At 73.7% G+C, this 56060-nt stretch carries 49 protein-coding genes (1 of these 49 only partly in view); 20 read left to right on the top strand and 29 right to left on the bottom strand.

The genetic code is table 11. From position 1 onward, the window contains the following. The 3 genes in view from kdpA to ACIP93_RS28765 are tightly spaced (at most 23 nt apart) and all read left to right on the top strand, a layout consistent with a single transcriptional unit that may run on beyond the window. Window positions 1-552, top strand: the 3' portion of a protein-coding gene (gene kdpA, locus ACIP93_RS28775; protein WP_345225577.1) for a potassium-transporting ATPase subunit KdpA. 1113 nt of this gene lie to the left of the window's left edge; only the last 552 of its 1665 coding nucleotides appear in the window; the start codon falls outside the window, past its left edge; the stop codon is at window positions 550-552. Next, a complete protein-coding gene (gene kdpB, locus ACIP93_RS28770; protein WP_401763194.1) occupies window positions 549-2648 on the top strand; it encodes a potassium-transporting ATPase subunit KdpB in 2100 nt (699 codons plus the stop codon). Before kdpA ends, kdpB begins: the two co-directional genes overlap by 4 nt. Before the next feature lie 23 nt (window positions 2649-2671). Beyond that, on the top strand, window positions 2672-3406 hold the full coding sequence (locus ACIP93_RS28765) for a potassium-transporting ATPase subunit C (RefSeq protein ID WP_401763191.1): 735 nt from the start codon (window positions 2672-2674) through the stop codon (window positions 3404-3406). 56 nt (window positions 3407-3462) lie between these two features. On the opposite strand, the gene ACIP93_RS28760 is transcribed toward ACIP93_RS28765, so the two are convergent. From ACIP93_RS28760 to ACIP93_RS28740, 5 genes are all read right to left on the bottom strand, one after another. Then, on the bottom strand, window positions 3463-4653 hold the full coding sequence (locus ACIP93_RS28760) for a cytochrome P450 (protein WP_401763188.1): 1191 nt from the start codon (window positions 4651-4653) through the stop codon (window positions 3463-3465). A gap of 318 nt (window positions 4654-4971) precedes the next feature. Next, the gene (locus tag ACIP93_RS28755) at window positions 4972-5763 is read right to left on the bottom strand and encodes an ABC transporter permease (RefSeq protein ID WP_401763185.1); all 792 of its coding nucleotides are present in this window, start codon (window positions 5761-5763) and stop codon (window positions 4972-4974) included. Next, the gene (locus ACIP93_RS28750) at window positions 5760-6776 is read right to left on the bottom strand and encodes an ATP-binding cassette domain-containing protein (protein WP_401763182.1); all 1017 of its coding nucleotides are present in this window, start codon (window positions 6774-6776) and stop codon (window positions 5760-5762) included. The genes ACIP93_RS28755 and ACIP93_RS28750 overlap by 4 nt, the downstream gene beginning before the upstream one ends. 112 nt (window positions 6777-6888) lie before the next feature. Then, on the bottom strand, window positions 6889-7743 hold the full coding sequence (locus ACIP93_RS28745) for a DUF4097 family beta strand repeat-containing protein (RefSeq protein WP_401763180.1): 855 nt from the start codon (window positions 7741-7743) through the stop codon (window positions 6889-6891). A gap of 68 nt (window positions 7744-7811) precedes the next feature. Beyond that, window positions 7812-8312 (bottom strand): toxin-antitoxin system HicB family antitoxin, encoded by a 501-nt coding sequence (locus ACIP93_RS28740; RefSeq protein ID WP_401763178.1) that lies wholly within the window; start codon window positions 8310-8312, stop codon window positions 7812-7814. Window positions 8313-8653: 341 nt separating this feature from the next. Here ACIP93_RS28740 and ACIP93_RS28735 point away from each other — a divergent pair, with 341 nt between their 5' ends. Genes ACIP93_RS28735 through ACIP93_RS28725 form a run of 3 tightly spaced genes read left to right on the top strand, consistent with a single transcriptional unit; the run spans window position 8654 to window position 11063 of the window. Further along, window positions 8654-9526, top strand: a complete 873-nt coding sequence (locus ACIP93_RS28735) for an MEDS domain-containing protein (RefSeq protein WP_401763175.1) — start codon at window positions 8654-8656, stop codon at window positions 9524-9526. After that, the gene (locus ACIP93_RS28730) at window positions 9523-10476 is read left to right on the top strand and encodes an anti-sigma factor RsbA family regulatory protein (protein WP_401763172.1); all 954 of its coding nucleotides are present in this window, start codon (window positions 9523-9525) and stop codon (window positions 10474-10476) included. The genes ACIP93_RS28735 and ACIP93_RS28730 overlap by 4 nt, the downstream gene beginning before the upstream one ends. Before the next feature lie 38 nt (window positions 10477-10514). Next, complete coding sequence (locus ACIP93_RS28725; protein WP_345225602.1) at window positions 10515-11063, top strand: YciI family protein; 549 nt, start codon at window positions 10515-10517, stop codon at window positions 11061-11063. A gap of 30 nt (window positions 11064-11093) precedes the next feature. On the opposite strand, the gene ACIP93_RS28720 is transcribed toward ACIP93_RS28725, so the two are convergent. The 6 genes from ACIP93_RS28720 to ACIP93_RS28695 all read right to left on the bottom strand — a co-directional run bounded on the left by ACIP93_RS28720 (window position 11094) and on the right by ACIP93_RS28695 (window position 18614). Continuing rightward, on the bottom strand, window positions 11094-11885 hold the full coding sequence (locus ACIP93_RS28720) for an SAM-dependent methyltransferase (protein WP_401763168.1): 792 nt from the start codon (window positions 11883-11885) through the stop codon (window positions 11094-11096). A gap of 59 nt (window positions 11886-11944) precedes the next feature. Beyond that, a complete protein-coding gene (gene meaB, locus ACIP93_RS28715) occupies window positions 11945-12940 on the bottom strand; it encodes a methylmalonyl Co-A mutase-associated GTPase MeaB (protein ID WP_345225606.1) in 996 nt (331 codons plus the stop codon). Window positions 12941-12947: 7 nt separating this feature from the next. Next, entirely contained in the window at window positions 12948-15179 is a 2232-nt protein-coding gene (gene scpA, locus ACIP93_RS28710) for a methylmalonyl-CoA mutase (protein WP_401763164.1), read from the bottom strand. After that, a complete protein-coding gene (gene mutA / locus ACIP93_RS28705) occupies window positions 15179-17065 on the bottom strand; it encodes a methylmalonyl-CoA mutase small subunit (protein WP_401763161.1) in 1887 nt (628 codons plus the stop codon). Before mutA ends, scpA begins: the two co-directional genes overlap by 1 nt. 241 nt (window positions 17066-17306) lie before the next feature. Then, on the bottom strand, window positions 17307-17735 hold the full coding sequence (locus ACIP93_RS28700) for a VOC family protein (RefSeq protein WP_345225613.1): 429 nt from the start codon (window positions 17733-17735) through the stop codon (window positions 17307-17309). A 231-nt stretch (window positions 17736-17966) separates the two neighbouring features. Beyond that, window positions 17967-18614 carry a maleylpyruvate isomerase family mycothiol-dependent enzyme gene (locus tag ACIP93_RS28695; protein ID WP_401763160.1) on the bottom strand — a complete coding sequence of 216 codons (648 nt, stop codon included), beginning with the start codon at window positions 18612-18614 and terminating at the stop codon, window positions 17967-17969. Between the two features lie 85 nt (window positions 18615-18699). Here ACIP93_RS28695 and ACIP93_RS28690 point away from each other — a divergent pair, with 85 nt between their 5' ends. After that, window positions 18700-19641, top strand: a complete 942-nt coding sequence (locus ACIP93_RS28690; RefSeq protein ID WP_401763158.1) for a LysR family transcriptional regulator — start codon at window positions 18700-18702, stop codon at window positions 19639-19641. Between the two features lie 97 nt (window positions 19642-19738). Here ACIP93_RS28690 and ACIP93_RS28685 read toward each other — a convergent pair whose 3' ends face one another. The 3 genes from ACIP93_RS28685 to ACIP93_RS28675 all read right to left on the bottom strand — a co-directional run bounded on the left by ACIP93_RS28685 (window position 19739) and on the right by ACIP93_RS28675 (window position 22699). Beyond that, window positions 19739-20794: an enoyl-CoA hydratase/isomerase family protein gene (locus ACIP93_RS28685; RefSeq protein ID WP_401763156.1), complete on the bottom strand. Its 1056-nt coding sequence runs from the start codon at window positions 20792-20794 to the stop codon at window positions 19739-19741. Beyond that, window positions 20791-21051, bottom strand: a complete 261-nt coding sequence (locus ACIP93_RS28680) for a hypothetical protein (protein WP_401763155.1) — start codon at window positions 21049-21051, stop codon at window positions 20791-20793. The genes ACIP93_RS28685 and ACIP93_RS28680 overlap by 4 nt, the downstream gene beginning before the upstream one ends. A 91-nt stretch (window positions 21052-21142) precedes the next feature. Next, window positions 21143-22699 carry an MFS transporter gene (locus ACIP93_RS28675; RefSeq protein WP_401763152.1) on the bottom strand — a complete coding sequence of 519 codons (1557 nt, stop codon included), beginning with the start codon at window positions 22697-22699 and terminating at the stop codon, window positions 21143-21145. A gap of 181 nt (window positions 22700-22880) precedes the next feature. Here ACIP93_RS28675 and ACIP93_RS28670 point away from each other — a divergent pair, with 181 nt between their 5' ends. Further along, window positions 22881-23369, top strand: coding sequence for a GNAT family N-acetyltransferase (locus ACIP93_RS28670; protein WP_401763149.1), 489 nt, complete (start codon window positions 22881-22883; stop codon window positions 23367-23369). A gap of 149 nt (window positions 23370-23518) precedes the next feature. Here the strand turns inward: ACIP93_RS28670 and ACIP93_RS28665 are convergent, their stop codons facing one another. The 6 genes from ACIP93_RS28665 to ACIP93_RS28640 form a co-directional block, all read right to left on the bottom strand. Then, window positions 23519-23740: a hypothetical protein gene (locus tag ACIP93_RS28665; RefSeq protein ID WP_401763146.1), complete on the bottom strand. Its 222-nt coding sequence runs from the start codon at window positions 23738-23740 to the stop codon at window positions 23519-23521. A 106-nt stretch (window positions 23741-23846) separates the two neighbouring features. After that, window positions 23847-24227 (bottom strand): hypothetical protein, encoded by a 381-nt coding sequence (locus ACIP93_RS28660; RefSeq protein WP_401763144.1) that lies wholly within the window; start codon window positions 24225-24227, stop codon window positions 23847-23849. Window positions 24228-24424: 197 nt separating this feature from the next. After that, complete coding sequence (locus ACIP93_RS28655) at window positions 24425-24817, bottom strand: hypothetical protein (protein WP_401763142.1); 393 nt, start codon at window positions 24815-24817, stop codon at window positions 24425-24427. A gap of 65 nt (window positions 24818-24882) precedes the next feature. Continuing rightward, entirely contained in the window at window positions 24883-25743 is an 861-nt protein-coding gene (locus ACIP93_RS28650; RefSeq protein WP_401763140.1) for a C40 family peptidase, read from the bottom strand. 259 nt (window positions 25744-26002) lie between these two features. Further along, window positions 26003-29740: a helix-turn-helix domain-containing protein gene (locus ACIP93_RS28645; protein WP_401763138.1), complete on the bottom strand. Its 3738-nt coding sequence runs from the start codon at window positions 29738-29740 to the stop codon at window positions 26003-26005. Window positions 29741-29832: 92 nt separating this feature from the next. After that, window positions 29833-30129: a hypothetical protein gene (locus ACIP93_RS28640; protein WP_345225638.1), complete on the bottom strand. Its 297-nt coding sequence runs from the start codon at window positions 30127-30129 to the stop codon at window positions 29833-29835. A 118-nt stretch (window positions 30130-30247) separates the two neighbouring features. On the opposite strand from ACIP93_RS28640, the gene ACIP93_RS28635 reads away from it, so the two are divergent. Further along, entirely contained in the window at window positions 30248-30439 is a 192-nt protein-coding gene (locus tag ACIP93_RS28635; protein ID WP_345225640.1) for a hypothetical protein, read from the top strand. A gap of 204 nt (window positions 30440-30643) precedes the next feature. Here ACIP93_RS28635 and ACIP93_RS28630 read toward each other — a convergent pair whose 3' ends face one another. Further along, entirely contained in the window at window positions 30644-31063 is a 420-nt protein-coding gene (locus ACIP93_RS28630; RefSeq protein WP_345225642.1) for a CBS domain-containing protein, read from the bottom strand. Window positions 31064-31469: 406 nt separating this feature from the next. Between ACIP93_RS28630 and ACIP93_RS28625 the strand changes: the two genes are divergently transcribed. The 3 genes from ACIP93_RS28625 (at window position 31470) to ACIP93_RS28615 (ending at window position 36266) form a co-directional block, all read left to right on the top strand. Next, a complete protein-coding gene (locus ACIP93_RS28625) occupies window positions 31470-32471 on the top strand; it encodes a MerR family transcriptional regulator (RefSeq protein WP_401763133.1) in 1002 nt (333 codons plus the stop codon). A gap of 118 nt (window positions 32472-32589) precedes the next feature. Continuing rightward, window positions 32590-33783 carry an acyl-CoA dehydrogenase family protein gene (locus ACIP93_RS28620; protein WP_401763131.1) on the top strand — a complete coding sequence of 398 codons (1194 nt, stop codon included), beginning with the start codon at window positions 32590-32592 and terminating at the stop codon, window positions 33781-33783. Between the two features lie 215 nt (window positions 33784-33998). Further along, the gene (locus tag ACIP93_RS28615; protein ID WP_401763130.1) at window positions 33999-36266 is read left to right on the top strand and encodes a tetratricopeptide repeat protein; all 2268 of its coding nucleotides are present in this window, start codon (window positions 33999-34001) and stop codon (window positions 36264-36266) included. Window positions 36267-36328: 62 nt separating this feature from the next. Here the strand turns inward: ACIP93_RS28615 and ACIP93_RS28610 are convergent, their stop codons facing one another. Continuing rightward, the gene (locus ACIP93_RS28610) at window positions 36329-37405 is read right to left on the bottom strand and encodes a CopD family protein (RefSeq protein ID WP_345225653.1); all 1077 of its coding nucleotides are present in this window, start codon (window positions 37403-37405) and stop codon (window positions 36329-36331) included. A 144-nt stretch (window positions 37406-37549) separates the two neighbouring features. Here ACIP93_RS28610 and ACIP93_RS28605 point away from each other — a divergent pair, with 144 nt between their 5' ends. Beyond that, window positions 37550-39118, top strand: coding sequence for a phytoene desaturase family protein (locus tag ACIP93_RS28605; RefSeq protein WP_401763127.1), 1569 nt, complete (start codon window positions 37550-37552; stop codon window positions 39116-39118). 99 nt (window positions 39119-39217) lie between these two features. Here the strand turns inward: ACIP93_RS28605 and ACIP93_RS28600 are convergent, their stop codons facing one another. Continuing rightward, complete coding sequence (locus tag ACIP93_RS28600) at window positions 39218-41041, bottom strand: serine hydrolase (RefSeq protein ID WP_401763125.1); 1824 nt, start codon at window positions 41039-41041, stop codon at window positions 39218-39220. A gap of 118 nt (window positions 41042-41159) precedes the next feature. Between ACIP93_RS28600 and ACIP93_RS28595 the strand changes: the two genes are divergently transcribed. Next, complete coding sequence (locus tag ACIP93_RS28595) at window positions 41160-42296, top strand: nitronate monooxygenase family protein (RefSeq protein ID WP_345225659.1); 1137 nt, start codon at window positions 41160-41162, stop codon at window positions 42294-42296. Beyond that, window positions 42293-43858, top strand: coding sequence for an acyl-CoA synthetase (locus ACIP93_RS28590; RefSeq protein ID WP_401763122.1), 1566 nt, complete (start codon window positions 42293-42295; stop codon window positions 43856-43858). The genes ACIP93_RS28595 and ACIP93_RS28590 overlap by 4 nt, the downstream gene beginning before the upstream one ends. Before the next feature lie 155 nt (window positions 43859-44013). Here the strand turns inward: ACIP93_RS28590 and ACIP93_RS28585 are convergent, their stop codons facing one another. From ACIP93_RS28585 to ACIP93_RS28575, 3 genes are all read right to left on the bottom strand, one after another. Beyond that, window positions 44014-44187: a CsbD family protein gene (locus ACIP93_RS28585; protein ID WP_345225664.1), complete on the bottom strand. Its 174-nt coding sequence runs from the start codon at window positions 44185-44187 to the stop codon at window positions 44014-44016. A gap of 79 nt (window positions 44188-44266) precedes the next feature. Further along, window positions 44267-46513 carry a germacradienol/geosmin synthase gene (locus tag ACIP93_RS28580; RefSeq protein ID WP_401763118.1) on the bottom strand — a complete coding sequence of 749 codons (2247 nt, stop codon included), beginning with the start codon at window positions 46511-46513 and terminating at the stop codon, window positions 44267-44269. 175 nt (window positions 46514-46688) lie between these two features. After that, window positions 46689-49061, bottom strand: coding sequence for a penicillin acylase family protein (locus ACIP93_RS28575; RefSeq protein ID WP_401763115.1), 2373 nt, complete (start codon window positions 49059-49061; stop codon window positions 46689-46691). Window positions 49062-49213: 152 nt separating this feature from the next. On the opposite strand from ACIP93_RS28575, the gene ACIP93_RS28570 reads away from it, so the two are divergent. Next, entirely contained in the window at window positions 49214-50722 is a 1509-nt protein-coding gene (locus ACIP93_RS28570; RefSeq protein ID WP_401763112.1) for a fatty acyl-CoA synthetase, read from the top strand. Window positions 50723-50728: 6 nt separating this feature from the next. On the opposite strand, the gene paaK is transcribed toward ACIP93_RS28570, so the two are convergent. Continuing rightward, complete coding sequence (gene paaK / locus ACIP93_RS28565) at window positions 50729-52015, bottom strand: phenylacetate--CoA ligase PaaK (RefSeq protein ID WP_401763109.1); 1287 nt, start codon at window positions 52013-52015, stop codon at window positions 50729-50731. 246 nt (window positions 52016-52261) lie between these two features. Between paaK and ACIP93_RS28560 the strand changes: the two genes are divergently transcribed. After that, the gene (locus ACIP93_RS28560) at window positions 52262-52738 is read left to right on the top strand and encodes a hypothetical protein (protein WP_401763107.1); all 477 of its coding nucleotides are present in this window, start codon (window positions 52262-52264) and stop codon (window positions 52736-52738) included. An 81-nt stretch (window positions 52739-52819) separates the two neighbouring features. Next, window positions 52820-53605: an alpha/beta fold hydrolase gene (locus ACIP93_RS28555; protein WP_401763104.1), complete on the top strand. Its 786-nt coding sequence runs from the start codon at window positions 52820-52822 to the stop codon at window positions 53603-53605. A 51-nt stretch (window positions 53606-53656) separates the two neighbouring features. Here ACIP93_RS28555 and ACIP93_RS28550 read toward each other — a convergent pair whose 3' ends face one another. Beyond that, a complete protein-coding gene (locus tag ACIP93_RS28550) occupies window positions 53657-53860 on the bottom strand; it encodes a DUF4236 domain-containing protein (protein ID WP_345225680.1) in 204 nt (67 codons plus the stop codon). A gap of 130 nt (window positions 53861-53990) precedes the next feature. On the opposite strand from ACIP93_RS28550, the gene ACIP93_RS28545 reads away from it, so the two are divergent. Beyond that, window positions 53991-54935 (top strand): ketopantoate reductase family protein, encoded by a 945-nt coding sequence (locus ACIP93_RS28545; protein ID WP_401763101.1) that lies wholly within the window; start codon window positions 53991-53993, stop codon window positions 54933-54935. A gap of 4 nt (window positions 54936-54939) precedes the next feature. Here ACIP93_RS28545 and ACIP93_RS28540 read toward each other — a convergent pair whose 3' ends face one another. Beyond that, window positions 54940-55443 (bottom strand): DUF4232 domain-containing protein, encoded by a 504-nt coding sequence (locus ACIP93_RS28540; protein WP_401763098.1) that lies wholly within the window; start codon window positions 55441-55443, stop codon window positions 54940-54942. A 113-nt stretch (window positions 55444-55556) separates the two neighbouring features. On the opposite strand from ACIP93_RS28540, the gene ACIP93_RS28535 reads away from it, so the two are divergent. Beyond that, a complete protein-coding gene (locus tag ACIP93_RS28535) occupies window positions 55557-55988 on the top strand; it encodes an SRPBCC family protein (protein ID WP_401763095.1) in 432 nt (143 codons plus the stop codon). Window positions 55989-56060: the final 72 nt, after the last annotated feature.

Raw genomic sequence — 56060 nt, 5'->3', positions numbered from 1 at the left:
GTCGGCTCCGGCCTGTACGGCATGCTCGTCATGGCGGTCATCGCGGTCTTCATCGCGGGGCTGATGGTCGGACGCACGCCCGAGTACCTGGGCAAGAAGATCGGCACCCGCCAGATCAAGTTCGCCGCCTGCTACATCCTGATCACCCCGGCCCTCGTCCTCGGCTTCACCGCCGTCGCGATGGCGCTGGACGGCCCCCGCGACTCGATGCTGAACTCCGGGGCGCACGGCTTCTCCGAGATCCTGTACGCCTACACCTCGGGCGCCAACAACAACGGCTCCGCGTTCGGCGGGCTCGGCGCGGACACCGAGTGGTTCAACTCGACCATCGGCATCGCGATGCTGCTGGGCCGCTTCCTGCCGATGGTCTTCGTCCTCGCCCTGGCCGGCTCGCTCGCCGAGCAGACCCCGGTCCCGGAGACGGCGGGCACGCTCCGTACCCAGAAGCCGCTGTTCACCGGCCTGCTGGCCGGCACCATCATGATCATCACCGGTCTCACCTACTTCCCCGCGCTCGCGCTGGGACCGCTTGCCGAAGGGCTCGCCTCATGAGTACGACCACCGTGGCCCCGCACCAGGAGACCCCCGCGGGACCCGCCCCTGACGGCGGTGGCGGCCGGGTCGGCGGAGGGCTCTTCGACCCGAAGCTGCTGCTGAAGTCGTTCCCGGACGCGCTGCGCAAGCTCGACCCCCGGGTGATGGTCAAGTCACCGGTGATGTTCGTGGTCGAGGTCGGCTCCGTGCTGACGACCGTCTTCGCCCTCCTGAACCCGGGGGACTGGTTCGGCTGGGCGATCACCGCCTGGCTGTGGCTCACCACCCTCTTCGCCAACCTCGCCGAGGCCGTCGCGGAGGGCCGGGGCAAGGCGCAGGCCGACACCCTGCGCAAGGCCAAGTCGGACACCGTGGCCCGCCGGATGACCGGGCCCGACGAGGAGCGGGTGCCGGGCGCGGAGCTGCGCATCGGAGACCTGGTCGTCTGCGAGGCGGGCGACGTCATACCCGGCGACGGCGACGTGGTGGAAGGCGTCGCCTCGGTCGACGAGTCCGCGATCACCGGCGAATCGGCCCCCGTCATCCGGGAGTCGGGCGGTGACCGGTGCGCGGTGACCGGCGGCACCAAGGTCCTCTCCGACCGGATCGTCGTCAGGATCACGACGAAGCCGGGGGAGACCTTCATCGACCGGATGATCAACCTGGTCGAGGGCGCCGCCCGGCAGAAGACGCCCAACGAGGTCGCGCTGAACATCCTCCTCGCGTCGCTCACCGTCGTCTTCCTGCTGGCCGTCGTCACCCTCCAGCCGTTCGCCGCCTACGCGGGCGCCGCCCAGTCGATGATCGTGCTGGTCGCGCTCCTGGTCTGCCTGATCCCGACGACGATCGGCGCACTGCTCTCCGCGATCGGCATCGCGGGCATGGACCGCCTGGTCCAGCGCAACGTCCTGGCCATGTCCGGCCGGGCGGTCGAGGCGGCGGGCGACGTGTCGACGCTGCTGCTCGACAAGACCGGCACCATCACCCTGGGCAACCGGCAGGCGGCCGAGTTCCTTCCGGTGCGCGGGGTGACCGCCGCCGAGCTGGCCGACGCGGCCCAGCTCTCCTCCCTCTCCGACGAGACCCCCGAGGGCCGCTCCGTCGTCGTACTGGCGAAGGAGGAGTACGGCCTGCGGGAGCGCCACCAGGGCGAGCTGGTCGGAGCGCAGTGGGTGGCCTTCACGGCGCAGACCCGCATGTCGGGCGTGGACGTGGACGGACGCAAGGTGCGCAAGGGCGCCACCGGGTCGGTCGTGGCCTGGGTGAAGGAGCGGGGCGGCCGGGTCGCAGACGACGCGCAGGAACTCACCGACCGGATCTCCCAGGCCGGCGGCACGCCGTTGCTGGTGGCCCTGGAGGACGCCGACGGCGCACGCGTCCTCGGCGTCGTCCACCTCAAGGACGTCGTCAAGGACGGCATGCGGGAGCGGTTCGAGGAGCTGCGCCGGATGGGCATCAGGACGGTCATGATCACGGGCGACAACCCGCTGACCGCCAAGGCCATCGCCGAGGAGGCGGGCGTGGACGACTTCCTCGCCGAGGCCACCCCCGAGGACAAGATGGCCCTCATCAAGCGCGAGCAGGCGGGCGGCAAGCTCGTCGCCATGACCGGCGACGGCACCAACGACGCCCCCGCCCTCGCCCAGGCCGACGTCGGCGTGGCGATGAACACCGGAACCTCGGCCGCCAAGGAGGCCGGGAACATGGTGGACCTGGACTCCAACCCCACCAAGCTCATCGAGATCGTCGAGATCGGCAAGCAACTCCTCATCACCCGGGGCGCGTTGACCACCTTCTCGATCGCCAACGACGTGGCGAAGTACTTCGCGATCATCCCGGCGATGTTCGCGGTGGTCTACCCGGGGCTCGACACGCTCAACATCATGGGCCTGTCCTCCCCGCAGTCCGCGATCCTCTCCGCCGTGATCTTCAACGCGCTGATCATCGTCGCGCTGGTCCCGCTCGCCCTCAAGGGCGTCCGCTACCGGCCGATGAGCGCGGACCGGATGCTGCGGCGCAACCTCGGGATCTACGGACTCGGCGGCCTGGTCGCCCCCTTCGTCGGCATCAAGATCATCGACCTGCTCCTCTCCCTCGTCCCCGGGCTGCGTTAACCAGAAAGCGTGCTGATCGCGTCATGAACAACTCCGCAGTGAACACCGGCCGGCTGCTGGGAGCGGGCCTGCGCGCCCTGCTCGTCCTCACCCTCGTGTGCGGGGTCCTCTACCCGCTCGCGGTCACCGGCGTCGCCCAGGCCCTCTTCCCCGCCAAGGCGAACGGCTCCGAGCTCAAGGACCCGGCCACGGGCGAGGTGGTGGGCTCCGAGCTGATCGGGCAGTCGTACAACCTCCCGCTCAAGAACGCGGAGGACACCCCGCGGGCCGACCTGCGCTGGTTCCAGCCGCGCCCGGCCAACGGACTCGGCGCCAACAGCGTCAACACCCAGTACGAGCTGATCCTCTCCGGCGCCACCAACCTCTCCGGCGACAGCGGCGCCGTCGACGGGAAGTGCCCGGCCAGGCTCTCCGCGTACCCGACCGAGGAGGAACGGGCCACCCTCTGCTACAAGGTGCTCAGCGCCCGGCAGGCCGTCATCGAGGACAACTCGGTGAACGGGTACACGGTCGAGCCCTCCGACGTCCCCGCCGAGGCGGTCACCTCCTCCGGCTCCGGACTCGACCCGCACATCTCGCCGGCGTACGCGGAACTCCAGACGCACCGGGTCGCCGCCCGCAACCACCTCGACGTCGCCGCCGTCGACAGGCTCGTCGCCGAGCACACCGACGGCCGCACGCTCGGCTTCCTCGGAGAGCCCCGGGTGAACGTCCTCAAGCTGAACCTCGCGCTCAAGTCCCTGGCCGCCAAGGAGTGACGGGGCAGGGGCACGACAGGTGGCGGGCCCCTCCGGGGCGCCCGCCACCTGTCGTGTCACACGTCCCAGGTCACCGGCAGGCTCTTCACGCCGTACACGTCCGCCGTCTCGGGGCGCAGCGCCACCTCCTCGGCCGGTACGGCCAGGCGCAGCGTCGGGAAGCGCTTGAGCAGTGCCGGGAAGGCGACCCGCATCTCGACGCGGGCGAGCTGCGCCCCCAGGCACAGGTGCACTCCGTGCCCGAAGGCCAGGTGCCGGCCGGCCTCCCGGTGGATGTCCAGCGTGTGGGGGTCGGGGTAACGCTCCGGGTCGCGGTCGGCGGTGTTGTACGACAGCAGGACCGTGGTCCCCCGCTCGATGGTCCGGCCGCCCAGCTCGACGTCCTCCGTGGCCGTGCGCATGGAGGTCTTGACCACGGTCAGGTACCGCAGCAGTTCCTCGACGGCCTTGTCGGTGCGGGAGAAGTCGGCGCGCAGCGCGGCCAGTTGCTCCGGGTGCTGGAGCAGCGCGAAGGTGCCCAGGGCCAGCATGTTCGCGGTGGTGTCGAGTCCGGCCGCCAGCAGGATCAGGGCGACGCCCTGCAACTCCTCGTCGGTCAGGTCGCTGTCCGTGAGCTCGCTGAGCACGTCGTCGGTGGGGCGGGCGCGCTTGGCGGTCACCAGTTCCGCGAGGTACCGCTGGATCGCCGTGTACGCGGCGGTCAGCTCCTCGTCGCTGGGCTCCCCGTTCATGAACAGCGCGATCTGCTCCTCGAAGGACGCCCGCTGCTCGTACGGAACGCCCAGCAGCTCGCAGATCACGATGGTGGGGATGGGCTTGGCGAACGCCGTCACCAGGTCCGCCGACGGGCCCGCCTTCTCCATGGCGTCCAGGCACTCGGTGGTGATCTGCTCGATCCGCTCGGTCAGCAGCCGCATGCGCCGCGCGGTGAACCTGGCCGTCAGCGGCTTGCGGTAGCGCGAGTGCTGCGGGTCGTCCATCAGCAGGAACTCACCGGGCGGCGCCGGCGGCAGCCGGAAGTCGACCACGTTCAACAGGTCCTTGCGCGAGCTGAACCGGGGGTCGGCCAGTACCGACCGCACCAGGTCGTACCCGGTGACCATCCAGCCGGGCACTCCGCCGGGGTGGGTGATGCGGCTCAGCGGGGCCTGCTCCCGGGCGTCGAGCAGCTCCTTCGGCGGGTCGAAGGGGCAGCCGGAGGTGCGCTCGGTGGGGAGCGGGGCGAGGGTGTGCGGGGTCACGCTCATGACGGGTCCTCTTCTCGGACTTCGGGCGGCTGTCTGGGCCGTTGTGTGTTCTGCGGCTTCTGCGGCTTCTGCGGCTTCTGCGGCTTCCGGGTGTCCCGGGCATCCGCGGCTTCGGGCCGGTGCTGCGGGAGCGCGGCACGATGTGTTCAGCGCTTGCTGAAAGCTACGTAGCCTTCGTGATGTGGTCAATTGGCTCTACGGCTCAAGTGCAGGTCAGCGGGCGCAATTTGATGCAATGACGCTGGCGTCGAATGCAATGGATCGTTGCAATGGATGCCCCCGAAGGCAATACTCGGAGGCACCTCACCAGGGCCCGCCCTACGCGGGATCGCGCTGGAACACCGACTTGGACCAGAAGTAGCCGAGGACGGCGAGCCCCAGGCACCATCCCGCGGCCAGCCAGCCGTTGTACCCGATCCCGGTGCCCCGCAGCAGTCCGCGCAGCGTCTCGACGGCCGGGGTGAACGGCTGGTACTGGGCGATCGGCTGGAACCAGCCCGGCATCGCCGCCACGGGGACGAACGTGCTGGAGATCAGCGGCAGGAAGACCAGCGGCAGCGCGTTGTTGCTCGCCGCCTCGGCGTTCGGGCTGATCAGGCCCATGCCGACGGCGATCCAGGTGAGCGCCAGCGAGAACAGCACCAGCAGCGCGAAGGCGAGGAGCCACTCCACGACGGTGGCGTCGTGCGAGCGGAAGCCGATGGCCACGCCGACCGCGCCCACGACGACGACGCTCAGCACGCACTGGAGCACGCTGCCGACGACGTGCCCGACGAGGATCGACCCGCGGTGGATCGCCATCGTCCGGAAGCGGGCGATGATGCCCTCGGACATGTCCGTGGAGACGGACACGGCGCTGCCGATCGTGGTGCCGCCGATGGTCATCAGCAGGATTCCCGGCACGACGTACGCCACGTACTCGGCTCGGCCGGCCCCGGCGCCGCCGATGCCCGTGCTCAGCGCGTCCCCGAAGACGTAGACGAAGAGCAGCAGTAGGACGACCGGCGTGAGCAGCAGGTTCAGGGTGAGGGACGGATAGCGGCGGGCGTGCAGGAGGTTGCGGCGCAGCATCGTGGAGGAGTCGCGCACGGCGAGGGACAGGGAGCTCATCGCAGAGCCTCCTTCGGCTGGTGGGAAGCGGCGGCGGGGCCGGCGCCGGGGGTGGCGGTGCTGCTGGTCAGGGCGAAGAAGACGTCGTCGAGGTCGGGGGTGTGCACGGTCAGCTCGTCCGCCTCGATCCCGGCGGAGTCCAGCCAGTCCAGGACGGAGCGCAGCTCGCGCTGGCTGCCGTCGCTGGGGAGCTGGAGCGCCAGCGCCTCGTCGTCCCGGCCGGCCCCGTGCAGGACGGCGGCGGCCGACCGGTACGCCGCCGGGTCGGTGAAGCGGATCCGCACGTGCCCGCCGGGGACGGTGCGCTTGAGTTCGTCGGCGGTGCCCTCGGCGACGATCCTGCCGCCGTTCAGCACCGCGATCCGGTCGGCCAGTTCGTCGGCCTCTTCCAGGTACTGGGTGGTCAGGAAGACGGTGACGCCGCCCTTGACGAGTTCGCGCACGATCTGCCAGGTGCGGTGGCGGCTGCGCGGGTCGAGCCCGGTGGTCGGCTCGTCCAGGAAGATGATCCGCGGGCCGCCCACCAGGGTCATGGCGATGTCCAGCCGGCGCCTCATGCCGCCGGAGTAGCTCTGGGCGGGCTTCTTCGCGGCCTCCACCAGGTCGAAGCGCTCCAGGAGCTCCGCGGTGACCCGGCGGCCCTCGCGGCGGGGCAGGTGGTGCAGGTCCGCCATCAGGAGCATGTTCTCCTCCCCGGTGATCAGGCCGTCGACGGCGGAGAACTGCCCGGTGACGCCGATCGCGGCACGCACCGACTGGGGGTCCGCGGCGAGGTCGTGGCCCGCGACGCGGGCCCGGCCGCCGTCCGCGGCGATCAGGGTGGAGAGGATCTTCACGGCGGTCGTCTTGCCCGCGCCGTTCGGCCCGAGGAGGGCGAAGACGGACCCGGCCGGGATGTGCAGATCGATGCCGTCGAGGACGGTCTTGCGGCCGTACGACTTGCGCAGTCCGGTGGCGGCGACGGCGGAGGGGGAGTCGGTCCGGGGTGCTGGGGGCGCGGCAGGAGAAGGCATGGGAGTTCCCGTTCTGGGGGGTGGGCGGCTTCCGGGGGTGCTTCGGTCTCCGGAAGGGGGTCGGGTTCCGCGCGTGCGGCGGCTCTCCGGGAGCGGGGCACTGGGCGGGGGGTCAGGCCTTGGCGCGGCGGACGGCGATGTTGCCGTACTTGGTACGAGCACGGATCTTGACGGTCTCCTCGGCCCCGGCCGGCGGCGCGGACGCGGCGAGCGCGTTGTGCACCCGTCCCGCACCCGCGTCGGCGTCGAGCCAGGTGGCCGTGGACGCGCGGACGCCGATCTCGATGGCGCCGTGGCTCGTCTCCACCTGCACGGTGCCGCGCGCCACCTCGGCGATGCGCAGCGTCCCGTGGGCGGTGACCGCGGTGACCGAGCCCTCGGCACGGGTGACGTCGATGTCGCCGACGGCGTTGCGCACCCGCAGTTCGCCGGTGACGGTGCCGACGGTGGTGGTGCCGTGCGAGTTCTTCACGGTGGCAGGGCCGTCGACGGACCCGATGCGTACGCTGCCGGAACTGGTGGTGAGTTCGGCCCGGCCCGCGACCCGGTCCACCGCGATCGAGCCGTGGGCGGAGGTCAGGTCGAGCGGCCCGGTCTCGTCGAGGCGGACGTCGCCGGAGGAGGTCTTCACCCGCACTTCCCCGAGCCGTCCCTCGGCGAACACATGGGTCCAGGACCCGGTCATCTCGACGTCCGAACCCGTGGGCAGCTCGACCGTCACGTCGACGCTCCCGACCCGGCCGATGCCGAGGCCGAGCAGGTGGGGCTTGGGCGTCCTGATCGTCAGCACGCCGTTCGTGAAGGTGACCTCCGTCTGCTCGGCGGCGCGGGCGTCCACGTCCTTCCCGGCGGTGCGGGGCCGCACGACGACGACGGTGTCCGTACGGTCGGTCGCCGTGAACTGGAGCGAACCGGCCTCCACGCGGACCGTGGTCATGATGGGGCCCGGGGTGTCGAAAGTGGGCATGGCTGTTCCGTCCTCCTGGGTCGGGCGGGCGTCCCCGCGGGTGGGGCGGGGGCTGTGCTGGTGCGGTGCTAGCGGGCCCAGCCGGTGAAACCGCTGTCCCCGGCCGGGGGGCCCTCCGTCGTACGGGACGGGGTGCGGGTGTCGAGCGCGGTCGCGGCGGCGCGCACCAGCCACGCGTTGAGCGACAGGCCCTCGCGGACCGCGGCCTCCTCCGTGCGGGCCTTGAGGCGCGGGGAGAGGCGCAGGTTCACGCGGGCGGTCCCGGCGTCGTCGCCCGGACCACCGGACTGCGGCGGGGCCGGGCGCACCGGGGCGCCGCTGTCGGCGGGCGGCAGCGTCACCACGAAATCGGGTTCGAGGCCTCGCATCCGTACGTCCACCGACCCGGGGGCGAGCTCCCGGGTGATCTCGTTCGCCGCGGCCGAGAGGACGTGCAGCAGGGTCAGCCGGGCCGCCGCGTCGAGGGGGGCGGTGAGCCGTTCCGCGAGCTCCCGGGCCTCGACACCGCCGACTCGGACGGCCGCCGCGAGTTCGCGGCGGAGGATGTCGACGTACGGGGTGAGGTCCATGGCGTCATCATGGCACCACATTGGCATCACAGGCAAGCGATCCGGAGGAATTCGCAGAATCGCAGGGACTGGCGGGCTGTGACCTGCGTCTGTGAAAGGGTTCCGCCTCGTGCCGAGAAGGCGTCATGGAGGTGAGGTGGGGCACGGTGGTGTCATGTGGTGCCACCTGGGGCCCGATGCGGCATCACGCCCCGGCATGCACCCACCGCGACCGCGCCCCGGCCGGCCGCCGACGACGTCGCGTGGACGGGTGCCCGGAGCGGAAGGCCCCGCGAGGGGTGCAGCCGGTGTGTTTTCATGGGTCGGACAACACAGGGAAAGCCGGGCGGGGGACGTACAGCGTGGCCGAAGCGCCGAAGGCGGTCGAGCCTCCCGTCCGGGCGGCGGTGGGGCGGCACTCCAGCATCGTCTACTCCGACGACCGGCGCTGGGCCGAGCACCTGTGCGCCTTCGTCCGGGACGGCCTGGACCGGCACGAGGCGATGCGCTACTTCGCGTACGCCACCGAGCCCGCGCAGGTGCTGCGCACCCTGAGCGACGCCGGCATCGACGCCCAAGAGGCGGCGCGCAGCGGGCAGTTGACCGTGACGAACGTGGCCGCACCGCACCGGGGCGACGCCGTCTTCGACCCCGACGGCCTGATCGGCCAGTGGCACGAAGGAGTGGACGCGGCCTTCGCGGACGGCTACCGGGGCCTGCGGGTGATCGGTGAGATGTCCTGGGCGGAGCGGGACACGGACGACGCCGACCGCATGCTGGAGTACGAACTGCGCGTCCACCACGAGGTCTTCGAGCGACTGCCGCTGACCGGCTGGTGTTTCTACGACCGGCGACTGATGTCCGAGGAGCGATTGAACGTGCTGGCGGGCGCCCATCTGACGCACCGGGGGGACTCCGTCGCCGAACCCACCCTGCAAGTGGCACCGCTGGACGGCGCCCCCGGCTTCCTGCTCAACGGCTCGGCGGGCTGGGACACGCGGCGCACCGTCGCCGCCGCTGCCGCCGCCCTCGTCCGCACTCCGCACCCCCGCCCTGAGCTGGACTTCTCCGCCCTCCAGCACCTCGACGCCGACTCCCTGGTCACCCTCGCCCAGGCCGCCGCCCGCCGTCCCGGCGGCGCCCCCCTGCGGATCAGGCAGGCGCCGCCGACGCTGCGACGCCTGCTCGACCTGTTCCCGGAGCTCGGCTCCACGATGGAGGTCGTCGTCCGATGACCACTGACTCCCCCGTGGCCGCCGCGTCCGGCCGCAGGACCCCCTTCTTCCACCCGGCCCTCTTCTACGCCACCCCCGACGCCTACCTCGACGGCGTCGGCGGCTTCCTCCGTGACGCCCTGGCCGAGGGGCAGCCCGCCCTGGTGGCCGTGCCGGGGCCCAACCTGGCCCTGCTGCAGGACTTCCTCGGCGCCGCGGGCACGGACGTCACCTGGGTCGACATGACCCGGGCCGGACGCAACCCCGGGCGCATCCTGTCGATGCTCCAGGAGTTCGCCGACCGCACCGACGGACGCCGGGTCTCGATCGTCGGCGAGCCGATCTGGGTCGGCCGCACCCCGGCCGAGGCCCTGGAGGCCACCCGCCACGAGGCCCTGATCAACCTGGCCTTCGAGGGCCGCGAGGTCGGCATCCTGTGTCCCTACGACACCGCCCTGCCCGCCGACGTCCTGGCCCAGGCCTACCGCACGCACCCGGTCGTCGGCGGCCCCGAGCCGTACCGTGCCAGCCCGCGCTACAGCGACCCGCGCGAGGTGTGCCGCGACTGCGACCTGCCGCTGCCCGAACCGCGCGAGGCCGTCGCCCTCGACTTCGACCTGGACGCGCTGGCGGACGCCCGCGACGAGGCCGACGCCTGGGCGCGGGCCGCCGGCCTGACCAGTGCCCGGCGTGCCGACTGGCTGCTGGCCGTCGGCGAGGCACTCAGCAACTCGGTGCGCCACGGCGGCGGCCGGGGGGTGCTGCGCATGTGGCGCGACGGCGGCTCGGCGGTCGCGGAGATCAGCGACCGGGGCCTGCTCGCCGACCCCCTGACGGGACGCCGCCGCCCCGACCCGTTCGCCGCGAACGGCGGGCGCGGCGTGTGGATCATGCACCAGTTGTGCGACCTGGTGGAGATCCGGGCGGCGGAGCGGGGACTGGTGCTGCGGCTGCACCTGGACCTGGGCTGAGACCTGTTCCGGCCGTCCCCCGTGGGTGATCATGGGGCATGGAATTCTTCTGCTACCACCGGGACCGCACGGGCTCGCTGCCGCTGCGCGAGGCGCTGGGGGAGGCGCACTGGTCGTACATGGACACGTACGCGGAGCGACTCCGCGCCCGGGGGCCGGTGTTCACCGCCGACGACGTCCTCGTCGGCAGTGTGCACATCGTCGACCTGCCGGGGCCGGACGCCGCCCGCGCGTTCGCCTTCGACGAGCCCTGCTACCAGGCGGGCGCCTACCGGGACGTGCTGGTCCGGCGCTGGCGCGACGCGCTGGGGCGCACCATGTGGGAGTTCCCGGGCGGCCCCGACGACGACGGCGACCGGTACCTGGTGCTCGGGCTCGGCGAGGGGGCGGCCGCCGACCTGGAACCGCCGGCCGACCGGGACCGGCTCATCGCGTACGGATCGCTGCTGTCCGACGACGGCGGCACCTGGGTGGGCACGGCGGCGCTGGTGAGCGCCCCGGACGCGGACTCGGCGCGCGCCGTCCTGACCGAGGACCGCTACACGGACATCGAGGTGCACCACTGGCAGTTCGGCGGCCGGCGCTGAGGGACCGCGGCGGCGGCCCGGACGCCGGGGTCACGGCTTGCGGCCGACGCCGCCGAACATGGCCACCTCCGGGGGGAGCCGGCCGTCGCCCTCGGGCCGCCAGTGGTTGCACGAGACCAGCCCGGGGGCGAGCAGGTCGAGACCGTCGAAGTAGTGCGCGATCCGGTCCGGGGTGCGCTGGGTGAGCTTCGGCGTGCCGTTCTCGTTCCAGAACGCGACGGCCTCGTCCACGTCCGGCATCGCCGGGCTGGTGATCGTGTGCGAGAGCACCAGGTGGCTGCCGGACGGCAGGGCGTCCATCAGCCGGCGCACGAGAGAGTACGACTCGGCCTCGTCCTCGATGAAGATCACGACGCCGAGCAGCATCAGGGCGACCGGCTGCGACAGGTCGAGGGTCCTGGCCGCGTGCGCGAGGACGCCGTCGACATCGCGCAGGTCGGCGTCCGCGTACGCGGTGCGGCCCTCGGGCGTGCCGGTGAGCAGCGCCTGGGCGTGGGTGAGGACGACGGGGTCGTTGTCGACGTACACCACACGGGCGTCCGGTGCGACGCGCTGGGCCACCTCGTGCGTGTTGTCCGCGCTGGGCAGGCCCGTGCCGACGTCCAGGAACTGGCGGATGCCCACCTCGCCGGCGAGGTGGCGCACCGACCGGCCGAGGAACGCCCGGTCCGCGCGGGCGTAGTCGCCGATGCCCGGGTGCAGGGCGCGGATCCGGTCGCCCGCCGCCTGGTCGACCGGGTAGTTGTCCTTGCCGTCCAGCCAGTAGTTCCAGATCCGGGCGGTGTGCGGGCGGGTCGTGTCGATGCGTGAAGCCGCGGTCATGCGGGATCTCCCGGTGTCCTCGAGTGCGCCGAACCTGTGTGCCGCCCGGCCCCCCCGGGTCACCGGCCGGGCTGCTCGCCGAACGCCTCCAGGATCCTTTCCGCCGCCAGCGTCGCCGTCAACTCCCCGTCCCGCAGGCCCCGTTCCACCCCGGGGGTCACGTCACGCACTCCCGGATGCGAGCGCAGCCGCTCCAGGAGCTCGTCGCGGACCATCGACCACGCCCAGTCGACCTGCTGGTCGGCGCGCTTGGCGGCCAGGCGGCCGGTGGAGTCCAGGAGCGTACGGTGCTGCTCCAGCCGGTCCCACACCGTGTCGAGCCCCGCCGACTCGCGGGCGCTGCAACTGAGCACCGGCGGGGTCCAGGCCGCGTCGGCGGGGTGCATGAGGCGCAGCGCGCCCGCCAACTCCCGTGCCGCGGAACGCGCGTCGCGTTCGTGCGGGCCGTCCGCCTTGTTCACCGCGACGACGTCCGCCAGTTCCAGGACGCCCTTCTTGATGCCCTGGAGCTGGTCGCCGGTGCGCGCCAGCGTCAGCAGCAGGAAGGTGTCGACCATGTGCGCCACGGCCGTCTCCGACTGCCCGACGCCCACCGTCTCCACCAGTACGACGTCGTACCCGGCGGCCTCCACCACCACCATCGCCTCACGCGTCGCCCGCGCCACCCCGCCCAGGGTGCCCGCCGAGGGGGAGGGGCGGACATACGCGGCCGGATCGACGGCCAGCCGCTCCATCCGGGTCTTGTCGCCCAGGATGGAGCCGCCGGTACGGCTGGAGGAGGGGTCCACGGCGAGCACCGCCACCCGGTGGCCCAGCCCCGTCAGCATCGTGCCGAACGCGTCGATGAACGTCGACTTGCCGACACCGGGGACCCCGCTGATGCCGACGCGGCGCGCCGAGCCGGAGTGCGGCAGCAGCGCGGTCAGGAGCTGCTGGGCGAGCACCCGGTGGTCGGCGCGGGACGACTCGACGAGGGTGATCGCACGGGCCACGAAGGACCGCTTCCCGTCGAGCACGCCCTTGGCGTACGCCTCGATGTCGATCTTCGGGGGCATGCGGTTCTCACTCCCCGCCCGGCGCCGCCGGCTCGTGGCCCAGGTCCGCCGCCAGCCGCCGCACCAGGTCGAACGCGGCGTCCGGGATGACCGTGCCCGGCGGGAAGACCGCCGTCGCACCCGCCTCGTGCAGCGCGGGCACGTCCTGCGGCGGGATGACACCGCCGACGACGATCATCACGTCCTCCCGGCCCTCCGCCGCCAGCTCCTCCCGCAGCGCCGGGACCAGGGTGAGGTGCCCGGCCGCGAGGGACGACACGCCGACGATGTGCACGTCCGCCTCGACGGCCTGCCGCGCCACCTCCGCCGGGGTCTGGAACAGCGGGCCGACGTCCACGTCGAAGCCCAGGTCGGCGAAGGCGGTCGCGATCACCTTCTGGCCGCGGTCGTGCCCGTCCTGGCCCATCTTGGCGACCAGGATGCGCGGCCGCCGGCCCTCCGCCTCGGCGAAGGCGTCGACCAGGGCACGGGTGCGCTCCACGGAAGGGGACTCTCCTGCCTCGTTGCGGTACACACCGGCGATCGTACGGATCTGGCCCGCGTGCCGCCCGTACACCTTCTCCAGCGCGTCCGAGATCTCGCCGACGGTGGCCTTCGCGCGTGCCGCGTTCACGGCGAGCGCGAGGAGGTTGTCGTCGAGGCCGCCGGAGGCGCCGCGCTCGGCGGAGGCCGTCAGGGCGCGCAGGGCGTCCTGGCAGGCCGCCTCGTCGCGCTCCTCGCGCAGCCGCTTCAGCTTGGCGATCTGCTGGGCGCGCACCGAGCTGTTGTCGACCTTGAGGACGTCGATCTCCTCGTCGGTCTCCACCCGGTACTTGTTCACGCCGATCACCGGCTGACGGCCCGAGTCGATCCGCGCCTGGGTGCGGGCCGCGGCCTCCTCGATGCGGAGCTTGGGGATGCCCGCGTCGATCGCCTTCGCCATGCCGCCGGCCGCCTCCACCTCCTCGATGTGCTGCCAGGCGCGCCGCGCCAGGTCGTACGTCAGCTTCTCCACGTACGCGGAACCGCCCCACGGGTCGATGACCCGGCCGGTGCCCGACTCCTGCTGGAGCAGCAGCTGCGTGTTGCGGGCGATGCGCGCCGAGAAGTCCGTCGGCAGCGCGAGGGCCTCGTCGAGGGCGTTGGTGTGCAGCGACTGGGTGTGGCCCTGGGTCGCGGCCATCGCCTCGATGCAGGTGCGCGGCACGTTGTTGAAGACGTCCTGCGCGGTCAGCGACCAGCCCGAGGTCTGCGAATGGGTGCGCAGCGAGAGGGACTTGGGGTTCTTCGGGTCGAACTGCTTGACCAGCTTGGCCCACAGCAGGCGCGCCGCCCGCAGCTTGGCGACCTCCATGAAGAAGTTCATGCCGATCGCCCAGAAGAAGGACAGCCGGGGCGCGAACGCGTCGACGTCCAGGCCGACTTCGAGCCCGGCGCGCAGGTACTCCACCCCGTCCGCGAGGGTGTACGCCAGCTCCAGGTCGGCCGTCGCCCCCGCCTCCTGGATGTGGTAGCCGGAGATGGAGATGGAGTTGTAGCGCGGCATCTTCTGCGAGGTGAACGCGAAGATGTCGGAGATGATCCGCATCGAGGGCTTCGGCGGATAGATGTAGGTGTTGCGGACCATGAACTCCTTGAGGATGTCGTTCTGGATGGTCCCCGCGAGCTTCTCGGGCGGCACCCCCTGCTCTTCGGCCGCCACGATGTACAGCGCCAGCACGGGAAGCACCGCGCCGTTCATCGTCATGGACACCGACATCCTGTCCAGCGGGATGCCGTCGAAGAGCTGGCGCATGTCGTAGATGGAGTCGATCGCGACACCCGCCATGCCGACGTCGCCGGTCACCCGCGGGTGGTCGCTGTCGTACCCCCGGTGCGTCGGCAGGTCGAAGGCGACGGAGAGGCCCTTCTGCCCGGCCGCGAGGTTGCGCCGGTAGAAGGCGTTGGACTCCTCGGCGGTGGAGAAGCCCGCGTACTGGCGGATCGTCCACGGCTGGTTGACGTACATGGTCGGGTAGGGGCCGCGCAGGTACGGGGCCACACCCGGGTAGGTGTTCAGGAAGTCCAGGCCCTCGGTGTCCCGGTCGGTGTAGAGGGGCTTGACCGGGATGCCCTCGGGCGTGTCCCAGACGAGGTCCGCCACGTCGCGCCCGGTCGACTCCTTGACGGCGGCCTGCCACTGCTCCTCGGCGGGAGCGGCCTTCCCGGACGCGAGCGGAACCTGGGAGAAGTCGGGAATCCCCGGGGAGTCGGTGCCCATCACTTCACTTCCATGCGGTCGAGGACGGAGGTGAGCGTCGCCACCGCGTCCGAGCCCGCGAAGACGAACGCGTCCACGCCGGCACTCCGGTACGTCTCTTCGGCTTCCCCGGGGCGGCCGGCGAGGAACACCGTCCGCGCCCCCGCGTCCTTGAGGGCGCGTGCCACGTCGGCCGCCTGCTCGGCGTACAGGGCGTCGCTGGAGCAGAGGCAGGCGACGCCCGCACCGCTGGCGGCGAACGCCTCCGCAGCCGTCGCGGCGTCCACCGTCACCGGGTCGTGGACCGGCTCGATGCCGCCCGCCTGGAAGAGGTTCGCGGCGAAGGTGACCCGCCCGGTGTGCGCGGCGGCCGGGCCCAGCGCGGCCAGGAAGACACGCGGGCGCGCCCCGGTCCGTGCCAGGTGCGCGTCGGAGCGGGCCCGCAGCGCCTCGTACGCCTCGTCGCGCCGGACGCGGGGGAGCCCCCCGGCGGGCCGCTCGGGGGCGGGGTCGCGGCTGACCTCCCGCTCGGCGAGCAGCGGGAACTCGCTGACGCCGGTGATGGGCTCCTTGCGCCGCGCGAGGTCCTTCGAGCGGCGCTCCCAGGCGGCGGCGATCCGGTCGGCGACCAGGCCCGAGCGCAGGGCGTCGGCCTGGCCGCCCGCCCGCTCGATCTCCTGGAACCACGCCCAGGCGGCCTCGGCCACCTGGTCCGTGAGCTGCTCCACGTACCAGGAACCGCCCGCCGGGTCGACGACCCGGGACAGGTGCGACTCCTCGACCAGGATCGTCGAGGTGTTGCGGGCGATCCGGCGGGCGAACGCGTCGGGGAGTCCGATCGCCTGGTCGAAGGGGAGCACGGTGACGGCGTCGGCGCCGCCCACCCCGGCCGCCATGCAGGCGATCGTGGTGCGGAGCATGTTCACCCAGGGGTCGCGGCGCGTCATCATCACCGACGACGTCACCGCGTGCTGCCGCTGGGCCCCGGCCTCCGGTGCGCCGCACGCCTCGGCGACCCGCGCCCACAGGCGGCGCGCCGCACGGAACTTGGCGATGGTCAGGAACTGGTCGGCCGTCGCCGCGTACCGGAAGTCGAGCTGCCCGCAGGCCGCTTCGACGCCGAGCCCGGCCTCGGTGAGCTGCCGCAGATAGGCGACCCCGGTGGCCAGGGAGCAGCCCAGCTCCTGGGCGGCCGACGCGCCCGCCTCGTGGTACGGCAGGGCGTCCACCACCAGGGCGCGCAGTGACGGGTACTGACGTGTCGTCAGCTGTGCGAGCCCGGTGGCCGAGGCCGTCAGGGCGGGATCGTGGACGCCGGTACGGGCGGCGCAGCCCAGCGGGTCCGCGCCCAGGTTGCCGCGCACGTCCTGCGGTGCCAGGCCGCGCAGCTCGTACAGCCGGAGCATCTCCCGTGCGGCGGTGTCGAATTCGGCCCCCGCGTCCAGGGCGACGGGCGCCAGGTCCAGAAGGACGCCCTCCAGTGCCCGCTCCAGGCCGGACACCGGGAGCCCGGCGCCGCCGACGGCGAGCCAGAGCGAGGACACGCCGTTCTCCAGGTCCGCCAGCACGGCTTCGTTGGCACGCGCCGGATCGGGGCGCTCGTGCCGCTGCCGTACGTCCCAGCCCCCCGCGGCCGTCGTGCCCGCGGCGAACGCCCCTCGGGTGAAAGGTGCGAAACCGGGCAGTCCGGGCGAGTCGCCCCGGTGGACGGCGTCGTCGGCGGTGTACAGCGGGCGTGTCGTCAGCCCGTCGTCGAGGGAAGTGGAGAGGGCTTCTTCGGCCGCGTGCCCCGTGACGTCTTTACCCGATTTGCGCAGCACGCCTTCCACCAGGCGCTGCCACTGCTCATGGGTCGCATCAGGGAACTCGGCGGCCAGGGAGAGCCCGTCGTCAGGCAGGACCGTCATGCTCAGATGCTAGGGCAGCCCGGCAAAGGAGCAGCAGGGGTAACCGTTGTGACCTTGACCTCTCCTGACCTGCCTTGATCCGTTCGGCCGAATGCCCTAGGGGAGCGGAGGCCGGGCCTTCCCGCGACCCGGCGGCCCCGGGAAGGGGCTGCCCGGCCCCGGAGCCCCCGGGGCGCCGTTCTCCGGACGCCGGACGCCGGACGCCGGAACCGGCCCCGCGCCCGGGGGGCGCGAACTGCGCTCAGGCCAGCCGCAGTTCACCCTCCGGCTGCTCCCGGCCGCCGCCGGTCGGCGAGGCGACCAGCGAGAAGGGGTGTCCGGCCGGGTCGGAGAAGCGGCGCACGTCCCGGCTGAGACCCGTGTTGTTCGGGGTCTCCAGCGGGCGGGCGCCCAGCCCGATCACCTCGCGCTCCGCCTCGTCCATGTCCTCCGTCGCCACCAGGATGCGCAGGTGCGCCTGCTGGGAGTCGTCGGGGCGCGGCCAGCTCGGCGGCGCGTACCCGTGGTCGCGCCGGATCGCCAGGTGCACCCCGTTGTGCCCGACGATCTCCACGAAGTCCATGTCCTCGCCCCGACGGGTCTCCGCGTCGAACAACCGGGCGTAGAACTGGGCCAGTTCGTCCGCCTCCGAGCAGTCCAGCACCAGTACCGTCCGCTTTTCCACCGCCATGTCCAAGCCCCGTCTCTGCTTCAGCCGCGCGATGCCGTGCCCGTCGTGCGACACCGCTGTGTGCTGCGGGTACCCCCGACGGGCGGGGAAACGCCATCGGGAGGGCGACGGACTTCCCGGGGCGGCGGGGCACCCGTACGCGGCACCCCGCCCCCGTGCGGACCCGCGAGTCTGCGGCACCCCGCCCCCGCACGGGCCCACGAGGGTGCGGCTCCCCGATCCCGTGCGGGCTCACGCGGAGGTGAAGCGCCCGGCCGCCTCGCCGCGCAGGCGTCCCGGCGGCACCTTCCGCCCGAACAGCACCGCCACCAGGTCCTGCGCCGCCCCGGTCACCTCGCTGCCGCTGCCGTACGACCACTCCAGGTCCTCCGCCCGCAGCCGTACGCCGCCCAGCTTCGCCCCGAAGAACCGCGCGCTCATCGGGCCCGCCGTGCCCAGCACCACGCGCAGCCGGTCCTGCGGCACCCGCCGGTCCAGGCCCAGCGGGATCGTGATGTCCAGGCCGTGCACCACGTCGTGGCCCAGCGCCGCCGCGACGCCGCCCACCGGGGGCGTCCACGGGTGCTGCGCGTGTTCCCGCAGCGCGGACGCCATCTCCTCGCGGGACATCCCCCGCGCCTCCCGGCGGGCGACCCGGTCGGCCATCCGGTCCATGCTGCCGCGCGCGCCCACCAGCTCCCGCACCACGCTGCGCAGGGGGTGGCGGAAGCCGAACGACAGGTGCGCCGCCACCTCCCGCACCCGCCACCCGGCGCACAGCGTCGGCTCGTCCCAGCGTTCCTCCGGCAGCCGGTCCAACAGGTCGGCCAGGTCACGGCGTTCGGCCGCGACGGCTTCCCTGATCGTCGCGTCGTCGGCCCGCAGCTTCGTCTTCGCCATGCCGACAAGGGTGGGCGGCCCACGCGCACAAGTCCAAGAAGGGTTCCTGCTGGCGGTCAGCAGCTCGGCTTCTAGCATCACCGGCATGGAACTGCGCCAACTGCACTGCTTCGTCACCGTGGTGGAGGAGGCCGGCTTCACCCGCGCCGCCGCCCGCCTGCACCTCGCCCAGCCCGGGGTCAGCGCCCAGGTGCGGCAGTTGGAGAAGGAGCTCGGGCAGCGACTGCTCGACAGGTCGGGGCGCACGGTCGTCCTCACCGAGGTGGGCGAGGCGATCCTGCCGCACGCGCGGGCCGCGCTCGCCGCCGCCGACGCGATGCGCGAGACGGCCGCGCAGTTCGGCGGCCTGCTGCGCGGGCGGGTCAGGCTGGGCTCCCTGCTGGGCGCCCCGCCGGGGACGTTCGACCTGGCGGAGGCGCTGGCCGACTTCCACCGCACGTACCCGGGAGTCGAGTTCTCGCTGACGGAGGACACCTCGGAGCGGCTGCTGGCGGCCGTGCGGCGCGGCGCGCTGGACATGGCGCTGGCCTCGCCGGCCGAGGAGACGCCCCCGCCCGGCGTGGACCTGGAGATCCTGCTGGACGAACCGCTGGTGGCGGTGGTCGCCGACGCCGACCCGCTGGCCGGGGCGGCGGCCGTCCCGCTCGCCGCCCTCCGCGACCGCCCGCTGATCACCCTCCCGTCCGGCACGGGGGTGCGGGCGGTGTGGCAACGCGCTTGCGCCGAGGCCGGATTCGCGCCCCGCGTCGCCTTCGAGGCGTCCGCCCCGCAGGCCCTGCTGCATCTCGCCGCGCGAGGTTTCGGGGTGGCCGTGCTGCCCGCGGGCATCGCCCGGCAGCGCGGCCCCGGGCTGCGCACGGTCGCCCTCACCGACCCCGTCCCCCGGGCGCGCGTGGCCCTCGCGCACCCGGCCGGGGGACCGGCGGGCCCGGCCGCCCGCGCCTTCCTCGGCCACCTCTCCGGCGCGCTCCGGGGCGGGTTCACGGGCGCGGGCACCGCGGCCGGCCCGCTGCCGCCTTCCGGATGATCCCCGCCCGGGCCCGTGGTCCTGCCGGCGCCGACACGCGCATTCCGCCCACGGGCCGCCCGCGCCGAGGCCCAGCCGACGGACCCAGCCGACGGACTCAGCCGAACGTCAGCTCCCGCCCCGGCCCGCGCGGCGCGAAGAACCCGGCCACCGTCTGCGCGTCCACCGCCTCCAGCGCGGCCGGCGACCACCGCGGGGCACGGTCCTTGTCGACGATCTGCGCGCGCACGCCCTCCACCATGTCGGGCCGGCGCAGCGCCACGCACGACACCCGGTACTCCTGCTCCAGCACCGCCTCCAGCGAGCCCAGCGCGCGGGCCCGCCGCACGGCCTCCAGGGTGACCTTCACCGACGTCGGGGACTTCGCCAGGATCGTCCCGGCCGCCTCCTTGGCCGCCCGCTCCCCGCTGTCGGCCAGCCGCCGGACGATCTCCTCGACGGTGTCCGCCGCGTAGCAGTGGTCGATCCACGCACGGGCCCGCGCGAGCACCCCCTCCTCCGGAGCCGACGCGTGCCGCCGTACCGCCTCCGCCGCCGGTACGGACGCCAGGTCGGCCCGCAGCGCGTCCAGCCGCCGCGCCGGTACGAAGTGGTCGGCCAGCCCGCACAGCAGCGCGTCCGCCGCGCCCACCGCGTCCCCCGTCAGCGCGAGATGCATGCCCAGTTCCCCGGGCGCGCGGGACAGCAGGAACGTGCCGCCGACGTCCGGTACGAAGCCGATGCCGGTCTCGGGCATCGCCACCCGCGAACGCTCGGTGACGACGCGCACGCTGCCGTGCGCGCCGACCCCGACGCCGCCGCCCATCACGATGCCGTCCATGAGGGCGACGTACGGCTTGGGGAAGCGGGCGATCCGCGCGTTCAGCCGGTACTCGTCCCGCCAGAACTCCTCCGTGGCCGTCCCGTCGCCGTCGCGCGCGTCGTCGTGCATGGCGCGGATGTCGCCGCCCGCGCACAGGCCGCGTTCGCCCGCGCCGGAGAGGACCACGGTGTCGATGCCCGGGTCCCGCGCCCAGGCGTCGAGCGTCGCGGCCAGGGTGCGGACCATGGGGTGGGTGAGGGAGTTGAGGGCCCGGGGCCGGTTGAGCACGAGGTGCCCGGCGCGGCCCTCGACGTGGACGAGGACCGGGGGCGGGGTCTGCTGATCGGTCATGCGTGCGCCTTTCGGGGGAGGGGAGGCGGAAGCGGGTCGCGGACGGTGCGTCGGCCGTGCGTGTCGGCGGCGGACAGCGGCCCGCCGCGGCCGTCACCGGGCCGGTGCGCGCGGATGCCGTCCGGCCTGCGTACGGCCCCGGCGGGGCCGTCGCCCGGGCGGAGCCCCGGGAGTCCGGCGGGGCCGCCGGCCGGGCGGGGCCCCACCGCCTCGGCGGCTGTCCCGCGCAGGATGCCGGTGGGCTCGTCGATCCGCATGATCGCCAGGCTAACGGCACCCCGCGCGGCCCTCCGGCGCGGTCCCGCAGGTTCCCCCGGGCCTCGGCGGGCATTGTCCGCCGAGGCCCGGTCAGTGGGCGTTCTCCGTCGGCCGCAGGTCGCGCGGCACCCACACCCACGCGATCACCGCCGCGCCTAGCGTGAGCAGCGCGCCGATCAGGAAGGCCGGGGTGATGGCCGTCGTGTACGCCGCCGAGACCGTCTCCAGCAGCGAGCGGCCCGCCTCGCCGCCCAGGCCCTGCGCCACGTGCGCGGCCTCGCCGACCGAGCCCCGGACGGTCTCCGCCGTCGCCCCGTCCAGGCTCAGCGCGGGCAGGTTCGCGCGGTACAGCGCGGTGGCCAGGCTGCCCAGGAGGGCGACGCCGAGTGCCGCGCCCAGCTCGTAACAGGTCTCCTCGACGGCGGCGGCACCGCCGACCTCGTGCGCCGGGGTCGCCGCCATCAAGGTCACCGAGGCGACCGTGGTGGCGACGCCGACGCCCATGCCGAGGACCGCCAGCGCGACGGCGACCGCCGGATAGCCGATCGGGGCGAACTGCTGCACCGTCCACGGCAGGGCGAGCCCGGCCGTCATCACGAGCAGGCCGAGGCCCAGCACGTGCCGGATCGGGAAGCGCTGCATCAGGGCGGGGGTCACCATCGAGGTGACGACCAGGCCGAGGGAGGCGGGCAGCAGGCGGACGCCCGCCTCCAGGGGCGTGTACCCCTGCCCGTACTGGAACCACTGCGTCACCAGGAAGAGCACCGCGCCCATCCCGACCATCCCCAGGAAGATCGACACGGCGGCGATGGAGAAGGACCGGTTGGTGAACAGCCGGACCTGGAGCAGCGGGCTCTCCAGACGGAGCTGACGGCGCACGAAGACCGTCAGCGCGACGGCGGCGAGCACCAGCAGCGCCCACGGCAGCGGGTCGGCGAAGCCGCTCTTGCCCAACTGCTTGATGCCGCCCGCGAGGGCGAGCATGCCGACGACCGACTGGCCGACGCCCCACCAGTCCCAGCGGCCACTGCGCGGCGCGTGCGACTCCGGCAGGAACCAGGCGCCCAGCGCGATGACCAGGGCGGCCACCGGCAGGTTCAGCAGGAACGCCGACTGCCAGCCGAAGTCCTCCACCAGCAGACCGCCGACCACCGGGCCGAGCGCCATGCCGCCGCCGAAGACCGCCGCCCACACGGCGTACGCGAAGGCCCGCTCCTTGGCGTCGGTGAAGACGTGCCGGAGGATCGACAGGGTGGACGGCATGATCGCCGCGCCGCCGACGCCGAGCAGCGCCCGCGCGCCGATCACGTGCCACGCCTCGGTGGCGAACACCGCGAGCAGCGACGCCAGCGCGAAGACCGCGAAGCCGGTCAGCAGCATCCGCTTGCGGCCGAACCGGTCGCCCAGCGCGCCCGCCGTCACCAGCAGTCCGGACAGGGCGAGCGCGTACACGTCGATGATCCACAACTGCTCGACCGACCCCGGCTGCAGATCGGACACCAGCGAGGGGAACGCCACGTTGAGGATCGTGGTGTCCATCGAGATCAACAGCAGGCTGCCCGACAGGATCGCCAGAACGATCCAGCGCCGGGGGTCCGGCGACGGGGCGGCCTCGGCGTCGGGCCGGATGGCGGCGGGGGAGGACATGAGACATCCGTTTCGGTGAGAAGGGCGTCGAGACGAGACTGGCCAGCCTCGTATGAGACGCCAGTGTCTCACACGGAAGAGTAATGTCCCACTTTTTTTATGAGGGGGCCGCGCGCCCGTCTGCCGCCGGTACGGAAAAAGGGGCTGGTGGCGGGCCCCCTCCGACCGGCACCCTGTCCCCATGCTGATCAGAGAAGCCACCGCCGACGACTGGGCCGCGATCTGGCCCTTCTTCCACGAGATCACCGCGGCCGGTGACACCTTCACCTTCCCCGTCGACCTCGACCGCGAGAGCGGCCGCGGCTGGTGGATGCTGAACGCCCCGAACCGCACGGTCGTGGCCGTGGACGACGACGGCACCGTCCTCGGCACGGCCAAGATGAACAACAACCAGCACGGCAACGGCGCCCACGTCGCCAGTGCCAGCTACATGGTCGACCCCGCCCACGGCGGCCGCGGCGTGGGCCGCGCCCTGGTCGAGCACACCCTCGACTGGGCCCGCGCCCAGGGCTTCCGGGGCATGCAGTTCAACGCCGTCGCCGCCACCAACACCCACGCCGTGCGGCTCTACGAACGCCTCGGCTTCGGCGTCGTCGGTACGGTCCCGGACGCCTTCCGGCACCCGGAGCACGGATACGTCGGCCTGCACGTCATGTACCGCGCGCTGTGACCGGCTCCCGGGGGGCGCCCGGGACCGCGTCCGTACGGACCGTGCTGGACCGCGTGGTGCTGCCGGCGCTGGACGCGCTGCACGCGGACTGGGACACCGCGCGGGGCCCTGGACGCCGTACGGCACCCAGGGCCCCGCGGGGAACCGGATCAGCCCTGGTCGCGGCCGGGCTCCGACGCCGCGCGGCGGACCGGACCGGACCGGTCGCCGTCCGGGTGCTCCGTGCGGAGGCGTTCGGCCCGGCGTTCGACGGACGGGCGCGGGACGGCCTCGGGGGTGCGCTGCGCGATCGGTGACGGGCCGGTGTCGGAGGAGCGGCGGACCTCGGCGCGGATCATGGCGTTCAGGGCGACGAACGGGTCGAAGGGCATGGCTGATGTGTCCTTTGCGGTACGGAGGGGACCCCGCGCACCTCTGACGGGCGCGGGCCGGCACGACGTACCGGCCGCGACGAGCCGGAGCCGGTACGGGGCCCTCTCAGCAGCGCAGCACCGCCCACCGCGCCGCGTGCGGCGCGGAGCCACGGGCGGGGAACGCGCGGGGCGGCCGGGCGGGCGAGGTGCGCGCCCTCCGCGTCGGCGGGCCGTTGCGGAGCCGCGCCCGGCCCGGGGCGGGCGGGGGCTGAACCCGGCGCCCACCGCCCGGCAGCAGCCGCAGTTCGGGGTCGGCGGAACCGTCCGGGACTCCCTCGCCCTCGGCGGGCCCCGGACCCGGCAGCACGCCCGCCGACCGGGCGTCGGCCCCGGCGACCGCGCCGTCCGTGCCCGGCTCCGCGCCCACCAGCAGCGCGCACACGGCGGTGAACGCCAGCAGCGCGACGAGCACGCGCCGGAGCACCGTCCGCGAAGGGAGGGGCACGCAAGCCATGGGGCACAGGTCCCCCCGCGCGCCGCCGCGGCGGCCCCGCCGACGCCGTTTTCCCCTGATCGTGGTGCGCCGAACGGCGCAACGCCGCCCGTGCTCCGCCCCCGGCGAGGAGGGCGGCCCACGGGCGGCGCGTCCGGCAGCCCGTGCGGGGGCTGCCGGACCGGTGGCGGATCAGGCGGACGAGGACCTCAGCACTCCTTCAGGTGGGGCGCCGGGTCGACCGGGGTGTGCACGTCGACAGCGGGCATGTTGCCCCACCGGCCGTTGTCGAGCTTGGTCCAGTACCAGATGTCGTTGCCGCCGTCGTGGCGGTCACCGCGGCCCCAGCACTGGAACCAGCTGAACGACGTGTTCATCTGCCCGCGCACCTCCGAGTTGAACGAACGGTGGGCGAACCCCCTGGCGCCCGGCCTGTTGCCGCAGTACAGCTTCCCGTCGGACCGCACCCCGCACTCGGCGGCGACGCCCTGCGGGGCGGCGACTGCCTGCGGGGCGGCGGCCCCGGGGGCGCTCGCCGCGGTGAGCCCGGCGGTGAGCGCGGCGGCGGCGAGGGCGACGGCGAACTTCTTGGTGGGGTTCATGAACTGCTCCTGATTTCTCTGTCGGTGGGGGACCTGCGGGATGTCGGCAGAGCCGGCGTGCGGAGTCACGGGCAGGTCGGCACGCCGTCCAGCCAGGCCGGTCCCTTGATGTAGATGTTGGTGATCCACGACTTGTGGTCGGGCAGGTACGACCAGGCGTCGTTGGTGATGCCCTCGGCGGTCACCGGCTGGGCGCGCTTCTGGCACTGGATGCGCACCGCCGTCGGCCCGGCGAACTTGTGCACCCGCGGGCTCGTCGTGGACGGCTCGGTGTGCGTCCACACGTCCGTGCCCCAGGTGCTGTGGCGGGTGCCCTGGCCGGGAGCGGCGCTGACGCGCACCGCGCCGAAGTAGTCGCCGCCCAGCCGGACGTCACTGACCATGATCTTGGTGCCGGACTCCCTGGCCTCGACCATCTTCCCGGCGCCCAGGTAGATCGCGATGTGGTGCACCTTGCGGGCGTTGCCCCAGACGACGAGGTCACCCGGCAGCAGCGGCCCGAGCCCCTGCGCGGCGGTGAAACGCGCGCTCACCCGCCCGGAGTTGTACTGGCTGTGCGCGTTGCCGTTGAGGATGTCCTGACCGGTGGCCTGCGCGTACGCCCACCGCACGAAGCCCGAGCAGTCGAACCCCTTGCGGTAGGGGTCCTGGGAGCTGTCCGGGTCGCTCGGGTCGACCTGCCCGTACGTGGGTCCGGGCTGCGGCCCGTGCCCGCCGCCCCAGGAGTACCAGACGCCGAGCTGTGTGCAGGCGGCCCGCACCGCCTTCTCGGCGGCGGCGGAGGCGCCGGAGGACAGGACGTCGCAGGCCGCCGGCGCCGGTGCCGCCGCGCTCGCCTGACCGAGCGTCAGCGGGGTCGCGGCGAGGGCGAGGGCGGTGAGGAGGGCGGCGGCGGTCCGGGTGGGATGGCGGGTGCGGTTGTGCATGGGAGGTCCCCGTTCGTCGTGGTGAGCGTGTCGCCGGAGGTGTGTCCGGCCCTTTCGAGACTGGGCGTCCGCCACCGTGACTGTCGAGACTCCTGGTGTCTCCCGACGCGAAGGGAAACGGGAAACGCCCAGGGAAACCGGGGTACGGGGATCTCGGGGCCACCAAGTCACCGGGCCGCTGAGCCGCCGGGACGCTGAGACCACCGGGCCGCCGAGACCGCCGGACCGCCGAGCCCCGCCGACGACGCGTGACACGCGCTCAGTCCCGCGGGCACCCGGCCAGCTCGCACACCGCCTTCTCCCGGCGGTCCACCGAGGTGTCCCACAGCCGGACCGTGCCGTCGTTGCTGCTGCTGGCGAGCAGCCCCGTGCCGCGGTCGAAGGCGATGCCCCACACCGCGCCCTGGTGGCCGGCGAGGGTCGCCGTCGGCAGCCGGCGGGCGGCGTCCCACAGGCGCACCGTGCCGTCACTGCCGCTGCTCGCCAGGACGTCGCCGCCGCCGGGCGCGAAGGCCACCGCGCGCACCGCGCCGCTGTGCCCGGTGAGCGCCGCGACGGTGGCACCGCGCGCCAGGTCCCACAGCCGGACGCCGCCGTCGTTGCCGCCCGACGCCAGGGTGCGGCCGTCCCCGGCGAAGGCGAGCGCGCGCACCGACCCGGTGTGCCCGTGCAGCACCGCGCCCGGCCGCCCGTCCCGGACGCCCCACAGACGTACCGTCAGATCGTCGCCGCCACTGGCGAGAGTGCGCCCGTCGGGGGCGAAGGCCACCGCGTTGGCGAAGTCCCGGTGCCCGGTCAGCGTCGCGGCGGGCCGCAGCGTGCGGGCGTCCCAGAGCCGTACCGTGCGGTCCGCGCTCGCCGACGCCAGCCGGTGCCCGTCCGGCGACCAGGCAAGACCCAGCACCGAACCGGTGTGCCCGGTGAGGGACTTCAGCAGGCGGCGCGAGCCGATGTCCCACACCCGCACCGTGCGGTCCGCGCCCGCGGAGGCGAGCCGGCGGCCGTCCGGCGACCACACCACCTGGAACACCGACCCGGTGTGCCCGTCCAGCGACCCCCGGGGCCGGTGCGCGCGGGCGTCCCACAGCTTCACCGTGCGATCGGCGCTCGCGGCCGCCAGCCGGCTCCCGTCCGGCGAGAACGCGGGCTGCCAGGACTCCGCGAACGGGCGCGTGGTCAGCGCCGCCCGCCCCAGGTCCCAGCGCACCACCGTCCCGTCGAAACCGGCCGTCGCCAGGACGGTGCCGCTCCCGACGGCGACCCCCAGCACGTAGTCGGTGTGCCCGGACAGCGTCGCCACCGTGCGCCGGCCCGCCACGTCCCACAGGCGGGCGCCGCCGTCACCGCCGGTGCTCACCACGGTGGTCCCGTCCCGGAAGTACGCCACGGAATTGACGTCGTCGCTGTGCCCCGCCAGCACCTGGAGCACCTGCCGCCGCCGTACGTCCCACAGGCGCACGGTGCGGTCCGCGCCGCCGGACGCGACCTGCCGGCCGTCCGGCGACCAGGCGACCCCCAGCACCCCGTCACCGTGTCCCGTGAGCACCGTCGCCGGCGCCCGCTGCGCCACCTCCCACAGGCGCACCGTCCGGTCCGTGCCGGCGGACACCACGCGCCGCGCGTCCGGCGACCAGGCGACGGCCATCACCACGTCGGTGTGGCCGTGCCACGTCGTGCGCAGCGTGTGCCGCCGCGCGTCCCACAGGCGTACGGTGCGGTCCGCGCCGCCCGTCACCAGGGTGTGCCCGTCCGGGGCGAACGCCACCGCCCGCACCGCGCCGCTGTGCCCGAGCAGCGTCCCGGCCCCCTGGTGGTCCCGCACCCGCCACAGCCGTACGGTCCCGTCCACGCCCGCCGACGCGAGCACCGCGCCGTCCGGGCTGAACGCGAGCCCCAGCACCTGTCCGCCGTGCCCGGTCAGCACCGCCAGCGACCGCCGGTGCCCCGGACCGCCCCACAGCCGCACGGTGCCGTCGTTGCCGCCCGACGCCAGCGTCAGCCCGTCGGGGGCGAACGCGACCGCGTTCACCGGCCCGGTGTGCCCCCGCAGCCGCCCCGCGAAGGGCTGCGCCTGGGTGCTGAGCAGCGCGCCGCGCGCCTCCACGGTCGGCGCGGTGCGGTACGCGCGCAGGGCCAGCCGCATCGCCTCCTCGGGCCGGCCGGCGGCGAGTGTCTGGGCCCGCACCGCCATGGCCTGCGACTGGGCGGTCAGCCTCTCCCGATAGGCGCGTTCGCGCTGTTCGTACGCCACCGTGCCCGCCCCCACCGCGAGCACCAGCAGCGCCGCCAGCGTGGCCAGCAGCACCCGGCGGGTACGCACCCGCAGCGTCTCGGTGCGCTGCCTGGCCCGTTCCTCCGCCTGCCCCGCAGCGATGAACTCGGCCTCGGCGGGCCCCAGTTCGACCCGGGCGTCACGCTGCTCGGCCCACCGGGTGAGCCGGTGCAGCCGCGAACCCCGGGGGAGGAGCGCCGGGTCGCGGCCGGCCCGCGTCCACTCGGCGGCCGAAGCGGCGAGCTGCTGGCGCAGCAGCAGGCCCGCCCGGTCGGCGTCGATCCAGTCCCGCAGCCGGGGCCAGGCCCGCAGCAGGGCCTCGTGCGTGATCTCCACGCGGTCCGCCCCGGCCGTGAGCAGCCGGGCCGCGACGAACGCGTCGAGCGCGGCCTGCGCGCCGCGCGGATCGGGCAGCCGGGCCACCAGGTGCTCCCGCCCGCTGCGCCGCCGCGACTCGCTGCCGTCGTCCCCCAGGTGCACCAGCCGCACCAGCAGCCGCCGCGCCATGTCGCGCTCGCCGGGCAGCAGGGCGGTGAACACCTCCTCCGCGCTGCGCGCGACGGCCCCGCGGATGCCGCCGGTCCGCTCGTACCCGGCGACGGTGAGGGTGTGCCCGGTGCGGTGCTGCCAGGTCACCCGCAGGGCGTGCGCGAGCAGCGGCAGCGCCCCGGGGGCGTCCGGCCCGCGCCCCGCGGCCGCCCCCGCCCCCAGGTCGCGCAGCAGCAACTCGACGAGCCCCGGCTCCAGGGCCAGCCCGCACCGGTCGGCGGGCAGCGTCACCGCCTCGCGCAGCTCGTCCTCGCTCATCGGCCCGAGGGCGAACAGCCCGTGCGTGAACACCGGTACCAGTGCGGGCACTTCGAGGCACCGCCCGGTGAAGTCCGCCCGCAGTCCGAGCACCACGACCGCCGGCCCGCCGGGCCCGGCGAGCGCGCACAGCGCCCCGACGAAGGCCTGCCGCTCCCGCGCGTCGCCGCACAGCGTGAAGGCCTCCTCGAACTGGTCGACGAGCAGGACGGGGCGTGAGCCGCCGCCCGGGCCCCCCGCCGTGCGCAGCACCTCGGCGAGCCGCTCCGGACGTACCGCCAGCGAATCCGGTGTGACGTCGTCCGGTACGGCCTCGAAGACCTCGCCCACGCACCGCAGCAGCTCCCTCAGGGGGTGCGCCGTCGGCGTGCACAACGCCACCGGCCACGCGTGCGACCCCGGCACCGGCAGTTCCCCGCGCCGCAGCGCCGGCACCAGACCGGCCCGCAGCAGCGAGGACTTGCCCGCGCCCGACGGCGCCGCCACCACCAGCGGCCCGGTCCCGGCCCGCTCCGCCAGCCTGGCCAGCAGCGCGGCCGTGGCCCGCTGCCGTCCGAAGAACCACCGCGCGTCCGGTACGTCGAAGGAGGCGAGCCCCCGGTACGGGCACTCCCCGGCGGAGGCGTCGGCCGCCGCGCCCGCCGCGTCGGGCTCCGCCGGGGAGGTGCGCGGCGCCGGGACGTCCGGCACGAGCCGCAGCAGGGTGCCGCCCGCGCCCAGCACGTCGTCGCAGCGGCGCGCCACGTCGCAGGTCGGCGGCTTGCCCCCGGTCTCGATCTTGCTGAGGTAGCCCTTGCTGTAGTGGACCGACCGGGCCAGCGCGGAGAGCGACATCCCGCGCTCGGCCCGCAACCGCCTCAACTCGGCCCCGAACGCGCCGGATTCCTCGCGGGGGCGTGTGCCCCGTACCCCGTCCATGCCCGGCACCGTACCGCGCGGACATGGACATTTCAGCCGTCACCGGGCACATTCACCTGAACTCGCGAACGCGGCCCCGTCCCACCCGCGGCTCAGCCGCCGTCCGTCGAATCGAGGTCCAGCTCGTCGGCGTACTCCTCGCCGGTCTCGTCCCCCGCGGGCTGCGGAAGCTCCGGTTCCTCCTCGGCGAGCAGTTGGTCCAGGGACTCGCCGCGCCGGGCCTCCTCGGCGGTCGTGCCGAAGGACTCGGCGGGCGACCAGTGGTCCGGCGGCGTGATGCCGGAGTCCAGGGGGTCGTAGTCCAGCCGGTCGGTGATCAGGGTGTCCTCGGCGTCCAGCACCCCGTCGTCCTCGGGGAGGCCGCCGTCGCCGTCGTACGTGTCGCTCATGACCCCACGCTGCCGCACCCGGACGGAGCACGCATCCCGGAGGTGCGGACCGCGCGCAGGGGCACAAGAATCGAGGCAGAAGAGGCAGAAAACGGACGACACCACCGAAGGAGACGGCATGAGCGCCCAGGGCCCCGACCCGTCCGAAGTGACCCCCGACAGCCGGCTGCACAGCGGCGGCAGCGACGACGCGACCCCCGAGGACCTGGTGCTCGCGTCGGGCCGTGACCTGACCCCCGAGAACCTGGAGTGGGCGCGCCGGCGACTGGAGAAGGAGGGCCGCGCCGCCATCGAGGGCGAACTGCCCTGACCGGCCGCGATCCTGTCCGCCGCGCGATCCGTCCCGGCCCGCCGCGCGACCGGCCCTGACCTCTGCCGCGAGCCGCCCCGGCCCGCCGCGCGGGCCGTCCCGGAGTGCCGCGCGCCAGTCCCGGCCTGCCGCGTTCCGTCGCGGCGCGCCTGTGCCCCGCCCGGACACGACGACCGGGCGGGGCACACCCGCGGTGTACGGGCCTCAGCGCCCGGCGTACACCGCGCTGACGAACGTCACCAGTTGGTCGGCGGGCAGCGCCCGGGCGAGGTCGGCCTCGGTGACCATGCCGACGGGCGCGCCGTCCTCCAGCACCAGCAGCCGCCGGATGCGCGCGTCGCTCATGATCCGTACGGCCTCGTCGGCGTCCGCCGAGACGTCCACGGACAGGGGGGCGCCCTCGGCGAGGTCGCCCGCGGTCTTCTTCGACGGGTCGTGCCCCGCCGCGACGCACTTCACGACGATGTCGCGGTCGGTGACGATGCCGGTGAGCGTGCCGTCACCGCCCTCGACGGGAAGCGCACCGATGTGGTGCTCCCGCATGAGCTGGGCGGCCCGGTCGAGGTTCTCGGTCGCCGGGATGGTCCGGACTTCGGGGGTCATCAGGTCACGGACGGTGGTCATGGGGAGCCTCCGGATGTCGGTGGGAAGAACGCACCGTCATGCTCCGGCGGCCTCCCCGCGAAGGCGACCGCACACTGCCGTACGGGTGACGCCCGGGGGAGGAGGGGCTTCGCCGACGAGGGCGGGCGGCGCGGCACGCGCGCCCCGGAGGTCCGACGAGGGGATCGCCGTCCCGCCGGACGGATGCCGGCGGGCCACGGGCGGCCGATCATCCGCCCGTGACACCACCCCGCAGCCCGGTCCGCCCAGCTCAGCTCCCCGCAAGGGCGCTCCGCACCTCCTCCGCAACGCCGGCGACGGAGGACGCGCATGCCGTGGACCCGGCTGCTGTTCCTGCGCGGCCCACCTTCGCCGCAGTTGTGCGAAGCGGGCAACTCGCGTCGCTCGTGCGTCGTATCGTCGGCCCATGAACGGCAGTCGGCGCAGCAACGGCGTCCCGTCGCGTCCCCTCCCGCCCGGCGCGGGAATGACCACCGGGGACGTCGCCCGTCGGCTCGGCGTCGCCCCCACCACCCTGCGTTCCTGGGACCGCCGCTACGGGATCGGCCCCGCGGTCCGTGACGACGGCAGGCACCGCCGCTGGTCCCCCGCGGACGTGGAACTGCTGGAGCGCATGTGCGCGCTGACCGCGCGCGGCGTCCCGCCGGCCGAGGCGGCCAGGCTGGCCGGGGAGAGCGCGGCCGGGCCCGCCCTCCCCCCGCCGCCCCGGCCGCCGGGCCGCGGTGCGGGGGTGCCCGCCCCCCGGGACCCGGCGGACGGCGTTCCGGCCGGGACCGTGCGCGGGCTGCGCAAGGCCGCCGTGCGCCTCGACTCGCCGCTCATCGACCGGCTGCTCGCGGCGACCGTCCACGCGCACGGCCTCACCGCCTCCTGGGAGGGGGCGATGTCCCCGGCCCTGCGGGCGATCGGCCGCACCTGGGCGAGCTCGGGCGACGCGGCGGCCGAACGGTACGTGGAGGCGGAGCACCTGCTCTCCTGGCACATCTCCACCACCCTGCGGCGCAGTGCCGACATGCAGGAGACCGGCGGCGACCACCCCGTCCTCCTGGCCTGCCTGCCCGGCGAGATGCACACCCTCGCCCTGGAGGCCCTCGCCGCGACCCTCGCCGAACGGGGGCTTCCGGTACGCATGTTCGGCGCGGCCGTACCGCTGCGCGCGCTCGGCGAGGCGGTGCGCCGGACGGGCCCGCGCGCCGTCGTCCTGTGGTCCCAGACCCGCCCCACCGCCGACCGGGCCGTGCTCGGCCTGATCCGCTCCACGGTGCGCGGCATCCGGGGCGCCCGCACCCACCCGGCGGTCCTCGCCGCCGGACCCGGCTGGGCGCGCACCGCCCCCAGCGAGGGCGTGCACCGGCCGCACAGCCTGGCCGAGGCGCTCGAACTGGTCGAGTCGGCCCCGTACTCCTGACGGAACCGGCGCCGCCCCCGGGCCGGGCCCGGGGGCGGCCCTCCCCTTCCGGATTCCTGCAACACGTTCTACTGTGTGCGCCGCCGACGGAACCCCGTGCCACACGCCTGGAGGGCCCGTGCATCTCGCCCACACCCCCGAACAGCAGCGACTGCGCACCGAACTGCGCGCCTATTTCGCCGAGTTGGTCCCCGACGAGGCCCGCGCCCGGGCCCGCCACGGCGATCCCGCCGCCCAGAAGCGGTTCTACCGCGAGACGATCCGCAGGCTCGGCGCGGACGGCTGGCTCGGCGTCGGCTGGCCGCGGGAGTACGGCGGGCGGGGCCTGACCCCGATGGAGCAGTACGTCTTCTTCGACGAGGCAGCCCAGGCGGGCGTCCCGCTGCCGCTGATGGCCCTCAACACCGTGGGGCCGACGATCATGCAGTACGGCACGGACGAGCAGAAGACGTACTTCCTGCCCGGGATCCTCGCCGGCGAACTCGACTTCGCCATCGGCTACAGCGAGCCCGACGCGGGCACCGACCTCGCGGCCCTGAAGACGCGGGCCGTCCGCGAGGGCGACCATTACGTCGTCAACGGTCAGAAGATCTGGACCACCAACGGGGACACCGCCGACTGGGTCTGGCTCGCCGTGCGCACCACCCCCCGGGAGGAAGGAGTTCCGCCGCACAAGGGCATCACCATGCTCCTGGTCCCCACCAGCGACCCCGGCTACTCCTGCACCCTCATCAACACCCTCGCCTCCCACGACACCACCGCGAGCTACTACGAGAACGTCCGCGTGCCCCTCTCCCGGCGCGTCGGCGAGGAGAACGAGGGCTGGCGGCTCATCACCAACCAGCTCAACCACGAACGCGTCACCCTCGCCGCCCACGGCACCATGGCCGTGCGCGCCCTGCACGACGTGCAGCGCTGGGCCATGGACACCCGGCTCTCCGACGGCCGCCGCGTCATCGACCTCACCTGGGTGCGCGGCCGCCTCGCCCGCACCCACACCCGGCTCGACGCGATGAAGCTCCTCAACTGGAGGATGGTCAACGCCGTCCACGACGGCACCCTCACCCCACAGGACGCCTCCGCCGTCAAGGTGTACGGCTCCGAGGCCCGCCGGGACGCCTACGCCTGGCTCATGGAGGTCGTGGGCGCGGCCGGCCCGCTGCGGGAGGGCTCCGCCGGCGCCGTCCTGCACGGCGAGCTGGAACGCGGCTACCGCTCCGCCGTGATCTTCACCTTCGGCGGCGGCAACAACGAGATCCAGCGCGAGATCATCTCCTGGATCGGCCTGGGAATGCCGCGGGTCCGGCGTTGACGGGCGGCGACGACCGCCGCGCGCGGGCGCGCCCGCCCGCCCGGCGGCCGGTACCACCGCCCACGGCACCCGAGCCGCCGACCGGTCACATCTTGAAGGCAGTTGGCCGTCCGGGACCCGGCAGCCGCCCCGCCCCGTACAAACTGAAGCGCCAGGCGGCCATACTGGACGGGCCGGGGAGGGCGCAGCGGAACTGACGGGGGCGACAGCGGGAAATGGCGGACACCAGGCTGATCCAGGGCCGGTACCGGCTGCTCGACCTGATCGGGCGCGGGGGCATGGGCGAAGTGTGGCGTGCCCGCGACGAATCGCTCGGCCGACGGGTCGCGGTCAAGTGCCTCAAGCCCATCGGAACCCAGCACGACCAGCAGATCTCCGGGGTGCTCCGGGAACGCTTCCGGCGCGAGGCCCGGGTGGCGGCCGCGCTCCAGCACCGGGGCGTCACCGTCGTGCACGACTTAGGCGAGTACGAGGGCGTGCTGTACCTGGTGATGGAGTTGCTGGAGGGACGCAACCTCAGCCAGCTCCTGGAGGACAACAAACAGCACCCGCTGCCCGTCCACGACGTCGTCGACATCGCCGAGCAGGTCGCCTGGGCGCTGGCCTACACCCATGAACAGGGCATCGTCCACCGCGACCTGAAGCCCGCCAACATCATGCGGCTCGCCGACGGCACCGTGAAGATCTGCGACTTCGGCATAGCGCGCCTGGGCCACGACATCGGCTTCACCTCCCGCCTCACCGGCACCGGCATCGCCATGGGCACCCCGCACTACATGTCGCCCGAGCAGATCAGCGGGGTGAACGTGGACCACCGCAGTGACCTGTACTCCCTGGGCTGCGTGCTGTACGAGATCGCCACCGGCGTGCCGCCCTTCGACCTGGACGACGCCTGGGCGGTGCTCGTCGGGCACCGCGACACCGCGCCTGAACCGCCGCGCACCCACCGCGAGGAACTGCCCGAGTTCTTCGACCGGATAGTCCTGGACCTGCTGGCCAAGACCCCCGACGGGCGGCCCGCGGACGCCAAGGACCTCGGGCGGCGGCTCACCGACGGGCGGACCGGCCCGGCCGGCGTCGCCCTGCTCGGGCGCCCGGCCACCGTGCCGGCCGCGGCCCCGCCCGAGCTGCGTCCGCCCGCCGAGCAGCCCGGGCAGCGGGCCGGCCGGGCGCCCCGGCTGCCGTCCTGGACCCGGGGCATGACCACGGGGCACAAGGCCGGCGGCACCGGCACCCTCACCCCGGCCCACGGCGACCCGGCGGCCGGGCTGACGGGGGAGTGGACCAGCGGCGGCGGCCTGCGCGCGCCCGCGGCGCCCCCGGCCCGCACCGAACGGCCCACTCCGCCGCCCGAGGTCCTGGAGGTCCTCGACAACCGGCACAACGCGGGCCTGAGCCTGGGCCGCCTCGGCCGCTGGGAGGAGGCGGGCGAGGTGCACCGTTCGGTCGCCGCCGAGCGCGAGCACGCGCTGGGCCCCGACCACCCCGACACCCTGGCCAGCCACTACGAGGTCGGGTTCACCCTCAGCCGGACCGGACGGCCGGCGGACGCGCTGCGGGAGTTCACGAAGGTCACCGAGGGGCGCACGCGGACGATGGGCGCGGACCACCCGGAGACCCTCGCCGCCCGGCAGGAGACCGCGTACGTCCTGGGACAGCTGGGACGGCACTTCGACGCCCACCAGGTGTACACGGCGGTGCTCGCGGCGCGCGAGCGGACGATGGGCCCCGACCACGTCGACACCTTGCGGTGCCGGCACAACCTGGCCTTCAACCTGAGCCGTCTGGGCCGGCTGGAGGACTCCTACCGGATGGCCCGGGACGTCGCGTCCGCGCGGGCGCGGGTGCTCGGCGCGACCCATCCGGACACCCTGGTGACGCGGTACGAGGTGGCGTACGCGCTCGGGCAGCTCGGCCGGTGGACCGAGGCGCTGCAGACGTACCGGGAGGTGGCCGCCGCGCGGGCGCAGGCCCTGGGGGCCGACCACCCGGACACGCTGTCGGCGCGGTACGAGGTCGGCATCTGCCTGGGGCGGCTGGGGCGCAGCGCGGAGGCGCTGGAGCTGTACCGGGACCTGGTGGACGACCGGACGCGCACCGGTGGCCCGGCCGACGCGGAGACCCTGCGGGCCCGGCACGGGCTCGGGGTCAACTTGGGACGCCTGGCGCGCTGGGAGGAGGCCCTCGCCGAGGCGCGGGACGTGTGCGCGGTACGGGAGCGGGTGCTCGGGCCCGACCACCCGGACACGTTGGTCTCGCGGCGTGAGGTGGCCGTGGGGCTGGGGTGGCTGGGGAGGTGGGCGGACGCGCTGGCGGTGTACCGCGAGGTGGCGCGGTCGCGGGAGCGGGTGCTGGGGGCGGACCACCCGGACGCGCTGGCGAGCCGGAACGACGAGGCGCAGTGTCTGGAGCAGCTCGGGCGGGGGGCGGAGGCGGCGGAGATCTACCGCCGGGTGGCGGCGCTGCGGAGGGGGCGGGGGTAGCTTCCGGGCGGTGCGCCCCGTGGCCGCGGTGCGGGCCGGGGGCGCTGCCCCCTTCCGGGGTGCTACCAGGTCGGGGTGGGGACCACCGTCAGGAGGGCGGAGACGGCCACGACGCCCACCAGCATCACGACTTCCGCGCGGGCCGCCTTCGCCGCGCCGTCCGGGTCCACCCGGCGGTGGGCCGACTGCTTGCGGTGCAGACGGGAGCGGGCGACCAGGGCCAGCACGCTGACGACCGCGAAGAGGACCAGCTTGACCAGCAGGGTGCGGCCGTAGGCCGTGATGAGGATGTTCTCCAGGGGGAGCCGGCGCAGGGTGCTGAAGGTGCCCGTCACCGCCAGGGCCACGTAGAGGTAGGCCGCCAGGTGCGCGTAGCGGGCCAGCAGGCGGCGGCCCGCGCCCGGTTCGGCGTCCGGGCGGGAGCGCCACTGGTGCATCGCGCGCAGCGCGTAGACCAGCCCGCCGGTCCACAGGGCCGAGGCCGTCAGGTGGATCGTGGTGAGGAGGACGCCGATCTCGGGGGTGTCCTGCTCGGGGTGGGCCCGTACCGCCTCGGAGAGGATCACCGCCGCCAGCGGCAGGAGCGCCCAGACCGGCTTCTTGAGGAGCCAGGCGCAGGCGGCCGCCGCCAGGAACGCGTTCGCCTGGAGCAGCAGCATGCCGCCCGGCTCGGTCGCGTACGTCTCCGTGAAGGTCAGCCCGCTGTAGTCGGCCATCTGGACGATCTGGCCGAACGAGGCCGCCGCCCCGGCCAGTGACAGCGTGACCCCCCACATGGGCGGCCGGGCCTGCGGGGCGCCGGCGACCGTGCGCGCCATCCGGTGGCCGACGACCTCGCCGACGTGGAGGAAGAGGACGGCCAGGAACACCGAGCGCAGCAGCGTCGTGGTCCCGGCGCCGGGTATGTGCAGTTCGCCCGTGTCGCGCGACACGATGCCCATGCCCAGCAGGGCGACGACCACGAGTACCGCGACGGCCGCCGCCGGGGTGGTGAACGTCCGTGCCCGCCGCCGCCAGTCCTCGCGCGCGGGCAGCGGCGCGCTCAGCGGTGTGCTGAGGGGTGCGCCGGGGGGCGCACTCAGGGGTGCGTCCGGACGTCGGTCGTCGTGGGTCGGGGTGGGAGGCTCCGGATAGGTCACCTTCTGATTTTCCCTATACGGACGAGGTGGCACAAAGCGACCCCCCTCGCGGTCGTCCCCGCCCGGTCTGTACTCCTGCCGCTCCACGGCCATCTGTGTCACCGCCCCCTGTCGCACCTGTGACGTACGGCATAGGGTCCGGCCATGCCGATGCCCTCGCCGATCCGTTCCTCGTACGACGTCGTGATCGTCGGTGGCGGCCACAACGGTCTCGTCGCCGCCGCCTACCTCGCCCGCGCCGGTCGCTCGGTGCTCCTGCTGGAGCGCCTCGATGCCACCGGCGGCGCCGCCGTGTCCGCCCGGCCGTTCGCCGGCACGGACGCGCGGCTCTCGCGCTACTCGTATCTCGTGTCTCTCCTCCCCGCAGCCATTGTGCGCGACCTCGGACTCCCGTTCGACGTCCGGAAGCGGACAATCTCCTCGTACACCCCCAAGGGGGACGGCGGTCTGCTGGTCGGCGGTTCCGGTACGCGGGCCTCCTTCGCGGAACTGACCGGGGGAGACGCCGAGTTCCGTGCCTGGGAGGAGTTCTACGGGCGGCTGCGCCGGGTCGCCGGGCGGGTCTTCCCGACCTTCACCGAGCCGCTGCCCACCCGCGACGAACTGCGCCGCCGGGTGGACGACCCGGTGGCCTGGCGGATGCTCTTCGAGGAACCGATCGGTGTCGCCGTCGAGTCGGCCTTCGCCCACGACCTGGTGCGGGGAGTGGTGCTCACCGACGCGCTGATCGGCACGTTCGCCGACGCGCACGAACCCTCACTGGTCCAGAACCGCTGCTTCCTCTACCACGTCGTCGGCGGCGGGACCGGCGACTGGGACGTGCCCGTCGGCGGCATGGGCGCCCTCACCGACGCCCTCGCCCACGCCGCGCGGGCGGCCGGCGCCACCCTCCGCACCGGGCACGACGTGACCCGGATCGAGACCGACGGGGTCCGTGCCGAGGTCGCGTACCGGACGGGCGAGGGGGCGAGCGGAAGCGTCGGCGCCGGTCACGTGCTGGTCAACGCGGCGCCGCGCCACCTCGGCGCGCTGCTCGGCGAGGGCGGGGGCGAGGGCGGCTCGTCCTTCGCTCCGCCTCCCGAGGGGGCCCAGTTCAAGGTCAACATGCTGCTGAAGCGGCTGCCGAGGCTCCGGGACCCCGCCGTCGACCCGCGCGACGCGTTCTCCGGGACCTTCCACGTGGGGGAGGGGTACGAGGAGTTGCGTGCGGCGTACGCGCAGGCGGCGGACGGGCGGCTGCCGAGCGCGCCGCCGTCGGAGATCTACTGCCACTCGCTGACCGACCCCTCCGTCCTCGGCCCGGACCTGGTGGCGAGCGGGCACCACACCCTCACCCTGTTCGGTCTGCACACCCCGGCCCGTCTCTTCGCGGCCGACAACGACGCCGCCCGCGCCGCACTCCTGCGCACCACCCTCGCCCGGCTCGACGAGCACCTCGCCGAACCGATCGCCGACTGCCTGGCCACGGACGCGAACGGCGACCCCTGCGTCGAGGCCAGGACCCCCCTCGACCTGGAACGCGACCTGCGCATGCCGGGCGGGCACATCTTCCACGGCGACCTCACCTTCCCGTACGCGGCCGGCCCCGGCGACCGCTGGGGGGTGGCCACCGCGCATCCCAACGTCCTGCTCTGCGGGGCCGGTGCCGTGCGGGGCGGAGGCGTCAGCGGGATCGGCGGGCACAACGCGGCGATGGCGGTGCTGGGGCGGTAGCACGGGTTCCGGGCCGCGTGCGGGGCCGCGTGCGGGGCCGCGTGCGGGGCCGCGGACGGGGTCGTGCGGCGGGAGCCGCCGTGCTGCTCCCGCTCCGGTTCAGTCCCGGGACGCCGTCCAGCCCCGCGCCAGGACGCGGGCGGCGTCCCGGGGCCGGGCCTCGTCGAAGACCGTCCGGCGCCCGTCCTCGACCCGCAGCCCGTCGACGTACACCCCGCGCCCGACGTAACGCACCTCGGTCGTGTACCGCCAGCGCAGCACGAGGTCCTTTCCCTCGTACGCGGCGAGGTCCGCGCCCGCGCGGTGCCAGACCCGGCCGGACCACCCCGTCACCGTGCCCCCGGGGTGCGGACGCGGCCGTTCCCCCGGGCGCACGGTCGTGAACGGCACCGGCTGCCAGGTCGCCCCCGCGTCCGCCGACGCCTCCAGCGTGAGCGTGTCGGCGGTGGGCTCGGTGTCCCACCACAGGTCGCAGCGGAACAGCCCCCGCGCGGTGCCCAGCCGCAGCGCGGGCAGGGCGAGCGTGGCCGTCGTCGCGGAGGCCATGCCGGAGAACCAGGCGGTACGGCCGCGCTCCGGACGCACCGCGACCGCGCGGGCCAGCGCGTCCGCGGTCGCCACCCGGGGCGCCGAACCGGAGCGCCAACTGCGCACCGGGTGGACGGAGTTGCCGAGCAGGACGAGGAAGGAGTCGGTGGTCGGGTCGAGGACGAGGCTGGTACCGGTGAAACCCGTGTGGCCCGCGGTGCGCGGGGTGGCCATCGCGCCCATGTACCAGTGCTGGTGGAGCTCGAAGCCGAGGCCGTGCTCGTCGCCGGGGAAGGCGGTGTTGAAGTCCGTGAACATCAGGTCCACGGACGCCGGCTCCAGGACGCGGGCGCGGCCGTAGGCGCCGCCGTTGAGGAGGGTGCGGGCGAGGATCGCGAGGTCCCAGGCCGTGGAGAAGACCCCGGCGTGGCCCGCGACCCCGCCGAAGCCGTACGCGTTCTCGTCGTGCACCTCGCCCCACACCAGCCCCCGGTCGAGCCCCGACCACGGCTTGCGGGCGTCCTCGGTGGCGGCGATCTTCGGTTTCCAGGAGGGCGGCGGGTTGAAACGCGTGCGGCGCATCCCGAGCGGAGCAGTGATCTCGTCGTGGAGCAGGGCGTCCAGGGGGCGAGCGGTGATCTTCTCCAGGACGAGCTGGAGCGAGATCAGGTTGAGGTCCGAGTAGAGGTACGCGGTCCCCGGCGGGCTCGCCGGGACCTCGTTCCACAGCATCCTCAGCTTCCCCTCGCGGGTCGGCTGCGCGTACAGCGGAAGCCACGCCCGGAACCCCGAGGTGTGCGTGAGCAGGTGCCGTACGGTGATGTCCGCCTTGCCCGCCGCGCCGAACTCCGGCAGGTACGCGGCGACCCTGCCCTCCAGCTCCAGCGCGCCCCGCTCGATCTGCTGCACCGCCAGCATCGAGGTGAACAGCTTGGACACCGAGGCCAGGTCGAAGACGGTGTCCCGGGCCATCGCGATCTGCCGTTCCGGCGGGAACTCCACCGCCGTGTCCGTCTTCTCGTCGTACGCGGCGTAGCGCACCGCCATGCCGACCGGCTCGTGCAGCGCGACCGTGCCGCCGCGCCCGGCCAGCACCACCGCGCCCGCGTACCACGGGTGCCGGGGGGAGGGGCCCAGGAACCGCTCGGCCTCGGCGAGCACCCGGTCCAGGTGCGCGGGCAGCAGCCCGGCGCGCGCGGCCGACCCGTACCGCAGGGTCGGCCGGGGCCGGCCGCCGGGGCCGCCCCGCGCGCCGTCCGCCGCCCGGGCGGCGGAAATCGGGCCCAGCATCAGCGCACCTCCCAGTGCCAGGGCCCCGCCCCCGAAGTGCCTTCGCCCCATGCCCCGGCGACCGCTTCCGTGACCGTCACCCCTGTGCCCACCATCCTCAGTCATGGCCACCAGCAGGCCAAAGCGCACCGCCCGTGTCAACGGTCCCGGCCGTCCACGCATATCTGACGCAGCATCAGAAAAACTCTTCCGCTCTGCGCCCTCCTGCGGCATCCTGCCGCCCATGAAGACGGAGCTGAGCCAGAAACTGGGAGTCGAGCACGCCATCTTCGGCTTCACGCCGTTCCCCGCGGTGGCGGCGGCCCTCACCCGGGCGGGCGGATTCGGCGTGCTGGGCGCGGTCCGCTACACAGCCCCCGACGACCTCGCCCGCGACCTCGACTGGCTGGACGCCCACACCGGGGGCAAGCCCTACGGACTGGACGTGGTCATGCCCGCCAGGAAGGTCGAGGGCGTCACCGAGGCCGAGGTCGAGGCCATGATCCCCGAAGGGCACCGGGCGTACGCACGCAAGATCCTCGCCCGGCACGGCGTGCCCGAACTCGCCGACGGCGAGGCGTCCGGCTGGCGCATCACGGGCTGGATGGAACAGGTCGCCCGCGGCCAGCTCGACGTCGCCTTCGACCACCCGATCAAGCTCCTCGCCAACGCCCTCGGCTCACCGCCCGCCGACGTCGTCGCCCGCGCCCACTCCCACGGCATCCTGGTCGCCGCCCTCGCCGGAAGCCCCCAACACGCCCGGCGGCACGCGGAGGCGGGCATCGACGTCGTCGTCGCGCAGGGGTACGAGGCGGGCGGCCACACCGGCGAGATCGCCACCATGGTCCTGGTCCCCGAAGTCGTCGACGCGGTGGGGGAGCTGCCCGTGCTCGCGGCCGGCGGGATCGGCACCGGCGAGCAGCTCGCCGCGGCCTTCGCGCTCGGCGCGCAGGGCGCCTGGCTCGGCTCCCTCTGGCTCACCACCGAGGAGGCCGACCTGCACTCCCGCGCGCTCACCGCCAAACTCCTCGCCGCGGGCTGCGGCGACACGGTCCGCTCCCGCGCCCTCACCGGCAAGCCCGCACGCCAGTTGCGCACCGGGTGGACCGACGCCTGGGACGACCCCGACGGGCCCGGCACGCTGCCCATGCCGCTCCAGGGCCTGCTGGTCGCCGAGGCCAACTCCCGCATCCAGAAGTACGAAGTGGGACCGCTGCTGGGCACCCCGGTCGGGCAGATCGTCGGCCGGATGAACTCCGAACGCAGCGTCCAGGCCGTCTTCGACGACCTCACCCGGGGCTTCGAGAAGGCCATGGCCCGCCTCAACCGCATCGCAGGCACCGCATCGCCGCGAGGACCGCAAGGAGCTGAGCGCGCATGACCGCAGCCGCCGCCGACACGGCGCGTCCCCCGAACGGCTTCTGGGCGCAGGCGGCCGCCGACCCCGGCCGCACCGTCCTCACCGCCCCCGACGGAACGCGCTGGACGGCCGCCGAACTCCACGCCGCCGCCAACCAGTTGGTGCACGGCCTGCGCCGGGCGGGCCTGTCGCGGGGCGACGCCTTCGCCGTCGTCCTGCCCAACGGCGTGGAGTTCCTGACCGCCTATCTGGCCGCCTCGCAGGCGGGCTTCTACCTCGTCCCCGTCAACCACCACCTGACGGGCCCGGAGATCGCCTGGATCGTCGCGGACTCCGCCGCGAAGGTCCTGATCGCCCACGAACGCTTCGCCCCCGCGGCGACGGCCGCCGCCGACGAGGCGGACCTTCCCGCCACCCACCGGTACGTCGTCGGAGCGGCTCCCGGCCTCCGGCCGTACCCCGAGCTCCTGCACGGGCAGCCGACGTCGCCGCCGCCCGACCGCACGCTCGGCTGGGTCATGAACTACACGTCCGGCACGACCGGCCGCCCGCGCGGCATCCGCCGCCCGCTGCCGGGAAAGCTCCCCGAGGAGTCCCACCTGGGCGGCTTCCTCGGCATCTTCGGCATCAAGCCCTTCGACGGGAACGTCCACCTGGTCTGCTCGCCGCTCTACCACACGGCGGTCCTCCAGTTCGCGGGCGCGGCCCTGCACATCGGCCACCCCCTGGTCCTCATGGACAAGTGGACCCCCCGGGAGATGCTCCGCCTGATCGACACCCACCGCTGCACCCACACCCACATGGTCCCCACCCAGTTCCACCGGCTGCTCGCCCTCCCCGAGGAGACCCGGCGCGCGTACGACGTCTCCTCGCTGCGGCACGCGATCCACGGGGCCGCGCCCTGCCCGGACCACGTCAAGCGCGCCATGATCGACTGGTGGGGCAACTGCGTCGAGGAGTACTACGCGGCGAGCGAGGGCGGCGGGGCGTTCGCCACGGCGCAGGACTGGCTGAAGAAGCCGGGGACGGTGGGCCGGGCCTGGCCGATCAGCGAACTGGCCGTCTTCGACGACGACGGAAAACGGCTGCCGCCGGGGGAGCTCGGCACGGTCTACATGAAGATGAACACGGGCGGCTTCAGCTACCACAAGGACGAGACGAAGACCCGCGAGAACCGCATCGGCGACTTCTTCACGGTCGGCGACCTGGGAGTGCTGGACGAGGACGGCTACCTCTTCCTCCGCGACCGCAAGACAGACATGATCATCTCGGGCGGGGTGAACATCTACCCCGCCGAGATCGAGGCGGTCCTGCTCTCCCACCCCGGGGTGGCGGACGCGGCGGTCTTCGGCATCCCGCACGGCGACTGGGGCGAGGAGGTCAAGGCGGTCGTGGAGCCGGCCGAGGCCCCGTCGCAAGCGCTGGCCGCCGCGATCCTCGACCACTGCGCGGGCCGCCTGGCGGCGTTCAAACACCCGAAGTCCCTGGACTTCGTCGCCTCGATGCCCCGCGACCCCAACGGCAAGCTCTACAAGCGCCGTCTGCGGGAGCCGTACTGGCAGGACGAGGACCGGACGCCCTAGGCACGGGCCGACGGAGCCGTGCGGGCCGTCATCCGCCCGGTCGCACGAGAAAGGGCCACGTCCCGGCGGAAAGGGGAGAATCCGCCGGGCCGTGGCCCTCAGATCACCGCGGTGCGCTGGGACGCGGTGACCCTGTCAATGACGCCCGGAGAGCGTCACCGCTTGAACGCGTCCTTGGCCTTTTCGACCGACTCCCGTCCGTCGCCCTTGGCCCGCTGTGCGCGGCCTTCGGCGGTGAGCCGCTCATTGCCCACGAGGCGTCCCGCGGTTTCCTTCACGGCGCCCTGGACCTGGTCGGACTTGGCCTTGGTCTTCTTCTGCGCGGTCATGGTGTGCGCGCTCCCTTGCGTCTTGAGGCGTTTCCCTGACAGAAGATCGCCTGCCCCCGCATTCCGCCCGGAAACCCCCTCATCCCGATACGGCGACCCGGCCCGCCCACAGTTCCCCGACCCGCGCCGCCGAGGTGCCGATCCCGCTGGGCCCCGCCCAGGCGGGCCCGGCCGGCGGCAGGGCCGGCGCGTTGTGCCGTACGAGATCCTCCTCCCGGTAGCGCGCACACCCCTCGTGCCAGGTCAGAATTCCCGAGAGCCAGTTCTTCAGCTCCTCCGCGTAATGCATCAGCACGCCGCGCGCCGCCGCGTCCAGCTCGTATTCCTCGCACAGCGCGGGGATCTCCCCGCTCAGCACGTGCTGGAATTCCGTCATGCGCGCCTTCATCAAATCGACGACGACGTCCCGCGCCTGTTCGACCCCGCACTGCAGGAAGTGCTGGACGACCAGCACCCCGTTGTGCATTTCCCCTTCGAATTCGATCTCCTTCTGATAGGAGAAGAGGTCGTTCAGCAGGCACGCGTAATCCATCGCCGCGCGTTCCATGGTCAGGAACGGCCGCGAGCGGTAGATCTCGGGGGGCAGCGTGTTTCCGTGGGAGAGCCGCGACAGGCTCATCGTCAGATCGGAGCCGAAGGTGAAGCGGCGCATCTCGAAGTAGTCGACCGGGTCGGGCACCCGGTCCTGCGCCTGGTTGGCCAGCTCCCACAGCCAGCTCGCCGTCATGTCCTCGACGGCCTTGCGGAACCGCCGCCGGGCGTCCCCCGCCATCGGCCCCGCGGTCCGCCGCCACAGGTCGTCCAGGCTCCGCTCCAGCGGCGTCACCGGCGTCGGCACCGGCTCGCCGTCCACCGGCATGAACAGCGAGAGCCGGTCGTTGGCCGCCTTCGCCCCGGCGAGGTCCAGCGTCCGCCCGTACAGCACGGGGAAAAGGTCGTCCCCGTACGTGCCCCAGGCCAGCCAGCCCGAGGTGAGGTCCAGTTCGGCGAGCGTGGCGTCCGGGTGGATGCCGGCCGAGCACAGCGGCAGGTCGTACGCCCGGATCTTCGCCTCGTTCCAGACGCCCGACCCCGGCAGGCCCGGCACCTCGTCCAGGATGCCCATGGCCGCGGCCCAGACGACGACGTTCTCCCGGGACGCCTCCAGGTACGGGCTCAGCCGGGTCCGGTACGGCATGCCCAGGTCCGGGATCTCCAGGTGGCCCACCTTCTCGAACCGGTGCACGGCCACGTTCCTCAGCCGGGCCGGAACGCCCACCGCGAGCGACGCCAGCAGTTGCGAGGCCGCCGTCCCGAGGCCCTGGGGGCCGCCCGGCGCGTACGCCTGCGCGCCGCCCCCGCCGTTCATGTACCGGCTGGAGCGCAGGTGCCACTCGTGGCCGCCCGCCTGCCAGTCCTGGAGCCCCTTGACGTACGCGAGGACGTCGAGCCGCCCCGCGGGGCCGATGCCGAACTCGGCGAAGAGCGGCTCCAGTTCGGTGAGGACGGTCGTCTCGAACTGCTGGAGGCGCGAGGTCAGCAGGTCGTTGACGTGGTCCGCCGCCTGCTGCGTGGGGCAGTCCAGGAAGGTCTCCATGACCAGCACCCCGTTGGACAGCTCGCCCTCGTCGAGGATCTCCCGCTCGTAACTGAACAGGTCGTTGCGCAGGTGCACCCCGTCGGAGAACGCGTCCCGCAGCACGCACATCGGCCGCGACGCCGCGATCGCGTCCGGGACCTCCGCGTTCGCCACGTACTCCACCAGGCCCGCCGACCACGGCGCGCCGCCCACCTTGCGGCGCATCTCGATGTACTCGATGGGGTTGGAGATCCGCCCCTCGCTGATGTTCATCAGCTCCCACATCGACTCTTCGAGGAGGTGCTCGGTGGCGACGGCGAACCGCCTCCGCCACGCCTGCGACATCGAAGGACAGGTCCGCCGCCACAGGTCGGCGAGCCCCGCCTCCACCGCGTTCGTCGGCTCCGGCGGCTCCGCGCCCGCGTCCACCGGCATGAACATCGGCAGCCGGTCCAGGTACGCCTTCGCCCCCCGCATGTCGGGGCTGCGCTTGTACAGCTCCACGAAGTGGTCGTCGAAGAAGAACACCCACACGTACCAGTCGGTGACCAGCGCCAACTGCTCGGCCGTGCAGTCGGGATGGGTGTACGCGCACAGCAGCGCGTAGTCGTGGCTGTCGAAGTCGTGCTCGTCCCAGACGTCCGAGCCCTCGATCATCACCATCTCCCGCGCCCACGCCTTGGAGTGCGTGCGCGCGTGCTCCAGATGCGGATTGAGCCGGGCCGGATACGGCATGTAGAACTCGGGCAGCGTGAAGGGCTGGGGCATGGTTCGGGTGATCGCCTTCCGTACGACAACGGACCGCTTCACGCTAGGCAGGTCGGAGGAAGAACGATCCCGGCCCCGGACGATCACCTCCGAAGTGGTGAATCCGCGCCCGGGGCCGATTAACGATCTTGTCAGTGGCGCAGGAGGCCGCTCACCGCCTCCGCGCGGGGGACCTTCAGCGCTCCCTCGCCCACACCACCCTCAGCTTCGGCGAGGTGAGGATGTCCCCCTCGCAGAACCGCGACGTCACCCACTTCTCGCCCGCGTACAGCTCGGTCTGGTCGCTGTGGTACGGGGAGACGGGGTTCGAGGACTGGCTGTACGTCAGCAGGGTCTTCGCCACCGGGCAGGGCCCGCCGTTCCAGCCGACCGCCTGGAGGTAGCTCGACCCGGTGGTCACCTCGGTGTAGCCCCCGCCGGCCGCGTTCCACACGGGCTCGACCTTGTTCCACACGCCCAGCGACTCCGTGCCCCCGTGGACCGGGATGCGCTTGCCGCCGCGCACGACGAACTGGTGCCGGCCCAGCGGCGCGTCCAGCGGGATGCCCGCCGCCCGCAACTCCGCCACCGCGCCCCTGAGGGCCGTCGCGAAGCCCGGGGCCGCCGTGTTGAGCCCGCGCGGCGTGCGCACCGGATCGGCCGCGTCGAACGGCGTCCGCCACAGCGAGGCCGCCGGAACCGAGGGGAGCAGCGCACGCCAGAACCGGTCGAAGAGCAGCGCGCCCCGGCTCCCGGTGTCCGTCTTCCGGTCCCACGTCCGCAGGACGTCACAGGGGGCGCCCAGCCGGAGGTCCTCGCAGCCCTTGACGACCTCGTCGACGGTCAGGTCGGCGGCCGGGACCCGGTTGGCGAACTGCTGCCGCTGGAGGTCGGCCACCGTGAGCCGCCCCCTCCCCGCCATCGCCGCCACGTCCTCGACCGCACCCCGGGTGCGCATCGACCGCTGCGTGCCGTACGAGCCGAAGACCCGCTCGTACCCGCTGATCGGCCGGTCCGCGTTGGTCAGCCAGGCACTGTCGTTGGAGTTCTCCGCGTACGGCGCGTTCTTCAGCGTCGGCATCTTCGACGGGCCGAAGATCCCCGGCTCGATCGCGTCCCGGTCGCTGCCCAGTGCGCAGTCCGTCCGCGAACCGTCCAGCACCGCGAGACCCGACGTGGGATACGTGGCCCTGCCGAGCGGCGTCGAGCACCGCTGCGCCAGCTCGTCCGTGATGCGCGGCAGCACCTGCGACTGCGAGAAGAACGAGCCGCCCGAGGAGTCGGCGGCGATCGTGTTCACCCACGGCAGGCCCTGGGTGCGGCGCAGCGCCTCCTGGACGCCGTTCACGTCGCGCGCCCTGCTGAAGCCGAGCGCGGTGTCCCCGGCGCGCAGGTTCGTCGCGTTCGGGTCGTTCAGCGCGTACGCCGTCGTGGTCGTCCAGGGCAGCGGGAGCTGGGCGCCGAGGCCGGTGACGACCGGCCCGTACCGGGTCCACCACTGGGTGCGGGTCACCGGAGCGCCGTCCTTGACCTGCACGGTCACCGTCCGCCTGGTCATCTTCTCGGGCCTGCCGTCCACGACGTACGCCGTCGGGTCGCCGGGTGCGAGCGTGAGCTGGTGCAGGTTCATCGTGGTGCCGGTGGCGACGGTGTGGCTCCAGGCGATGCGCGCGGTGTGCCCGATGGACACCGTCGTGGAGCCGATCAGCGAACCGCCCGAGACGTTGATCTCACCGGGGATCGTCTGCTGCGACTGCCAGAACCGCCGCCCGCCCGACCACGGGTAGTGCGGGTTGCCCAGCAGCAGCCCCCGCTTGTTCGCCGTGGTGCTCCCGCTGAAGGCGACCGCGTTGGAACCCATCGCCGCGTCCGAGGTGTCGAAGAACCTCCGCGCCGCCTCGCCGGGGTCCGTGGCCGCCGTCCGGGGCGCCGCGCCGCTCGGCGGCTGCGCGGCCGTGATGCCGTCCGCGCCGCGCCCCTGCCCGCCCAGCACCGAGAACGAGTAGTTCAGGTGGTGCACGTCGGACAGGGTCACCGGGCGCAGCCAGGCGGCTCCCCGGCACGCGGGGTCGGTGACCCGGTTCTGCTTCAGCCAGGCGTTGTACCCGGCCGTCCAGCCCCGCATCAGCTCCTCGACCTGCCGGCCAGGACCCACCGGCGCCGGGCGTGCCATCAGCCGGGCGACGGTGCCGGCGTCCCGGATCCCCCGGAAGAACAGGTCGCTCGCCAGGTTGGTCGACGCCGACGACAGCGAGCCGTCCGGCTTCCCCTGCGCGCCGAAGAAGCGCGAGCGCTCGCCCCGGACGGTCGCGAAGCCCTCGGCCAGCGTGCAGGCCTGGTCATTGGCCTGCGCCCACCCGTTGCCGAAGCCCAGGTTCGCGTAGTCCTTGGCGAGGATGTGCGGAATGCCGTACTCGGTGTACCGGATGAGGGCCGACAGGCCGCCGCCCGAGGGGCGCAGCTCCGCACCCCCGGGGTCGGCGGAGGCCGTCGGCGAGAGGGCGGTGGCCGCCGTGAGCAGGGCGACCGCGGCGACGGCGCAGGATCTCGTACGGGTGCGGAGGGACAACGTGCCTCCCAACAGGGCGTCGCAACGCGGGCGTTGCGATCGGTGACCGTGATGTCACCCGCCACTCAGTCATTACCGACCGGTACCTGTCAACATCCCGTGCGGTATGCGACTCCCTTGATTTGCCGCGCGCCGCACCGCAGGATCACGCCATGACGACACCAGGAGCCCCCGGCCTGCTCACCGGCACCGTGGACGACGTACTGCGCCGTACGGCCCACCGCGTCCCCGACAGCCCCGCCCTGCACTACCGGGACCGTTCCTGGACGTACGCCGCACTCGACGCGGCCGTCAGCACCGCCGCCGCCCACCTGCGCACCGCCCACGGCCTGACCGAGGGCGACCGGGTGGCGACCTACGGGCACAACTCGGACGCGTACCTCATCGCCTACCTGGGCTGCGCCCGCGCCGGACTCGTCCACGTCCCCGTCAACCAGAACCTCACCGGCGGCGACCTGGCACACCTCCTCGGCCAGTCCGGCAGCTCCCTGGTCCTGGCCGACCCGGACCTCGCCGCCCGCGTCCCCGAGGGCTTCCCGGTCCTGCCGCTGCGGGACGCGCCCGGCTCCTTCCTCGACGCCCTGACGACGCCCGTCCCGTACGCCTCGGACAGCGACCCGCTCGCCCCCGTGCAGCTCCTCTACACCTCCGGCACCACCGCCGACCCCAAGGGCGCGATCATGACGCACCGCGCCCTGGTCCACGAATACGCCAGTGCCGTCGAGGCGCTGGACCTCGCCGGGACCGACCGGCCGGTCCACGCGCTGCCGCTCTACCACTCCGCCCAGACGCACGTCTTCCTGCTGCCCTACCTCGCGGTCGGCGCGGAGAACACCCTCCTGGACGGCCCGGACGCCGACAGGCTCTTCGACCTGGTGGAGGCGGGCCGCGCCGACAGCTTCTTCGCGCCGCCGACCGTGTGGATCGGCATCGCGAACCACCCCGGGTTCGCGACCCGGACGCTGGACGGGCTCCGCAAGGCCTACTACGGGGCGTCGGTCATGCCCGTACCGGTGCTGGAGCGGCTGCGCGCCCGCCTGCCCTCGCTGGCCTTCTACAACTGCTTCGGACAGAGCGAGATCGGGCCGCTCGCCACCGTGCTGCGCCCCGAGGAGCACGAGGGCCGGATGGACTCCTGCGGACGGCCCGTGCGCCACGTCGAGGCACGGATCGTCGACGAGCAGGGCGAGGAGGTCCCCGACGGCACGGCGGGCGAGATCGCCTACCGCTCGCCCCAGCTCTGCCTCGGCTACTGGGGGGTGGACGACCCTGACCTCTTCGCCGACGGCTGGTTCCGCTCGGGCGACCTCGCGGTGCGGGACGCCGAGGGGTACTTCACGATCGTCGACCGGGTGAAGGACGTCATCAACTCCGGGGGAGTGCTGGTCGCCTCCCGGCAGGTCGAGGACGCGCTCTACACCCACCCCGCCGTGGCGGAGGCGGCCGTGATCGGGCTCCCCGACGAGCGCTGGATCGAGGCGGTCACAGCCGTCGTCGTACGGCGCGACCCCTCCCTGACGGAGGATCAGCTCCGGTCGTACGCACGCGAGAGGCTCGCCCACTTCAAGGCGCCGAAGCGCGTCGTGTTCGTGGACGCGCTGCCGCGCAACGCGAGCGGGAAGATCCTCAAGCGGGAACTGCGGGACAGGCTCACGGAGTAGGGGCGGCTACTTCGGGCGGCGGTCGACGATCCGCCTGAACTTGCCGACCGACCGCTCCAGCGTCTCCGGGTCGACCACCTCGACCCGCACGCTCACCCCGATGCCGTCCTTGACGGCCGCCGTGACCGCCCGCGCGGCGGCCTCGCGCTCCGCGCCGCTCGCGTCGGCCCGCGCCTCGGCCCGTACCGTCAGGCAGTCCATCCGCCGCTCGCGGGTCAGCACCAGCTGGAAGTGCGGAGCGAGGGCGGGGGTGCGCAGCACGATCTCCTCGACCTGCGTGGGGAACAGATTCACCCCGCGCACGATGACCAGGTCGTCGCTGCGCCCGGTGATCCGCTCCATCCGGCGGAAGACGCGCGCGGTGCCCGGCAGGAGCCGCGTCAGGTCCCGGGTCCGGTAGCGGACGACCGGCATGGCCTCCTTGGTCAGGGAGGTGAAGACCAGCTCCCCCTCCGTGCCGTCCGGCAGCACCTCGCCGGTGACCGGGTCCACGACCTCCGGGTAGAAGTGGTCCTCCCAGATGTGCAACCCGTCCTTGGTCTCCACGCACTCCTGGGCGACGCCGGGCCCGATGACCTCGGAGAGCCCGTATATGTCCACCGCGTCGATCGCGAACCGCTCCTCGATCTCCCGGCGCATCTCCTGCGTCCACGGCTCCGCCCCGAAGACGCCCACCTCGAGGGAGGTGGAGCGGGGATCGACGCCCTGGCGTTCGAACTCGTCGAGCAGGGTGAGCATGTACGAGGGGGTCAGCATGATGACCTCGGGCCGGAAGTCCTGGATCAGCTGCACCTGGCGAGCGGTCATCCCGCCGGACGCGGGGACGACCGTACAGCCCAGGCGTTCCGCGCCGTAGTGCGCGCCGAGGCCGCCGGTGAACAGGCCGTACCCGTACGCCACATGGACCTTGTGGCCGGGCCGGGCCCCGGCGGCCCGCAGGGAGCGGGCCACCACGTCGGCCCACATCGAGAGGTCGTTCCCGGTGTACCCGACGACGGTCGGGCGGCCCGTGGTGCCGCTGGACGCGTGCAGCCGACGGATCTCGTCCTGCGGCACGGCGAACATCCCGAAGGGGTAGTTCTCCCGCAGATCGGCCTTGGTGGTGAACGGGAAGAGGGCGAGATCGGCGAGCGAGCGGCAGTCCTCGGGCGTGAGCCCCGCCTTGTCGAAGGCCGCCCGGTAGTGCGGCACGTTGGTGTAGGCGTGCCGCAGGCTGCTCCGCAACCGCTCCAGTTGGAGGACCTCCAGCTCCTCGCGGCCGAGCCGTTCCGTCGCGTCGAGCAGCGCCTTCATGGATCACTCTCCCGTTCTCCGCACCTGCCGGAGTGCGTCCCGTCCATACTCCCAAAATGGACGACCGATCATTCGGTCGTGGTGCTTCCGGGCCAGTAATGCAGGACACCGGGGCTTCTGGCAAGAGGCGTACGGGGCGGAACGGCGGACTCGCGGGTGTCCCGGCCGGGCGGGCGAGGAAAAACACCTCAAACTGTCGGTTACCGGCAGAACAGGGAACAACCGAACCGAAGGCAAGGACCAGACATGCACCTGCCCGTGACGCAGCGTCGATTCCGCAGAACCGCAGTGGCCCTGCTGATGGGGATGGCGGGAGCGGCGGCACTCGCCGCCTGTGGCGGCGGCAAGCCCGCCCCCGCCGTGACGACCACGGTGACCGCTCCCGCCCCGACCGTCACGGTGACGGCCACGCCGACCCCGCCGGCCACGCCGACCCAGCCGCCGCTCGCGTCCGCGGCGCCCACCGGGCAGCCCCCGCAGGGCTCGGGCAAGCCGGACGTGACCCTCACGGGGGACCCGGACGCCGCCTCCAAGGAGCTGGAGCGGCTGAAGGGGACGGGCTGGTGGAACCCCGACAAGATCGAGTACGCGGACGACCCGGTGACGGCGCTCCAGCAGTTCGACAAGTGGCTGGCCAAGGGGTACGTCGCACCGGACGGCGGATGGACACAGGAGGGCCTGGCGGCGGTGCAGGCGGCGAACGACGGGGGACCGGAGATGTAGGGCTCGGCCGGGCGGGCCCGGGGCGTCGGGGTGTGCGGGAATCGGGGGCCCGGCGGCGGAGGGGGCCGGGGGTCTGTTTGGATGAGCGGTATGTCTGCCTTCACCAGTTCCGACGAGAGCCCCGCCGCCCACCGGCCCGGTCCGGAGACGCGTCCGTACCCCGACCCGGCCGTCGAGAGCGTGCGGCTGGCCGCCGGGAACCGGGTCGCCTACCGCACGTGGGGCGATCCGGCGGACCCGCCGGTCGTCCTGCTGCACGGCCGGACCGCCAACAGCGCCGACTGGGCCGACGTCGCCGAAGCCCTGTCCGCGACCCGCCGGGTCTACGCCCCGGACGTGCGCGGACACGCCCTGAGCGACTGGCCCGGCGGATACACCTACCCCCGACTGACCGCCGACATCTGTGAGTTCCTGGACGTCCTCGGGCTGGACCGGGTCGACCTCGTCGGGCATTCGATGGGCGGTGCGATCGCGCTCCAGGTGGCGCAGGCCCGGCCGGAGAAGGTCGCCCGGATGGTCCTCGAGGACGCGCTGCCGCCGTTCCCCCTGGACCCGCCGCGAGACCCCGAGCCGCGCCCCGCACAGCACGAGATCGACGCCCTGGACTTCGACTGGGACGTGATACCGGCGACCGACGAGGGAGCCAACCACCCCGACCCCGCGTGGCAGGCAGGCCTGGCGGGGATCACCGCGCCGGTGCTCGTGGTGTCGGGCGGGAAGGCGAGTTTCCTGCCCGAGGCGGGCCAGCAGAGGCTGACGGACCTGATCCCCGGCGCACGGCGGGTGACGATTCCGGTCGGGCACCTGATCCACCGGAATGACCCGGCCGGATTCCTGGCGGAACTCAAGGAGTTCGGCGTGTACTGACGGCGCACCCCGGCGGCGGCGTTCCGGCGCGCTGTCCTGCTTCGGGCCGGGTCAGCGGTTGCGGCGGCGCTTCGTCGTCGTCCTGCGCCAGCCGAAGGGGCCCGGGAGGTCCATCGAGGTCGTGCGGCGGCCGGTGCTGCTGTGGGTGTGGCGGGGGCCGTGGCTGCCGCCGGTGGTGATGGACCAGGAATGCCGGTTGATGTTCAGGCGGACACCGGGGAGGATGCGGAAGCTCTTGCGGAAGGTCAGGGGCACGGGGAACTCCTCGGGTTCGGGCGAAGGGCCGACGAATGCCGTACGGATTGCCGCTTCCGGCGCAACAATGCGCGGGGCTCCGTCCGGGCCCGCGCGCCTCGCTCCCGGGCCCCCGGCCTACGCTGGTGCCATGCGCATACTCGTCATCGGCGCCGGTGCCACCGGCGGATACTTCGGCGCCCGGCTCGTCCAGGCCGGACACGACGTCACCTTCCTGGTCCGCCCGGCCCGCGCCGACGCGCTCCGTCGCCGGGGCCTGCGCCTCACCGGTCTCGGGGAGCCCGAGGAACGCGTCGAGCCACGGCTGCTCACCGCCGCCGAGGTCTCCGAGGGGTCCGGCGCCGAGCCGTACGACCTCATTCTCCTGACCGTGAAGGCCACCGGCCTCGCCCGCGCGGTCGAGGACTTCGCCCCCCTCGTCGGGCCCGGCACCGTCATCCTGCCCGTACTCAACGGTCTCGCCCACCTCGGCCTCCTCGCCGACCGCTTCGGCGCGCACCGCGTCTGGGGCGGCGTCGCCAAGGTCATCACCACCCTCGGCGACGACGGCGACATCGTCCGGCTGGCGCCCATGGCCGCCCTCGGCTTCGGGCCGCTCGACGGCGCCGACCCCGGCCGGGCCGAGCGGACGGCCGCTCTGTTCGACGCCGTGGCGGGCATGGAGGCGACGGCGTCCGCGGACATCGTCGGCGACATGTGGGCCAAGTGGTCGTTCATCGTGACGATCAGCAGCGTCAACATCCTCGGACGCGGAAGCGTCGGTGACGTCGTCGCCGTGCCGGGCGGCGACGCCCTCGGGCCGGCCGTGTTCGCCGAGGCGGCAGCGGTGGCCGCCGCCTCGGGGCACGAACTGGCCCAGGACGTACGGGACATGGCGGTCGGGATGGCGACCGGGGCCGGGTCCCCGCTGACCACCTCCCTCTACCGGGACGTGGCGGCGGGCCTGCCCTCCGAGGCCGAGCACCTCTTCGGCGACCTGGTGGCCAGGGCCCGCGCCCGGCGCGTGCCCACTCCGCTGCTCGACCTGGCCACCCTGCAACTGCGGGTGCAGGAGGGCAGGTTGCGCACGGCCTGAGAGGCTACGGGGCCTTCGGCTGCCACAAGGTGGTCACCGGGTCGTAGACCCTGACGCCCTTCGGCAGGCCGAGCGCCGCGGCCGTGATCCGGACCCCGCGGTGGGCCGGGTCCGCAGCCACCCCGATGTCCCGTACGACACGTACGTCGGCAGGCGTCGGCGGGGCGAGGACCGTGCGGACTGTGGCGTACGCGCTCGCGCCGGCCGCCACCCGGTACGGCCCGCTGTCGGCCGGCGGATTCGGACGGGCCGCGCCGTCGAGGTCGCCGAAGGTGACGGTGGGGATGCGGTCGACGACGCAGGCATGGCGGCCGTGGTTGGTGAAGCGGAGGGAGAGGACGTCCGGGGTCGGGACGGCCGTCACCTTCAGGGACAGGTCCCGCTCCGCGCAGCGCGGAAGCGGTGCCTTCGTGGACGGGGCGACAGCGGCCGCGGCCGTGGCCGAGGCGGCGAGCAGGAAGGCGGCGGCGAGCGCGCCGACCGCGGGGAAACGCTGGTGCGTGTACATATGTCCATACTGCGCCCGAAAGGGCTGTTCCAGGGAGAGTGCCACCCTTTCGTGTGACAAGGCCGTGACACTCCGACGGGTGCCGGACGCGTGGAGTGCGTACCGTGGGTCCCGTGGCCCTCTTCCGTATCACCGACCGCACGGACCTCACTCCCGACGAGGCGTGGCGCAGGCTCACCGCCTGGGAACGGCATGCCGCCCAGGTCCCCTTCACCCGGATGGTCTTCGGCACCGACCCGCCGACCCGGCAGGGCACCCGCTTCGTGGCGCGCACCCGGCTGGGCCGGATCGGGTTCGACGACCCGATGGAGGTCGTGGTGTGGCGGCCCCCGGAGCACTGCCGCCTGGAGAAGAGCGGGCGGGTGGTGACGGGCTGGGCCGAGATCGACGTCCGCCCCGAGCCGGGGGGAGGGCCCGGGGCATACGTGACCTGGACCGAGGACCTGCGGCTGCGCGGGCTGCCCCGGTTCTGCGATCCGCTGCTGGCGGCGGCGGGCCGGGCGGTGTTCGGGCGGGCGATGCGGGCACTGCTCGGGGAGCGGTAGGAGGGTGGGGCGCGGTTCCGGCGGGTGATGCGGGCGCTGCCGGAGGAGCGGTGGGCGGGGGACGGTCCTGGC

It is taken from the genome of Streptomyces sp. NPDC088745, assembly GCF_044751045.1.
GTDB classification, from domain to species: Bacteria; Actinomycetota; Actinomycetes; order Streptomycetales; family Streptomycetaceae; genus Streptomyces; species Streptomyces cremeus.
Note: the sequence above shows the minus strand (reverse complement) of the source record. Positions and strands in the feature narration are given on the sequence as shown.

What these genes read in the sequence shown, in the direction of transcription:
- kdpB (WP_401763194.1), top strand. Translation starts at nt 549, where the DNA reads ATGAGTACGACCACCGTGGCCCCGCACCAGGAGACCCCCGCGGGACCC.
- ACIP93_RS28765 (WP_401763191.1), top strand. Translation starts at nt 2,672, where the DNA reads ATGAACAACTCCGCAGTGAACACCGGCCGGCTGCTGGGAGCGGGCCTG.
- ACIP93_RS28760 (WP_401763188.1), bottom strand. Translation starts at nt 4,653, where the DNA reads ATGAGCGTGACCCCGCACACCCTCGCCCCGCTCCCCACCGAGCGCACC.
- ACIP93_RS28755 (WP_401763185.1), bottom strand. Translation starts at nt 5,763, where the DNA reads ATGAGCTCCCTGTCCCTCGCCGTGCGCGACTCCTCCACGATGCTGCGC.
- ACIP93_RS28750 (WP_401763182.1), bottom strand. Translation starts at nt 6,776, where the DNA reads ATGCCTTCTCCTGCCGCGCCCCCAGCACCCCGGACCGACTCCCCCTCC.
- ACIP93_RS28745 (WP_401763180.1), bottom strand. Translation starts at nt 7,743, where the DNA reads ATGCCCACTTTCGACACCCCGGGCCCCATCATGACCACGGTCCGCGTG.
- ACIP93_RS28740 (WP_401763178.1), bottom strand. Translation starts at nt 8,312, where the DNA reads ATGGACCTCACCCCGTACGTCGACATCCTCCGCCGCGAACTCGCGGCG.
- ACIP93_RS28730 (WP_401763172.1), top strand. Translation starts at nt 9,523, where the DNA reads ATGACCACTGACTCCCCCGTGGCCGCCGCGTCCGGCCGCAGGACCCCC.
- ACIP93_RS28725 (WP_345225602.1), top strand. Translation starts at nt 10,515, where the DNA reads ATGGAATTCTTCTGCTACCACCGGGACCGCACGGGCTCGCTGCCGCTG.
- ACIP93_RS28720 (WP_401763168.1), bottom strand. Translation starts at nt 11,885, where the DNA reads ATGACCGCGGCTTCACGCATCGACACGACCCGCCCGCACACCGCCCGG.
- meaB (WP_345225606.1), bottom strand. Translation starts at nt 12,940, where the DNA reads ATGCCCCCGAAGATCGACATCGAGGCGTACGCCAAGGGCGTGCTCGAC.
- scpA (WP_401763164.1), bottom strand. Translation starts at nt 15,179, where the DNA reads ATGGGCACCGACTCCCCGGGGATTCCCGACTTCTCCCAGGTTCCGCTC.
- mutA (WP_401763161.1), bottom strand. Translation starts at nt 17,065, where the DNA reads ATGACGGTCCTGCCTGACGACGGGCTCTCCCTGGCCGCCGAGTTCCCT.
- ACIP93_RS28700 (WP_345225613.1), bottom strand. Translation starts at nt 17,735, where the DNA reads ATGGCGGTGGAAAAGCGGACGGTACTGGTGCTGGACTGCTCGGAGGCG.
- ACIP93_RS28695 (WP_401763160.1), bottom strand. Translation starts at nt 18,614, where the DNA reads ATGGCGAAGACGAAGCTGCGGGCCGACGACGCGACGATCAGGGAAGCC.
- ACIP93_RS28690 (WP_401763158.1), top strand. Translation starts at nt 18,700, where the DNA reads ATGGAACTGCGCCAACTGCACTGCTTCGTCACCGTGGTGGAGGAGGCC.
- ACIP93_RS28685 (WP_401763156.1), bottom strand. Translation starts at nt 20,794, where the DNA reads ATGACCGATCAGCAGACCCCGCCCCCGGTCCTCGTCCACGTCGAGGGC.
- ACIP93_RS28680 (WP_401763155.1), bottom strand. Translation starts at nt 21,051, where the DNA reads ATGCGGATCGACGAGCCCACCGGCATCCTGCGCGGGACAGCCGCCGAG.
- ACIP93_RS28675 (WP_401763152.1), bottom strand. Translation starts at nt 22,699, where the DNA reads ATGTCCTCCCCCGCCGCCATCCGGCCCGACGCCGAGGCCGCCCCGTCG.
- ACIP93_RS28670 (WP_401763149.1), top strand. Translation starts at nt 22,881, where the DNA reads ATGCTGATCAGAGAAGCCACCGCCGACGACTGGGCCGCGATCTGGCCC.
- ACIP93_RS28665 (WP_401763146.1), bottom strand. Translation starts at nt 23,740, where the DNA reads ATGCCCTTCGACCCGTTCGTCGCCCTGAACGCCATGATCCGCGCCGAG.
- ACIP93_RS28655 (WP_401763142.1), bottom strand. Translation starts at nt 24,817, where the DNA reads ATGAACCCCACCAAGAAGTTCGCCGTCGCCCTCGCCGCCGCCGCGCTC.
- ACIP93_RS28650 (WP_401763140.1), bottom strand. Translation starts at nt 25,743, where the DNA reads ATGCACAACCGCACCCGCCATCCCACCCGGACCGCCGCCGCCCTCCTC.
- ACIP93_RS28645 (WP_401763138.1), bottom strand. Translation starts at nt 29,740, where the DNA reads ATGGACGGGGTACGGGGCACACGCCCCCGCGAGGAATCCGGCGCGTTC.
- ACIP93_RS28640 (WP_345225638.1), bottom strand. Translation starts at nt 30,129, where the DNA reads ATGAGCGACACGTACGACGGCGACGGCGGCCTCCCCGAGGACGACGGG.
- ACIP93_RS28635 (WP_345225640.1), top strand. Translation starts at nt 30,248, where the DNA reads ATGAGCGCCCAGGGCCCCGACCCGTCCGAAGTGACCCCCGACAGCCGG.
- ACIP93_RS28630 (WP_345225642.1), bottom strand. Translation starts at nt 31,063, where the DNA reads ATGACCACCGTCCGTGACCTGATGACCCCCGAAGTCCGGACCATCCCG.
- ACIP93_RS28625 (WP_401763133.1), top strand. Translation starts at nt 31,470, where the DNA reads ATGAACGGCAGTCGGCGCAGCAACGGCGTCCCGTCGCGTCCCCTCCCG.
- ACIP93_RS28615 (WP_401763130.1), top strand. Translation starts at nt 33,999, where the DNA reads ATGGCGGACACCAGGCTGATCCAGGGCCGGTACCGGCTGCTCGACCTG.
- ACIP93_RS28605 (WP_401763127.1), top strand. Translation starts at nt 37,550, where the DNA reads ATGCCGATGCCCTCGCCGATCCGTTCCTCGTACGACGTCGTGATCGTC.
- ACIP93_RS28600 (WP_401763125.1), bottom strand. Translation starts at nt 41,041, where the DNA reads ATGACTGAGGATGGTGGGCACAGGGGTGACGGTCACGGAAGCGGTCGC.
- ACIP93_RS28595 (WP_345225659.1), top strand. Translation starts at nt 41,160, where the DNA reads ATGAAGACGGAGCTGAGCCAGAAACTGGGAGTCGAGCACGCCATCTTC.
- ACIP93_RS28590 (WP_401763122.1), top strand. Translation starts at nt 42,293, where the DNA reads ATGACCGCAGCCGCCGCCGACACGGCGCGTCCCCCGAACGGCTTCTGG.
- ACIP93_RS28585 (WP_345225664.1), bottom strand. Translation starts at nt 44,187, where the DNA reads ATGACCGCGCAGAAGAAGACCAAGGCCAAGTCCGACCAGGTCCAGGGC.
- ACIP93_RS28580 (WP_401763118.1), bottom strand. Translation starts at nt 46,513, where the DNA reads ATGCCCCAGCCCTTCACGCTGCCCGAGTTCTACATGCCGTATCCGGCC.
- ACIP93_RS28570 (WP_401763112.1), top strand. Translation starts at nt 49,214, where the DNA reads ATGACGACACCAGGAGCCCCCGGCCTGCTCACCGGCACCGTGGACGAC.
- paaK (WP_401763109.1), bottom strand. Translation starts at nt 52,015, where the DNA reads ATGAAGGCGCTGCTCGACGCGACGGAACGGCTCGGCCGCGAGGAGCTG.
- ACIP93_RS28560 (WP_401763107.1), top strand. Translation starts at nt 52,262, where the DNA reads ATGCACCTGCCCGTGACGCAGCGTCGATTCCGCAGAACCGCAGTGGCC.
- ACIP93_RS28555 (WP_401763104.1), top strand. Translation starts at nt 52,820, where the DNA reads ATGAGCGGTATGTCTGCCTTCACCAGTTCCGACGAGAGCCCCGCCGCC.
- ACIP93_RS28545 (WP_401763101.1), top strand. Translation starts at nt 53,991, where the DNA reads ATGCGCATACTCGTCATCGGCGCCGGTGCCACCGGCGGATACTTCGGC.
- ACIP93_RS28540 (WP_401763098.1), bottom strand. Translation starts at nt 55,443, where the DNA reads ATGTACACGCACCAGCGTTTCCCCGCGGTCGGCGCGCTCGCCGCCGCC.